Here is a 57,135-nt window from a genome sequence, read left to right as displayed (position 1 = left end):
GTCAGCGTCTCGCGTGCCAAACTGGATGCGGCTCGTTAACGGTCCGCAAACACTGGGTCGCGGATCGCTGTTTTGGGTTGGCTTTGCCTTGGCGATTGGCGCGGCCGCCGTTTACCCCGCCTTTGCAGATGGCTGGAGTGTCGGTAATACGGCCTACTTTTTTTGCTGGGTGTTTATGGCTCTTGGGCTATCGCTGATCTGGGGATACACGGGCGCGCTCAGCTTTGGCCAGACCGCTTTCTTCGGGCTTGCCGGGTATACGTACGGTGTCGTCACGATCAACTTTGGCGCGGCTTACGGTATGACCATCGTCGGAGTGCTGCTCGGCGTTGGGATGTCGTGTCTGGGGGCGGCTCTGCTGGGTTACATGCTTTTTTACGGACGCATCAGCGGCGTCTTCCTGGGGATTGTCACGCTGTCGACCACGCTGGTTTTTGCAACTTTCATGGCGCAGACGGCGGGCTCACAGTGGGCGATCGGCGATGCCCGGATGGGTGGTGACAATGGCATGACCGGTATGCCGCCGCTGACCATCCCCTGGGCGGGAGGCGATATAGCGCTGTACTCGGGCGTGCCGCTTTATTACCTGCTTCTCGCCATGCTGGTGCTTTGCTATCTGGGCTTACGGGTGCTGGTTAATTCGAGGTTCGGCAATGTGCTGGTGGCGATTCGTGAGAACCCGCACCGCGCTGAAATGCTCGGTTACGACATTCGCCGCTACCAGTTAATTGCCTTTGTGATTGGCAGTGGTTTAGCGGGTCTGTCTGGTGTGCTGTATACCGCCTGGGGGCAGTACATCAGCCCGTCCAACATGGATTTGGCGGCCGCCGCATTACCCATTATCTGGGTGGCGGTGGGCGGGCGTAAAGACCTCACCGCGACGCTAGTGGGCACCTTGGTGGTGCTGGGCATTTTCCAGAATCTCACGATCTACGGCAGCTACTACGCCTTCGTCATCATGGGCTTGCTGCTGGTCGTCATCGTGGTCTATTTGCCGGAAGGGTTGATCCCGGGGCTGGTCAGGCTTGTAAGCCGTCTCCGCAAGCGTAAGGAGGGCATGTCGTGACCATATTGCGAACCGAGAACTTATATAAGCATTTCGACGGCGTAAAAGTGGCGCAGGACGTGAACTTCTCAATGGCGTCCGGTGAAATCCGCTGCTTGATTGGCCCGAATGGCGCGGGGAAGAGCACGTTTTTCAAGCTTGTGCTCGGTGAGCATCAACCCAGCGCTGGCAAGATCTACTTCTCAGATAAGGAAATCACCAAGCTGCGTTCCTTTGAGCGCGTGAAACAGGGAATCGCTGTCAAGTTCCAGGTGCCGGGTATCTTCGCTGAGCTGTCCGTTTGGCAAAACATGCAGATCGCGGTTCAGAACCATCTGCATGGCGATTCGATGACGGCGGCGATCGACAAGGCACTCGCCTTCGTAAGGCTTACCGACAAGGCCGAAGAGCTTGCCGGAGAACTCTCCCACGGCGAGCAACAGTGGCTTGAGATCGGCATGGCGGTGAGCACGGAGCCGCGTTTGCTACTGCTCGATGAGCCAACGGCTGGCATGACGCCGGAAGAAACGGCGCGCACCGGCGAGATGATCCAGGCGCTCAATCGCCAGGGTATGTCCATTTTGGCGGTTGAACACGACATGGAGTTCGTACGCCAGATTGCCCATAAGGTCACCGTACTGAACTTCGGTGAGATCTTTGCGGAAGGCACGATCAACGACATCGAGGCTAACGAAGAGGTCGCACGCATTTACCTGGGGACAGCCGATGACGACGAATAATACACATCTGTTGAGCGTGGAAGGCGTTACGTCTGGCTACGGTACCACCGCCGTTCTGCAAGAGGTCAGCTTGAGTGTGGGCCGCGGCGAGGTGGTTGCCGTCATCGGCCGAAATGGCGTTGGCAAGACAACGTTAATGAAGACGCTGATCGGTCTTCTTAAGCATCGACAGGGCGTTATCCGCTTCGATGGCCAGGATATCGGCGCGCTCGAATCGCACCAACGTGCGCGCTTGGGCATTGGTTATATCCCGCAAGGGCGCGAGGTCTTCTCGCGCATGACCGTCTGGGAAAACCTCAAGGTCGGCGAGATGCTCCAACAGCCCGGCGAGGGTGTCGACTATGAGCGGGTCTACGAGTTCTTCCCTATCTTGCGCGAGCGGGCCAATCAGCGGGCCGGCACTTTCAGCGGCGGACAGCAGCAACAGCTTGCTATCGGCCGGGCCATGGTAGGCAAGCCGAAGCTGATGCTGCTCGATGAACCTTCGGAAGGTATCCAGCCGAACATCGTCAAGGACATCTCGCGCAACATCCTCAAGCTCAATCGCGAGCTGGGCGTGACCGTTCTTCTCGTTGAACAGAACCTGGACATGATCATGACCATGGCGCAGCGCTGCTACGTCATGGACAAGGGGCAGATTACCCATGAGCTCGCGACGGAACAACTTCGTGACCGTGACGCCATGCGGCGCATTCTGGCGGTTTGAGGGCGTGACACGTAAGGGGTCACGGAAAACGTTTTGCCATTTAACAACGATGCACGCTCCAGCCCGTAGTTGCCGGAGCGATGATTGAACGTACTTAAACAGTACTCAAAAAGGAGTCGAACAATGAACTGGTTTGATCAGTCCATCATGGCCCGTCGCGCCGTCGCCAAGGGTAAGCCGGGTACTACCCACCAACTCACTGAGGTGGCTCAAGGTCAATACCACTATACGCTTGGACCTAACCCCAAGCCTGTGCTGCATATCCAACCTGGCGATGTAGTCAGTGCGGAAACCCATGATGCTTTCGAGGGAAAACTGCGCTCGGAAAGCGATAAGCCAAGCGAGCTACTTAATTTACCTTATCTCAATCCGCAGAACGGGCCGATTTACGTAGAGGGGGCGGAGAAGGGTGATTGCCTGGCGGTGTATATCCGTGACATGAAACCTCGTGGCCCGCAGCCTTGTGGCACGACGGCGCTGATTACCGAATTTGGTGGCTTGGTGGCGACCGGTGATACCGCGCTACTCAACACACCGCTACCGGAACGGGTAAAGAAGGTGGACGTTGATGCGGAAACCGGCGTGAAGTGGACTGACAAAATTACCCTTCCGTATCAGCCTTTTATTGGCACCATTGGGGTGTCGCCAGAGATTGAATCGATTAGCTCGCTGGTGCCTGATTATTACGGCGGCAATATGGACTTGCCTGATGTGGCGCCTGGCGCGGTGATCTATCTGCCGGTGCATACCAAAGGCGCCTATCTTTATCTAGGCGACTGTCATGCGGCGCAGGGTGATGGTGAGTTGTGCGGCGTGGCGATTGAGCATCCTACCGTGACCACTGTACAGGTCGACTTGATCAAAGATTGGACGTTCAAGTGGCCGCGCCTGGAAAACGAACAGTTTTATATGACCATTGGTTCCGCGCGCCCCATGGAAGATGCCACGCGCATCGCCTACCGAGAGCTGGTTCGCTGGCTAGCGGCAGAGTTCGATTTTGATGAAATCGAGGCTTACATGCTGCTTACCCAGGCAGGCCGTGTGCGGCTGGGCAATATGGTGGATCCAAAGTATACCTTGGGTGCTTCCATTCTCAAGTCCATCGTTGGCCAGGCACGCTAGCGAGCGGGGAGGACAATATGAAATATTTTGCCGCCGCAGTGCAGTTTGAGCCTGAAATGTTTGCCAAAGAGCGCAATATTGATGCTTTGAAGCGTTTGGTGGAAGAGGCGGTCGCGTCTGGTGCGCGGCTGATCATCACCCCGGAGATGGGGCTTACCGGTTACTGCTGGTATGACAGGGAAGAAGTCGCTCCCTATGTGGAACCGGTTCCTGGGCCTTCGACCGAAAGCTTCGCCGCGCTGGCGGCGAAGCTTGACTGCTATATTGTTATTGGCCTACCAGAAGTAGAGCTGGCCAACGGGCTTTACTACAACACCGCTGTATTGATTGGCCCTGACGGCTATATCGGCAAGCACCGCAAAAGTCACCCCTATATCGCCGAGCCAAAATGGGCGGCTTCAGGCGATAGCGGCCATCAAGTGTTCGAGACGCCGCTGGGCCGTATTGCACTGCTCATTTGTATGGATATTCATTTTCTCGAAACCGCGCGGCTGGTGGCGTTGCAAGGCGCCGATGTCATTTGCCATCTGAGTAATTGGCTGGCTGAGCGGACACCGGCGCCTTACTGGATAAGCCGTGCCAGGGAAAATGGCTGCTATCTTATAGAAAGTAACCGCTGGGGGCTCGAGCGTGGCGTTCAATTCAGTGGGGGTAGCTGCGTGATTGAACCGGATGGTCATGTCCAGGCTAGCCGAGATGACGGGGATGGAATCGTGTTTGGTGATATCGATACTGACCGTGTTACGGGGCCGTTGGCCAGCGAGCGTCGACCAGCGCTCTATCATGAGCTACTGCATCAAACCTACGCCTGGAATCCGCTCGATTTTTTCAGGCTTTATGGCCATCAGCCTTTGCCCAGGGGCAAAGCAAGCACCATCGCTGTTGCGCAATTTGCCCCATCTAACGACATCGACGACAACCTTGCCCAATGTATTGCGCTGATCGAACAAGCAGGGCATGCCGAGCTGGTTGTCTTGCCCGAGTTAGCCCTTACCGGGCTGGATGCTGGCGCTATCAATCCCATCTCAAAGCATCACGCTGATTTTGACTCGCTGCGTCGACTCGCTGAAGAGCGTCAACAGTATTATGTGGTTGGTTTCGCTGAACAGTCTGATGGCCATCTCTACAATGCGGCCGCTCTGGTGGGCGCGCAGGGCGTTATGGCGGTTTATCGCAAGATTCACTTAAGCGAGGCTGACCGAGAGTGGGCGACGCCTGGCGAGCGCTGGGTATGCTGCGACCTTCCGCTAGGTCGGCTAGGGTTATTAATTGGCCATGATGCCGATTTTCCCGAAGCGGGGCGCATCCTGGCCCTGCGGGGATGCGATGTCATCGCTTGTCCCGCTGCCTTGCCAGGGCCATTTCACTGTGCCCATCCCGGTACTGGCATTCGTCAGCCGGCACCTATTCCCACTGGCCCGGACGATCACCATTGGCACCATTATCGGGTACGCGGTGGCGAGAATAACTGCTATTTCGCATTCGCCAACGTGCATATGCCCGAGGCTGGATTACCCGGGCTAAGCGGTGTATTCGGCCCGGATACGTTTCATTTTCCGCGCCAGGAGGCATTGTTAACCAGCGGCACTGGTTGCGTGCAGCTTGCTATCGACACAAGGAATCTGGAATCGGCTTACCCAAACAGCGCTGTGCGCCGCAAGGACCTGGTGGTGATGCGCCTGCCACACCACTATCCGAAACTGTTGGAGCGATAGTGCGTATTTCCCTCACTAGATGCCTTTTCAGGCAATCGTCTGTGTATAGGAGTAGTTGACTATGAGTGTGAAACGACCTGGCATTGATACGTTGGCCGCCATTTCCGATTATTATGGTTTTGACCTTTCCTTTGATGAACTGAGTGAGTTCCAGTCCGCCGTTGCTGGCTCAATGGCCATTTATGATCGCCTGGACGAACTGGCGGATGAATCGCTGCCTGTCAATTACCCACGGGCGGAATTGGGCTATCGCCCCGTAGGTGACGACAATCCGCTTAATGGCTGGGCTTGGAAATGTTCGGTGCCTGGCGCCGAGGAGGGGCCGCTCGCGGGTCGAACGGTCGCGCTAAAGGACAATATCGCTCTGGCAGGCATTCCCATGATGAATGGCTCACCGATCATGGAAGGTTTTGTGCCCCGCGAGGACGCCACCGTTGTCACCCGGCTGCTCGACGCTGGCGCGCACATCATCGGCAAGACGGCCGTTCCTGCGTTCTGCTTTGACGGTGGCGGCTGTACTGGCTACCCCGAGCCCCAGCCGGTCAATCCTCACGATCATGATCGACTGGCCGGTGCATCCTCCAACGGCAGCGCCGTGGTGGTGACCAACGGTGAAGTCGATATGGCCCTAGGGGGCGACCAGGGCGGTTCCATTCGGCTACCCGCCTCATGGAGCGGTTGCTACGGGATCAAAGGAACGCATGGCCTTGTGCCTTACACAGGTATCTTTCCCATTGAGCTGACTCTTGACCACGTAGGCCCTATGGCGCGCACCGCGGAAGATTGCGCCCGAATGCTGGAAGTGCTGGTGGGCTCGGATGGCTTAGATCCACGCCAATACGACGTACGCACGGCGAAATACACCGAAACGCTAAGTGAAGATCTTACTGGTATACGCATTGGCATCCTACGTGAAGGGTTTGGTATTGCCGGTGCCAGTGAGCCCGATGTGGATGCCGCTGTACGGGAGGCTATCAGCGTGCTGGAAAAAGTGGGCGCCCGTGCTTCGGAGGTGTCGGTGCCCATGCATAACGACGGGCTTGCACTGTGGAGTGCGATCGCCTTTGAGGGGGCCACCGAACTGATGGTTAGGGGCGATGGCTACGGCACAAACTGGCGCGGCCATTACAGTACGCAGCTTATGGACTTTTATGGGCGGGCTCGCCGCGCTCGCGGTCATGACTTTAGCGACACGGTGAAGATGACGGTGCTCGCCGGGCACTACATGTCAGAGCAGTACAATCGCCACTACTATGGTAAAGCCCAGAATATCGGTAGGCGTCTCGCGCGCGATTATGACAACGCTCTGCAGGAATATGACTTGTTAATCATGCCTACCACCGCCATGAAAGCGGTAAAGAGGCCGGCTGATAAAAGTCTCAATAGCACACTGGCCGGTGCGCTTGGCAACCTGCACAACACGGCCCCGTTTGATGTCAGTGGTCACCCAGCCATGAGCGTCCCGGTTGGCTTTTCGGAGGGCTTGCCCGTAGGTATGCAGTTGGTTGGTAGACGCTGGGATGAAGCGACCGTGCTTAAAGTCGCCCATGCTTATCAGGTCGCTATTGGCTAGTGGTATACGGCGAGCATTGATGCAGTAGTAACCCGATTATCTTCGATAAAACTTAAGACGAGCGGGCCTGGATTCATAGAATAAGCTCAGCACTTTGGTTCACAAGGTAGAGGCAGTAGGGCCAGCGCTGGTACCCTTTCTGCCTTACCTACCAGAGTGAAGCAGAGCATGGAATACTGGTAACTGGCTCAGACCCAACATATCAGTTAGCTCAGCAGGCGCGGTTATTGATGCCACGCCGAGGGGCAGCGCACGCCATCACCCTGGATTCTGGATCGGAATTCGCCGAGCACAGAAAGGTTGCCAAGGCCGTCTCGGCAAAGAGCACTAGAAACCGCAGATGCTGCACTTATTAGTTGAATTCAGGGCTTATCATTTCAGGGTGAATCTCGATGATTCCACTTCATGATTACTTGGCATTTCTCTCCATCGTTACGCTCATCGTAGTCTCCCCAGGAGCCAACCTGTTCCTGCTGCTTCAGGCGACGCCGGCGCAAGGCCGTGTTACGGGGGTGTTGATGACCCTGGGCTTCTGTGCAGCGATCATATCTCATGCCACGTTGGCGCTCATTGGTGTTGGGGCACTCGTCGCAGCCTCTGTCACGTTATTCACTATTATAAAATGTGTGGGCGCTGCATATCTTATTTGGCTTGGCGTTAAGGCATTTCGAGCAGCACTAACGAAAACGCCCATCGCGTCGCAGGCGAAAGATTGTCAAACATTGCCGAGGATAAGCCAAAAACAGGCCTTTGTGCGGGGCTATCTCACCAATATTCTCAACCCCAAGCCCGCTATCTTCTACGTTGCGGCCTTTCCCCAGTTCCTGAGTGCCGGTGGAACGGACTACTGGCTGGGAGGGCTCGGGTTGGGAGCCAGCCATGCCCTGATCGCTCTGTTCTTCTACGGTATGGTTGTCGTCACATTGCATAGAGTCGCTGAGTGGTTAAGGAAACCATGGGTATGGAAGTCGATCCAAGGCATCTCTGGTTTAGTCTTTCTTCTGATCGGCGGTCGCCTCTTGATTTCGCGCTCCCCGGCCTGATTCTTCTAGGCTTGGTGAGTTTAAAATGCGTCCTTTAGATGAGCTCTTTGTGATTAATAAAGATGCACCGCCTCGAAGACCGCCAATGATTCACTGTTATCGCTCGACAGTACAAGCATTGCGCCATCCACGCTCCATGCTGTTACCTGCTTGAGTGTGGCTAGAAAATCTTGCTCAGTTTTCATTTGGGACGGTGGGCAGGCCATTTTAGTGCTGGCGATTTGCCCAAACTCTATGCGCTCGTTTTCCACACGGTAGCTGCCCATCAGGGTGTTACAGCCGGTAGCGCCGGCTAAGCGAGAAGCCTCTTGATGAAGAACCAAATGTGCTTCACGGAAATTCTCATGGGTGACGACCGGTGCGCCATCAAGCGTTACCAGCTTCCAGTAGGTGTTGATCAACGGTTCATTAGGGCGATGCGCTGTCTCGTGGGTATCCATTGTTGCTGAAGAACACCCAGCGGTTATTAATAGCGCGCTGATAAATCCATAAATCGGTAGCTGCCTTTTCAAAGTATGATTCCCCATTCAGTTAGATAAAAAGATGAGCAACATTAACCGCAAACATTGTGGCTTGGAGTGAGCTTTTTAGGTGACTTATTGCCTAAAAAGCCACTGTTCAATTTTTTTCACGTAACCTACGTTATCAAACCAGAAATCATGCCTTGCGAGGAAATTTTAGTGGTATAGGCTACTCCCAGCACGATGTTAGAATCGTGCTGTTTTATTTATATGTACGCTAATCTTTATACGTGCAATATGTTCGATCTGAAACCTAATCATACAAGGAGTGGATTAGATGACAGTCAAAAGCACACCACTAAATGCTGTAACCGCCCATAAGCAATATAGCGAAATGGCCGATACACCTAACGTTCACACTACTCAGGTTCAGTGCCAACAGGTACAGGATGCCTACCCGTCGCGCTTAACCACCACCCCTGAGAAAACCTGGCTGCCGCGCCAAGAGGCGGTTGTCAAAGGCCGTCAACTTTCCGGCCCGTTAAGCCAGGCGCAGCTTGATGAGTTTGAACGTAAAGGGTTTCTGTTTATTCCCAACCTCATTGAAGGCGCAGAGCTTGAGGAGCTGCGTCAGGAAATGAAGGCGTTGATGAGCAACGATAAGTACCTCAATCAAGACTTCAGCGTCACTGAGCCAGAGAGCCAGGAAATCCGCTCGCTATTTGCGGTTCACTTCCTCTCTGAGCGGTTGGGAAAGCTGGCCAGCGATGAGCGTGTCGCGGGCGCTGCTCGTCAAATCATAGGCGACGACCCTTATGTGCATCAGTCGCGTATTAACTATAAGCCTGGATTTGCCGGTAAGGGCTTTAACTGGCACTCCGACTTTGAGACGTGGCACGCGGAAGATGGCATGCCTGCGATGCACGCGGTTAGCGCATCGCTGATCTTAACTGACAACCATGAGTTCAATGGTCCGTTGATGCTGGTCCCCGGTTCGCACAAAAAGTTTGTACCCTGCGTGGGGGAAACACCGGAGGATAACCACAAAAGCTCGCTGAAAGCGCAGGAAGTGGGCGTGCCAAGCCCAGAAGCACTTACCGAGCTAGTGGCTGAACACGGTATTGAAGCGCCAAAAGGCAAGGCGGGTGGTTTGCTGCTGTTCGATTGCAATACGCTGCATGCTTCTAACGCCAACCTGTCGCCTGACCCGCGTAGCAACGTGTTCTTCGTGTTTAACCGCCAGGATAACCGTTGCCGGGCGCCTTATGCGGCGGCCAAACGACGGCCTGATTTCCTGGCTCATAGCCCTGGTCAACAGGCTCAGCAATATCGCTAACGTGTAGTGGGGAAACAAATTCATGGCCGAAGGGTGTGGAACCTTCGTATAGGTGGGGTAAACTGTTGCGCCTGTCGTTGCGAAAGCGGCACGCATAATGAGAAGGAGAATACCCGCCATGCGTTTTGTTCCACAGTTTACCGATGGCCAGGAGTTTCCCCACCCGCTGGGCAAGGTTGTCTGCATCGGCCGTAATTATGCCGACCATGCGAAAGAGCTGGATAATCCAGTTCCCACTGAGCCGCTGCTGTTCATAAAGCCATCGACCAGCGTTGTGGATCTAACCAAACCGTTGGATCCGCCGTTTTCACGCGGTGATGTGCATTATGAAGCCGAGCTTGCGCTGTTAGTGGGTGAAACGTTAACCCACGCCACCCTGGATGAAGCCGAGCGTGCGATTGTCGGTATCGGGTTGGCGATGGATTTAACGCTGCGTGATGTACAGACGAAGCTAAAAGAGAAAGGGCATCCCTGGGAAATCGCCAAAGCTTTTGATGGCGCTTGCCCGCTTTCGTCGTTTCTGCCGCTAAGCCGTGTTCCCAACTGGAACGCGCTGGCTTTCACGCTTGAGATTGATGGTGAAGAGCGCCAGCACGGTGAAGGCTCCGATATGATCTTCGCCATACCAACCTTGGTAGCCGAAATGAGCCGTCACTTCACTCTAGAGCCGGGCGATGTGATTTTGACCGGCACGCCATCAGGCGTTGGAGAGCTGGTTCGCGGTTCATCACTGCGTTTAACCTTGACCGGTGGTTTGGTAGTTGAAACCAGCGTAGTCGAGTAGCGAAAAAAGCAGAGAATTGCTGGGCAGTGTTGGATCGTGAAGAAGCGCCACCCCAAAATCAGGGTGGCGCTTCTGTTTGGCGTAACCCAATACGTGCCATTCAGTACGGGCTATTCAAGACGAGCTATTCAAGGCTCGTTTGCAAGATCGGTTATTCAAGATAGGTATAGCCTTCCAGACCTTCGCTTAAGCTCGCCGCAAAGCGCGCTTGCTCGTCGGCAGTAAAGCCGCTGGCGGCTAGCTGGTCGGTGAGCTTCTGCTTGAGCACATTGGCATTGAAGTTGACGTAGGCAAGTACCTGGGCCACTGAGTCCCCGGCCAGCGGGTTAGATAGTGTCCACTCGCCGTCGGCATTGAGCGCAGCATCAACGGAGTCGGTGTCGCCAAACAGGTTGTGTAGATCGCCAAGAATTTCCTGATAGGCGCCCACTAGAAAGAACCCTAGCCAGCGTTCATCGTCTGAAGCCCACTCGGGAAGCGGTAGGGTGCTCTCGACCCCCTGGCCGTCGACGTAGCTGTCGATGCGGCCGTCGGAGTCGCAGGTGATATCCTGAATCACTGCCCGCCGGGTGGGCGCTTGATCCAGTCCGCTAAGGGGCAGTACCGGGAATATCTGCTCGATGCCCCAAACATCAGGCACTGACTGGAATAGCGAGAAGTTGACGAACAGTTTATCGGCGAGTTTCTCCGCCAGTTCATCCATGATTTCGCGATGGGCACGGTTACGGGTATCCAACTGAGTGCGCAGCCGTGTGCAGGCAGCCATATACACCCGCTCACCTTCAGCGCGGGCGGTAATGTCACTCAAACCCATCACAAAACGTTCCTGCAGTTCGCTAACCGCTTGAAGCAGATCGTGCCACGCTTCCACCAGCATGCGCGGCTCTTGGGCGGTCGCTAACTGCTCGAACACCCGCCACAGCAGCTCTACCTGGGCATCTTCTTGGCTCTCGCCTGCCGAATGCCGTTCAGGCGGCGTGTCGTCGATGCGCTCTTCGCCAATCACGTTAGTGATCAGCACCGCGTGGTGGGCAGTTAGCGCACGGCCTGATTCGCTAATGAGATGAGGCTGCGGCAGGTTCGCCTCTTGGCAGAGCTGGGCAAAGGCGCTGACGACATTGCGGGCGTATTCACGCATCGAATAGTTAGCTGAGCAGAAGCTGCGCGAGCGAGTGCCTTCGTAATCGATACCCAGGCCGCCACCTACATCGACGGTGTCAATTGGCGCACCCAACTGCATCAGGTTCTGGTAGAAGCGCGCGCACTCACGCAGACCGCGTTGAATATCGCGAATATTGGCGATCTGGGAACCCAGGTGGAAGTGCACGAGCTGCAGACTTTTCAGTGCCTCCTCGCGACGTAGAGTGTCTACCACCTCGAGAATTTGGCTGGCGGTGAGGCCGAACTTAGACTTTTCACCGCCGGTATTCTGCCATTTGCCCTTACCCACCGAGGCAAGGCGGGCGCGCAGGCCAATACGCGGGGTAACATCCAGTTCTCTCGCCTCTTCCAAAATCAACTGCAGCTCGGAGAGCTTTTCGACCACCAAATAGACCTTGTGGCCGAGTTTTTCACCCAGCAGCGCCAAGCGCACATACTCGCGGTCTTTGTAACCGTTGCAGACGATCAGCGAGGAGCCGCCGTCAGACAAAGCCAGCACTGCCAGCAACTCGGGCTTGCTGCCCGCTTCCAGCCCCACACGGCCGTTGCCGCGCTCGGCGGTGGCCAGAATCTCTTCGACTACTCTGCGCTGCTGGTTCACTTTAATCGGGTAAACGGCGGTGTAGCCGCCCTGGTAGTCGCAGTCGCTCATGGCGGCATCAAAAGCGCCACACAGCTGCTCCACCCGGTCGTGAAGAATATCGCTAAAGCGTACCAGCACAGGCAGCCGCAGCCCAGCGCTCTGCAACTGGCGAACCAAGCCGCTCAGCGGTAGCGCCGGGCCTTCCGCATCGCTACCCAGCGGCCGCACCAGGGCCTGACCTTGATCATCCACGTCGAAGTAACCGCTACCCCATTGATCGATATTCCAGGTGCGCCGTGCGCGAAGGGCAGGGCTAGTCGTCGCCATCACACTCATGCAGAAACCTCAGGTAGCGGCAATGCACCGTGGGCAATGCGCGCAGTTAATATGGTTCGAAAACGTTCGGGGTCGTGAGGCGTCAAATCGTGGGCCGGGGGATCAACATAGACCACCAGCAGGCGTGACAGCCAGTAGCGCAGCGCCGTCATGCGCAGCATGGTGGGCCACAGTTCCCGTTCATCCGCCGTTAACGGCCGGCGCGCCAGGTAGGCGCTCAACAGCGTATTGTAGCGCTCAGCGTTGAGAGTGCCATCGTCGTTAGAGGCCCAGTCGTTGATCACAATCGCCAGATCAAACAGGAGATCCCCAGTGCAGCCATTATAAAAGTCGATAATACCGCCAAGCTGGTCACCCTCAAACAGGGTGTTGTCACGAAACAGATCACCGTGCAGGGCGCCTTGGGGCAGCTCACCGTGTCGCATAAAGGCGCTCTCGAAATCGTCGACTTCATCCTTCATCAACGTTTGATCCGCGGGGCTTAGGTAACTCAATACTTTATGGTGCATCACCTGCAGCCAGTGGAGATCCCGCGGGTTGGGGCGGTGGCCGGGGAAACGCTTTGACACCACGTGCAGGTGACCCAAAGTATCGCCTAAGGCATGGCACTGGGCTACATTGGGCGCCTCGGGATGGCGGCCAGGCAGGCGCGGGAATAGCAACGCCGGCTTGCCCTCCAGGCTATGCAGCGCGATACCTTCGCGGTCATGAATGGTGCCGGGCACCGGTAAGCGGTGCTCGTCCAAATAGTCCAGCAGTTCGACAAAGAACGGCAGTTCTGCGTGTTCGCCCTGTTCGAACAGGGTTAATACCAGTTCGCGGCGGTCGGTAGTCACAAAAAAAGTCGAATTTTCGGTGCCGTTCGCGACTCCCTTAAGGGAAACAAAACTGCCCACATCAAATTTTTCTAAAAACGCGGCGACCTGTGCGTCGCTAAGCGGGGTAAATACAGCCATGAGAGTCTCGCCCAGGTTGCTAAGCCCATTATTGTAGCGGCTTGGTCGCTCAGTTGGCAGCGTTGTTGTGATAAGAGAGTCGAGTTTGGCTCTGCAGTCTGCCTGTGCAACGCGTATCATATGAGCCACTCTTATTGGCAATTCTTTTTAAGCAATCTTATTTAACAATGGAACTTGGTTATGGCTCGCGCTCCGATCGTCCTCGTCGATGGCTCTTCCTATCTGTACCGTGCCTTTCATGCGCTGCCGCCGCTAACGACCTCCAATGGTCAGCCAACGGGCGCGGTGAAGGGCGTGTTAAACATGCTCAAACGGCTAATTAAGGATTACCCCGAAAGCCCCATGGCGGTGGTGTTTGACGCGCCGGGCAAAACCTTCCGTGATGAGCTGTACAGCGACTATAAAGCGCACCGCCCGCCGATGCCCGATGACCTGCGCAGCCAGATCGCTCCGCTGCACGCCTGTGTGAAGGCGCTGGGCCTGCCGCTGTTATGCGTTGACGGCGTAGAAGCGGACGATGTGATTGGCACCCTGGCCCATCACGCCACCCAGGCGGGCCGCGATGCAGTGATCTCCACCGGAGATAAGGATATGGCGCAGCTGGTCAATGCCCATATCACCCTGGTGAACACCATGAAGGATGAAACCCTGGATGAGGCGGGCGTAGAAGAAAAATTCGGCCTGCCGCCCGCGCTGATTATCGATTTTCTCGCCCTGATGGGTGACAAGGTCGATAACATTCCCGGCGTGCCCGGCGTGGGTGAGAAGACCGCTATTGGCCTGCTACAAGGCATGGACGGTGGGCTGGAGACCATTTATGGCGATTTAGAGCGAGTAAAAACGCTCAGCTTCCGGGGCGCCAAAACCCTTCCCAAGAAGCTTGAAGAGCATCGCGAGCAGGCGTTTCTCTCCTATCAGTTGGCCACCATCAAAGTCGACTGCGAGTTGCCGGTGGGCTTGGACGATTTGGATATTGCCCATCCGGATCGTGAAGCGTTGGTCACCCTGTATAAAGAGATGGAGTTTCGCCAGTGGTTGGGCGAGTTGCTGGAAGGCAAAGACGAGGGCGTGGATGACGTCAAAGGCGGCGAGCCTGCGCCCGCAAGTGCCGAGGAAGTTAGTAACGAATCCGAGGGGGCGAACACTTCTGTGCAAGCGTCTGTTCGTGAAGATCAGGTCATCCTCGAACAGGCAGACTTCGATCGCTGGCTGGGTCGGCTGCAAAACGCCGAGTGCTTCTGCTTCGATCTGGAAACCACCAGCCTTAATTACATGGACGCAGAAATCGTCGGCGTTGGCTTTTCGCTGGAAGCGGGGGAGGCGGCCTATATTCCGCTTGCCCACGACTACCTGGATGCCCCCCAACAGCTTGACCGCAAAACAGTGCTGGCGGCGCTAAAGCCGCTGCTGGAAGACGCGACCAAGACCAAGATTGGCCAAAACCTCAAGTACGATATTTCCGTGCTGGCCAACTATGCGATTTCCGTGGCGGGCCCGTTTGCCGACACCATGTTGGCCTCGTATGTGCTCAACTCCACCGCCACCCGCCACGATATGGATTCGCTGGCGCTCAAGTATCTGGGCGAAAAGACCATCTCCTTTGAAGAGATTGCCGGTAAGGGCGCCAAGCAGTTGACCTTTAACCAGATTGCCCTGGAACAAGCGGCGCCTTATGCCTGCGAAGATGTTGATATTACCCTGCGGCTGCAGCAAACGCTGCGTCCCCAGGTCGAAAGCGAAGGGCGTCTGGCGGAGGTACTGGATAATATTGAGCTGCCGCTGATCAAAGTGCTCTCGCGCATCGAACGCAACGGGGTAGCGGTAGATGCCGAGCTACTGCACAAACAGAGCCAGCAGCTAGAGCAGCGCATTGGCGAATTAGAACGCGAGGCGTTTGAACTGGCCGGGCGCGAATTTAATCTCGGCTCGCCCAAGCAGTTGGGGCAAATTCTGTTTGAAGAGCAGAAAATTCCGGTGCTCAAAAAAACCCCTAAAGGCGCACCCTCTACCGCGGAAGGTGTGCTTGAAGAGCTGGCGCTGGATTACCCGCTGCCCAAGGTGATTATGCAGCATCGGGGGCTGGCCAAACTGAAGTCCACCTACACCGATAAGCTACCGCGTCTGCTCAATAAAGCCACTGGCCGGGTACACACCAGCTATCATCAGGCGGTCACTGCGACCGGGCGGCTGTCGTCGTCGGATCCCAACTTACAGAACATTCCCATCCGTACCGAAGAGGGGCGCAAAATTCGTCAGGCATTTATTGCCCGCCCAGGCTACCGTATTGTCGCCGCCGATTACTCGCAAATTGAGCTGCGTATTATGGCGCATTTATCTGAAGATAAAGGGCTGCTGGAAGCGTTTGCCGAAGGGCGTGATATTCACACCGCCACGGCGGCAGAAGTCTTCGGCACCTCTCTTGAGAAGGTCTCTGGCGATCAGCGCCGTAGCGCCAAAGCGATTAACTTCGGCTTGATCTACGGCATGAGTGCCTGGGGGCTGTCGCGTCAGCTGCATATCGAGCGCAACCAGGCGCAAACCTACATTGATCGTTACTTTGACCGCTATCCCGGCGTGGCCCGCTATATGGAGCGCATTCGCTCGCAAGCAGCAGAGGATGGTTTTGTCGAAACTGTATTAGGGCGGCGGCTTTACCTGCCGGAAATTCAGTCGCAAAACCGCAACCGCCGCCAAGGCGCTGAGCGCACCGCGATTAACGCGCCGATGCAGGGCACTGCCGCCGATATTATCAAGCAGGCGATGATCAATGTGGATGCGTGGCTAGCGGAAGGCGAATTCGATGCGCTGATGGTGATGCAGGTGCACGATGAACTGGTATTTGAAGTCGCCGAGAAGCAGGTCGAGGCCTTTATCGAGCAGGTGCAAAAACGCATGCAGGGCGCGGCTGAGCTGAAAGTACCGCTGATTGTAGAAGCGGAGAGCGGTGCCAATTGGGATGAAGCGCATTAATGCCTACTACCAACACCACAAGCCTCGCTCATCTACGCCTGCGACTCTGAATGAGGAAAGGGGTGGATGGCATATTGTCGCAACAGTGCAATGCTTAAGTAAGGAATTGATCAAGATCAAATTGTTGGCTCGGGTGAAGGAATAGCCTATACACATCGCTTTGCCTGGGTTAGCACCTGTCTGTGGTTTCCCGGTGGGGCGAAAGGTGTGTTTAAGCTATCCATCGGGAGTCACTCATGGACATTGTTGAATTATCCAGGTTGCAGTTCGCCTTTACGGCGATGGTGCATTTCCTGTTTGTACCCTTAACGCTAGGGCTGTCGATACTGCTGGCGATCATGGAGTCGGTCTATGTCATGACCGGTAAAACCATTTATCGTCAGATGACCAAATTCTGGGGCAAGCTGTTTGGTATTAACTTTGCGTTAGGGGTAACGACCGGTATCGCCATGGAGTTCCAGTTCGGCACTAACTGGTCGTACTACTCTCACTATGTCGGCGATATTTTCGGAGCGCCCCTGGCGATAGAAGCCTTGATGGCGTTCTTCCTTGAGTCGACGCTGGTCGGGCTGTTCTTCTTCGGCTGGGATCGCCTGTCAAAAGAGAAGCATCTGGCGGTTACCTGGTTCATGGCCTTGGCGACCAATATGTCAGCCCTGTGGATTCTGGTAGCCAATGGCTGGATGCAGCACCCCGTAGGGTCGGAGCTCAACCTAGCCACCATGCGTATGGAGTTGGTCAGCTTTGCAGAGGTGCTGCTCAACCCCGTCGCCCAAGTCAAATTTGTGCATACCGTGTCAGCGGGGTACGTCACCGGGGCGATTTTCGTGTTGGCGATTTCAAGCTGGTACCTGCTCAAGGGGCGTGAGATTGCCTTTGCGCGGCGCAGCTTTGCGATTGCTTCTGCCTTCGGGTTGGCCAGCGCGCTATCGGTCATTGTACTGGGCGATGAGTCTGGCTATGAGCTGGGGGACGTGCAGAAGGTCAAGCTGGCCGCCATCGAAGCAGAGTGGCAAACCCATCCCGCACCTGCGGCTTTCACGCTATTTGGGCTCCCCAACGAGGCGGAACAGCATACCGACTTTGCCATCCGCATACCTGGCGTGATGGGCTTGATTGCCACGCGCTCGCTGAATACCGAAGTGATGGGTATTCGGGAGCTTAAGGAAGAGCACCGCGAGCGCATCGTCAATGGCCAGGAAGCCTACGCACTCATGCAGCGCCTGCGCAGTGATGAAGAGCGCGAAGGGGATATGGCTCGGTTCGAGGAAGTGCGCAGCGATCTTGGTTATGGGCTACTGCTCAGTGCCTATAGCGACGATGTAGCCAATGCGACCACAGCCGAAATTGATCAAGCCGTTGAAGCGTCGATTCCCAAGGTTTGGCCGCTTTTCTGGTCTTTTCGGGCCATGGTCGCCGCGGGCTTTAGCATGCTGTTGCTGTTTGCGCTGGCCTTCTGGCATAGCGTACGTCGTCAGCCAGAGAAGTCCCGGTGGCTACTTCGCTTCGCGCTGTTCAGCCTACCGCTGCCTTGGATTGCCTGTGAAGCGGGCTGGTTCGTGGCCGAATATGGGCGTCAGCCGTGGGCAATCGGCGAGATATTGCCGGTGCACTTGGCCATTTCCAGCCTGACTGCTGAGCAGGTGCTGTTTACCCTGATTTCTATTGGCGTCCTCTACACCACCTTCGTCATCATCGAAATGTGGCTGATGCAACACTTTGCCCGCAAAGGGCCCTCCGGTAGCGGTTACCTGGATGATGACGCTGAGTCTGACTATCCAATCTCAACCCCAGCACGGGAGGCATGATGATGGACTACGAAACCCTTAGGTTTGTCTGGTGGGTGCTGATCGGCGTGCTATTGGTGGGCTTCGCGGTCACCGATGGTTTTGATATGGGCGTTGCCGCCTTGCTCAACGTGGTCGGGCGCGGCGATGAGGAGCGCCGGGTGATGATCAACTCCATGGCGCCTCATTGGGACGGTAATCAAGTCTGGCTGGTCACTGCGGGGGGCGCACTGTTTGCTGCTTGGCCTCCAGTTTACGCAACAGCCTTCAATGGCTTCTATCTCGCCTTGATGCTGACGCTATTTGCGCTTTTTCTTCGCCCCCTGGCGTTCGATTATCGCTCCAAGTTGGAAAATCCCACATGGCGCCGTCGTTGGGATTGGGGGTTGACGATCGGCTCCGCCGTTCCCGCGCTGATCTTTGGTGTCGCCTTTGGCAATCTCTTGCAAGGCGTTCCCTTCCAGTTCGATGACTATCTGCGCCTGGAGTATCAGGGCGGCTTGCTGGGCCTATTAAACCCCTTTGCGCTATTGGCCGGGTTGTTGAGCCTGCTGATGTTCGTCACCCATGGAGCGGCTTGGCTGCAGCTTAAAACCGAGGGCGAACTGCGCAGCCGTAGTGCGGCCATCGGCAGCCTGGCAGCACTGGTATGCGCGGCACTGTTCGTGCTGGGTGGGGTGTGGCTGCTCCTGGGCGTTGATGGCTACCAAGTGACTAGCGTAATCGACACCCAAGGGTACAACGATACCACCGGTAAAATCGTGGCGGTCAGTGCTGGCGGCTGGATGACCAACTACAGCCGCTTCCCGCTGTTGTGGCTACTGCCAATACTAGGCGTTTTAAGCTTTGTACTCTGCGCGCTGACCATGAAGCTGGGACGACATGCGCTGGCATTTACCAGTTCGGCTGTCGCCATGGCCATGGTGGTGGTCACAACGGGCGTTACGATGTTTCCCTTCGTGATGCCGTCGTCGCTGAACCCCAACCATAGTCTGACCATGTGGGATGCCACGGCGAGCGAGTTGACGCTCAAGATCATGTTTGTGGTGGTGTGTATTTTCGTGCCGTTGGTGCTGCTGTATACCGTCTGGAGTTACTGGGTCATGCGTGGACGCCTGAACGAGCAGTTTATTCGTGATAACGACAAAGCGCTTTACTGAGGAGGGTGTCGTATGTGGTATTTCGCCTGGATTTTGGGTGTCACGCTGGCGGCCACCGTCAGCATTCTTAACGCCATGTGGCTTGAAGTGAATGGCTATGAAGGCGAATCCGAGCATGAGCGGAGCGACTGAAGCCCATGACCCGCGGCAGCGGCTGAACCGCTGCCTCGCCCCACAACGCTGGTGGTTGCGGGGCGCCACGCTGCTAGCGATGATCGGCGTGGTATTGCTGATTGCCCAGAGTTGGCTGTTGGCCACTATTTTTCACCATTGGTTACTGCTTTGGCAGGGTAGGGAGTCGCCGGGCCATCCGATGGTGTGGCTAGCAGGGCTGGCCATTTGCATGGTGCTACGCCCTTTTCTCCACGCTGGCCGGGAGTGGCTGTCTCGTCAGGCCAGCCTGCGTGCTCGTGACGCCTTACGCAGCCAGTTATTAACGCAGCTTGGCCACCTTGGGCCGGTTAGGCGCCAATTTGGCAGTGATGGCGCCTTGGCCACTCAGGTGCTGGAGCAGGTGGACGCCTTGGACGGCTACGTTAGCCGCTATCGGGTACAGAGCTTGCTGGCGGTGCTAGTGCCCTGCCTGATAGCGGCGGTGGTAGCGCTGTACAGCCCCTTGGCCGCGGGATTGATGCTAATGACCGCGCCGTTGGTGCCACTGTTTATGATCCTGGTGGGACGTGCTGCTGCGGGTGCCAGTCAGCAGCAGTTCGTCGCCTTGGCGCGTATGGGGGGCCGCTTCCTCGACCTGGTTCGTGGGATGGCGACGCTACAGCGCATGGGGGCAACTGACCAAGCAGAGACCAAGGTCGCCCGGGCGAGTGACGCCTACCGTGGGCGTACTATGCGGGTGCTTAGACTTGCCTTTCTATCCAGCGCGGTGCTGGAGTTTTTTGCCGCGCTGGCGATTGCCTTGGTGGCGCTTTATCTCGGCTTAGGGCTGCTTGGCCTTTTGCCCTGGGCGAAAGCGGAGGTGCCGGTACCCTATCAGGGGGCGCTGTTTATTTTACTGCTGGCGCCCGAGTTCTATGCGCCGCTTCGCCAATTGGGCACTGACTATCATGCCCGGGCGGAAGCAATCGGTGCCATGCAGGCGCTGATGCCTCTGCTGGAAGCTGACACTTGGCAGCCTCGTGAGGCACCGCTACCCCCGGTAGCGAGAAACGTCGAGTCTTTCACCGTGGAGTGTAACGAGCTGAGTGTTCGGGGTGAAGGCGGTCGGCTTCGTCTGGCGCCGCTTAACCTCACGCTGGCTGCGGGCGAAAGGGTATTGGTGCAGGGCGAAAGCGGAGTGGGCAAGTCGAGCCTTTTGCATGCGTTGTTGGGATTTAGCGCTTACCAGGGCAGCCTGAAGGCGAAGGGTTGCGAACTTGCCCAGTGGCCCCGCGCCACTTGGCAACGCCAGCTTGGCTACCTCAGTCAGCAGCCGCCGATCCAGTCCGGCAGCATTGCAGATAACCTGCGCTTGGCGGCCCTGGATAAAACAGATGAAGAGCTTATTGAGGTTCTGACCCTGGTTGGCCTGTGGCCGATTCTGCTTCGCGGTAATGGGCTTGCCACGCAGCTGGGCGAGCGCGGACAGGGACTCTCCGGTGGCCAGCTGCAACGTTTGGGATTGGCGCAGTTGCTGCTTCGTGATGCAGTGCTATGGCTATTCGATGAGCCCACGGCCCACCTTGATCCGGATGCTGCCTGGCAACTCAATGCATTGATCGGAAAGCTTAGCCGCGGGCGTAGCGTGCTTATCGTCAGTCACGAGTCGGCGGGCCTGGAGTGGGTCGATCGGCAAATTGAGCTGTCATCGAAAGAGGCCATCGCATGCTGCGGCTAAACAAGACCCCCTCTGTAGAACAACCTCCCACTATCCGGCTGCGTGATTTGCTGTTGCTTCGGCGTGGCGGCTGGTCGCTGGCGTTCTTGCTAGGCGCCGCCACGCTGCTGGCTGTGATTGGCTTGCTGGCTATCTCGGGTTGGTTTATTACCGCGGCGGCGGTTGCCGGTACGATGACGGCGACCGCCTTCGGTTTCGACTATTTTCGCCCCGCAGCGCTGATTCGTCTGTGTGCCATTGTACGCACGGCCGGGCGCTACGGTGAACGCCTAGCGTCCCATGATGCCGCGCTAGGGTTGCTGAAGGATCTGCGTTGTCGGTTGTTCATGGCATTGGGGAAAAAGCCATTATTGCAGGCGGCTTCCAGTCCTTCTCACCACGGCACGGCTAACGCTATGCATCGCCTTGTGACCGATATAGACCAGCTTGATCAGGTGGTATTGCGGGCGCTCCTGCCCTGGGGCTGGGCCGGGTTAATGGTGGTGGTTGTCATGGCAGGGCTTTACTGGCTGAGTGGCACCCTGATGTGGGCTGCTTTGCCAGGAGTGCTGTTAGCCTGGCTGGGGTTGCCGTTACTGGCGTTATGGCGCGGTATTGATCAGGCACGCCAGAGTGCCGAACTTGCTGAGCGTCGTCGGGTGGCACTGATTGAACCCTTGGCAGCCATTACCTCATTAGTGTTGTGGGGGCGATGGCCAGAGATGGCCCAACGAGTGAAAAAATGGGACGCCGACTACTTGGCGCATCAGGAGCGCCAGCAACTGCTTGCTAGCCTGACCACCGCGTTGCAGCAGGTGGCGCTGGGAGCTGCCATCGTTAGTGTGCTATGGCAGGCAGAAGCGCTGTTAGCGGCCAGCCATTTGACGGTGCCAATGCTGTTAGCTGCCGTCTTGGCGATCCTGGCATTAGGGGAAATATTGGCACCACTGACCCATAGTTTTCTTGCCTTGGGCGCGAGCTTTGCCGCACGGAATCGTCTCAATACCCTGGCGGAAGGGGCGCCGAGGGCGCAAATCGCTATTGAGGAGGCTGAAACCGCACCGCTCAGCTGGCAGCTAAATGTCAGCCAATTAACAGCACGCCTGCCTGGCGCACTGGTGGGGCCGCAACGTATCAGCCTGGCGTTGAAGAGCGGTGAAATACTCTGTTTACATGGCCCCTCGGGGTGTGGCAAATCGACCTTGTTGCAGGTATTGGCCGGCGAGTTGCTGCCGCTGTCCGGGGAGTGTTGTCTTAATGGTTATCCCATTGAGCAGTGGTCAATGCACAACGCCGTCGGCTATCTGCCCCAACAGTGGGATTTGTTTGACATGAGTCTGGCGGAAAATCTACGCCTTGGTGCCCGTCATGCCGGTGATAGTGAGCTGTGGAGCGTTCTTGATGATTTGGCGCTAGGCACCTGGGCGCGAGGGTTGCCCCTGGGGCTTGAGACACCTTTGGGCGAGTATGGAGCAGCTGTCTCTGGAGGTCAGGCGAGACGTATCGCCCTGGGGCGGGTGCTGCTGGCGCGACGGCCCATTCTGCTGCTCGACGAGCCGTTAGCCGGGCTTGACGCGGTAACTCGGCGTCATGTCGTCACCAGCCTTGTGCGCCGCGCACAGCATGGGATTCTGGTTATTTCTAGCCACGTGCCATTAGAGCTGCCTGAAAGTCAGGTGCGTACCCTCTATATGCAGGAAGATGGTCGTCCCCGGCGCTTTCCGCCAGTGCCAGCATGTTTAGAAGCGCTATAACGCAAAACACCCGCAGTTGCGGGTGTTTCTAGCCTCTACTTAGGTGCTTTTTGCCTAGCGAGGTTCTTCCTTCAATGCGGGCAGAGGGGGGCTTAACGCCAGCCGACGCGATCAAAAATGCGGATCGCTTCAGGGTTGTTCTCACCCAGCACGCTGATGTTCACGTCATCCGTTTTGAAGTTGCCCCAGGATTCCAGCACCGGGTCTTTCTTGATGCCGTCAACTACCGGGAACTCATTGTTGCCGGAGGCGAAAATTTCCTGAGCAGTGTCGGAAGACAGGTATTCGAGGAAGCGAATGGCGTTTTCGCGGTTAGGCGCACCTTCCACCACACCGGCTCCGCCAACGTTCACGTGAGTGCCGCGGTCATCCTGGTTGGGGAAAATAATCCCCACTTTACGAGCCGCTTCACGCTCGGCGTCGTCGTCGGATTTTAGCAGGCGAACATAGTAGTAGTGGTTAGCCACGGCGATGTCACACTCGCCGCTGGCCACGCCCAGAATCTGGTCGGTATCGCCACCTTCCGGATCCCGCGCCATGTTATTGACCACGCCCTGGGCCCACTCTTCAGCACCCTCTTCACCGTGGTGCTCGATCATTGCGGCCAGCAGCGACTGGTTGTAAATGTTGTTGGAAGAGCGAATGCACACCTTGCCTTCAAACTGCGGGTCGGCAAGGTCTTCGTAGCTAGTGATCTGGCTCGGATCGAAGTTTTCACGGTTATAGAAAATAGCCCGTGCGCGCTGACTAAAGCCGAACCACAGGCCGTCAGGGTGGCGCATGGCTTCGGGCAGGCGCTCGTTGAGAACGTCCGACTCGACGCTTTGGAAGATGCCTTCATCTTCAGCGCGCCAGAGGCGGCCAGCATCGACAGTGAGCATGATATCTGCAGGGCTGGCCACGCCTTCGCGCTGAATGCGCTCGATCAACTGGTCGGAATCGCCTTCAAGGATGTTGACTTCGATGCCTGTCTCTTCGGTGAACGCATCGTAGAGGCGCTCGTCAGAGTCGTAGTGGCGTGCGGAGTAAAGGTTGAGCTCGTCTGCCGCGACCTGACCGGCAAACGTAGCGCCCACCATCATCGCTGCCATCGGAGCAACAAAGCGTACGGTTTTCATCAAGCACATCCTTATTTATTGAATGATAATAAGTTACATTATTAACATTGTTATTGAAGCGTTTCGTATGCCTTCAGTCAAGAGTAAATGCCTACCCAAAAGGTGGTACGTGCATATCAGGGCAATTAAAAATAGAATGCAAACAACTTTCAAATGTACTGAATCCGCGTTTAGTCTTTTAGAGGTGCGGTTTGCTCACCTGGAAAGTGCTATTCAGACAGTGCTAATTAATAGCGGTGATTTATGACGGCAACTCTAAAGGTAACTGAAAGAAGGGCTGCTGAGGAAGCGCCTGGCTCTTCGGCGTTAACCCTGCGTAATGTACGCCACGCTTATGATGGCCATACGGTTGTAAAAGGGGTGGATTTAAGCGTTGCTCCAGGAGAGGTGGTCTGCCTATTAGGCCCCTCTGGTTGTGGCAAAACAACGCTGCTGCGTATCGCTGCGGGCCTTGAAGTGCTGCAAGAGGGCAGCGTTTCCTTGGAGGATATTTATATTGCAGGCCCGGGCCAGCGTCACGTGCCGCCGGAGAAACGCAATGTCGGGCTGGCGTTTCAAGACTCGGCACTTTTCCCCCACTTAACCGTTTTGGAGAATGTCACCTTTGGGCTTAAACATTTAGCTTCTCGCGAGCGTCGGGAGCAGGCGGCCAAACTGCTTGAGCAGTTGGGGATGGCCGCGTATATCGATGTGTACCCACACATGCTATCCGGCGGGCAACAGCAGCGGGTGGCTTTGGCACGGGCGCTGGCGCCATCTCCGCGCTTAATGCTGTTGGATGAACCGTTTTCAAGCCTTGATGCGCGGCTGCGAGACCGAATCCGCGACGATACGCTGCACGTGCTTAAAAAAGTCGGCGCGGCGACGTTGCTGGTGACCCATGACCCCGAAGAGGCCATGTTTATGGCCGATCGCATCGCGCTAATGCGGGATGGCCGGATCGTGCAAACGGGAACGCCGCGAGAGCTTTACTGCTCACCTCAAGACCCTTTTGTCGTGACCTTTTTTGGCGACGTCAATGAGCTACAGGGCAAGGTGCATAATGGCGCGGTTAACACGCCCGTGGGGCGGGTGCCGGCCGGTGGGCTAGCGGAAGGCAGTGACGCCCAGGTCATGATTCGCCCTGAGGCGCTGCGTATTGTTGAGCGTGAACTGCCTGCGGATGAGCACCGCCATAGCCATGTGGTAATGGCGAAGCTGCTGGGGCGGACCAGCCTTCTACACCTGTGTGCCCATGGTGGAAACGGCCTTGAGGCCCACCTGCACGCCCGCGTACCTGGGGTGTTTTTACCCGCGGAGGGGCAGCCGGTGGATATTCATCTCGACCTTTCACAGGTATTTGTTTTTCCCCTTGTGGTCTAGCAATTAGTGCTTGGCATTTAGCTTTTACGACTGAGCGCCGGGACGTGAGCGACGCATGGCCATGCTAAGCAGAATGACCGGCAGGATGCCCACTACCACAATTGCCAATGATGAGGTCGATGCTTCGGCCAATCGCTCGTCAGAGGCGAGATTATGCGCCCGCACGGCCAGGGTGTCGAAGTTGAAGGGGCGCAGAATAATCGTCGCGGGCAGTTCCTTCATGACGTCAACGAAGACTAAAATTCCCGCCGCCAACAGGCTGCTGCGCATCATTGGTGTATGAATGTGGCGCAGCGTGCCCCCTGCCGTTTGACCCAGGGTGCGCGAGGCGGCGTCCATGCTGGGGGTTACTTTGCCTAAGCTCGCCTCAACAGCGTTGAACGAGACAGCTAGAAAACGCACGACATAGGCGTATAACAAAATAAACGCCGACCCACTGAAGACCAGGCCAACGATGTAGCCATAGTGATTATTCAGCCAGGTGTTGAGGGCGTTATCCAACCAGGCAAACGGAATCAGAATACCCACCGCGACTACCGAACCGGGAATCGCGTAGCCCATAGAGGCTACGCGAGAAGCCACCCGCGCAAACGTCGTATCGTGCATGCGTACGCCGTAGCTCAGCACAACGGCCAAGCCCACGGCGATTAGCGCAGCCACTGTTGCCAACCCCAGACTGTTCCAGGCGTAGCCAATAAATCGCGAGCCCCACAGTGAATCACCCCCTTGCAGGGCTAGATTGAGCAGAATGCCACTGGGCAGTAAAAAGCCCACCAGCACCGGCACCAGGCAGGCTAGTGTCGCCGCAGCAGCGCGCCAGCCGTGCAGCGCGTACTCGGGCAACTGCTGATAGCGATTGGTGGTGTGGAAGTAGCGGCGTTTACCCCGTGACCAGCGCTCCAGCAGCACTAGCACAATCACGAAGGTGAGCAGGCATGCCGCCAGCTGTGCCGCCGCTACCTGTTCACCCATGCCAAACCAGGTGCGGTAGATGCCGGTGGTAAAGGTATCCACGCCGAAGAACTGAACCGCCCCAAACTCGTTAAGTGTTTCCATCAGAACCAGCGATACCCCACCCACCAGCGCCGGGCGTGCCAACGGTACGGCGATACTGGCAAACAGTTTCCAGGGGCCGCGGCCAAGAGTGCGGCCCACATCCAGTACGCAGACCGACTGCTCTAAAAACGAGGCGCGGGCCAGCAGGTAGACATAGGGGTAAAGCACCAGGGTAATCACCGTCGCGGCGCCACCAAGGGAGCGAATATTGGGAAAGTAGTAGTCGCCATACTCCCAGCCAAATGTCTCGCGTAGTAGGCTTTGTAACGGCCCGGCAAATTGGAGAAAGTCGGTGTAAGCGTAGGCGATAACGTAGGTGGGTACTGCTAACGGCAGTAGTAGCGCCCACTCGAATAGCCGCTTGCCTGGAAAGCGGCACATGACCACCAGCCAGGCCGTCCCGGTACCAATGATAAGCGTGCCGAGTCCTACGGTCGTAACGAGCCAGAAGGTGTTGTTCAAATAGCGGCCAAGTACGGTGCTGGCCAAGTGTTGCCAAACGCCATCGGTGGGCATCGCAATATGGGCAAACACTACCAGCACAGGCAGCGCCACGACGAACGCTACTGCTATCAGGGCAATCGACCAGGGGCTAGCGCGATGGCTAAGTGAAGAGGAGAAGGCGAATAGCCCGCGATAGCCGGATCTGAACAAACGAACACTCCTTGCAGCAGCGTAAAGTGGTGCAGCGCACTTGATGCGAAATAGTGACGGGCGTGAATAGTAGCACTGGCGCTGCGCTGCTGCAGCTTTGCAGGCGGGTAGGTGGTGCAAAAAAGCCCGCCGAAGCGGGCCATAATGGTTGGACGTTAAGCTTAAGTTCAAAGGACCTAGTAACCGCCCAACAGCATTCTAGGCAGGCCGGTAATCAACCACGGGAAGAACGCCATTAGCGTACAGGCCAGCAGAATCAAGGCGACGAAGGGCACGACCGCTTTGTACAGATCGACGATTTCGACCCCGGGTGGTGCCACGCCTTTTAAGTAGAACAGCGCATAGCCAAAGGGTGGGGTCAGGAACGATGTCTGCAGCACTACCGCCACCATCACCACGAACCAGAGCATATCCACACCCATGGTTTCGACGATGGGCAGCATGATCGGGAAGCTCAGCAGTACGATGCCGGTCCAATCCAGGAACATGCCCAGGATAAATACCAGGAACAGCATCAGAATCAGTGCCCCAATGGTGCCGCCAGGCATTGCCAGCACAAGGTCGCTAATCACGGTCATGCCGCCACCGCGCGAGAACACACCGGTAAAGGCAGTAGCACCGACGAGTACCAGCATGACCATGGTGGTGGTCTTGCCCGCCTCTATCATCGTCCAGAAGCAGGTGCTGATTTTGCGGTCGCCGAAGATCATAAACAGGATAAAGGCGATAAAGACGCCGATAGCGGATGCTTCAGTGGCGGTGGCGACGCCGGTAAATAACGCGCCCAGCACGCCCAGGATCAACGACATGGGGGGAAGCACATACTTCGCCAACATGATCAGCAGTTGTTTAGTGCTGACTTCGGCGCGTTCTTCGGCTGGTACCTTAGGGCCATAGTGCGGTTTGATGTAGCAGATGATCAGTACGTAGAGTGCATACATGACCCCAAGTAGCAGGCCGGGAATCAGCGCGCCAGCAAACAGTGCGCCCACGGAAACCGGTGAGTAGCTGGCCATCAGAATGAGCATGATGCTGGGCGGAATCAAGATGCCTAAACAGCCGCTGGCCATAATAACGCCTGCGCTCAGCTCTTTGTTGTAGCCATACTTGAGCATCGGCACCAGGGCAATCATGCCCATTACTGCAATTGAAGCGCCAACAATACCGGTGGTAGCCGCTAGCAGCACCGATACAATGACCACGGTAAGCGCCAAGCCACCGCGCAGGTTCGCCAGCAATAGGCGCATGGCGTCAAACATCTTCTCAGTAACACCAGAGTCGTTTAAGAACCTCGCCATCAATATGAATAGCGGTATCGCGACCAGGACATAGTTATCCATGGCGTTACCGAAAATATTGTTGATCAGGGTGCCGAGAATGCGCTCGCCGGGGCCAAGAAAGGCACCGATAACGGCTACACCGCCTAGCACAAACGCCAACGGGTGGCCCATAAACAGCCCCACCATCAGGCCGCCAAACATCACCAGCGTGAGTACTTCAGGACTTAGGTTCATGCTGATGCCTCCTCACGAAGCTGCATGATGGCACGCAGCACAATGGCAATTGCCTGCAGCAGAATCAGGATAGCGGCGACCACAATCACCCCTTTGATCGGGTAGACCGGGATTGAGACCATGCCATAGGTGGTTTCACCGCGGCTCCAAGCGCGTTCAAAGAAGCTCCAGCCCAGGGTGATCAGCATCCAGATAAAGGGGACAAAGAAAATCAGGTAACCAAGCAATTCCAGCACCGCTTGCTTTTTGCGCGACAGCAGACGTTTTAATATATCGACTTCCACGTGGGCATGATGTTTGAGCCCATAGGCCGCCATTAGCATAAAGTGGGCGCCAAACAGCATTTTGGTCACGTCAAATGCCCAGTCGCTAGGGCGCCCAAACAGAAAGCGTGACGCAATATCGTAAAGAACAATCAGGGTAATGATGGCAATCAATGGAGCGATGACACGCCCAAAAGCTTCATTGATGGCATCGATCGCCTTGGCAATCGCATTCATGGAAGATCTCCGCGGTCAGCACAAAAAAACCGCCCTGGCAAACACCAAGGCGGCACAGAAGCGCCTTACAGGCAGGCTTCGATCTCTTCCAGTGAGGGCAGGTTATCCATCACGCGACTCATGTTGAAAGGAGCGGAAACATCGCGCCAGGTTGCGTAGTGCTCAAGGTAGGCAATCATCGACTGGTAGACCTTGGCGTGGTCAGCAGATTCGCAAGCACCGCGCAGAATCACTTCGTTGGTGACTTCCTGAATGCGCGCCAAATCTTCTTCAGAGAACTGATTGATCGTGACGCCTGCGTCGATGAACTTCTGTGTGGCTTCGGTCGACTGGCGCTCAGACCAGGCCAGTGACCATGCCATGGTGGCATCCGCCGCAATACGCAGAGTCTCTTGGGTCTCTTCTGAGAGGGCGTCCCAGGCGTCTTTATTGATCATTACGCCAAATACGCTGGCAGACTGGTGCCAACCGGGGGTTGCCCAGTAGTCCGCCACTTCGGCAAAACCGGCATTGAAATCAACGCCAGGGGTGGAGAATTCACCCGCATCGATAACGCCGCGTTCAATGGCTTGGTAGACTTCACCACCCGCCAGAGTGACTTGCGAGCCGCCCAGCTCTTCGAGTACGCGGCCCTGGTCGCGGCCCGAAAGGCGCAGACGCTTGCCTTCCAGGTCGGCAATGCTTTCAATCGGGGTGCGGCCCATAAAGCCCGACTCATTGTTGGTAATGCCGTAAGGCAGATAAACCATGTTGAACTGGCCGTAGATCTCTTCGTACAGCTCGCGGCCGCCCCACTGCTGAATCCAGTTAAGGTAATCAACGCCATTAAACAGGCTGGTGGTCGTGGCCAGTGGTGAAAAAGCGGGGTTCAAGCCGGCCCAATAGCCCGGCCAGTCGCCTGCGGCTTCAATGCTGCCCGTTTCGGTGGCGTCAAATACTTCTGTGCCGGGCATCAGCGTACCGCCGGCACGGAAATTGATCTGTAGCTCTTCTCCCGCCAATTGATTGACCAGTTCCACCCAGTGCTGGTCAATCTTGATCAGGTCAAGGTTTTCCGGCCAGGTGCTGGTCATTGTCCACTCTTCTTGTGCTTGGGCGGTGGTCGTTAAGGCAGCGAAGGCAATACCAGCGGCAAGGCCGGTGAGGGCAAATTTGTTCATTGTTTTCATGATGTATTTCCTGGTTTGGCGCGTGGCGTTATTAGTGTTGGGTACCTGGATGCAGGAAAGTGCAGCGCTGCTGGGTTACGTTTACGTAAACATGGGTTTTAGCGCTGCAGAGCTAAATTAGCACAACAACCCCGCTGCAGTGCAATATCAGTAATGTAAGAGATTTCAGCCGTTGGTTTTTATGGGAAAACCCTATTGGTTTAATTAAAACAAATAGTTATGTTGTTTTTTAAGCGTCGAGATGAGTAGTTGCGTCTCTCAAGAACGTTGAAAGGAGTTAAATTGTTCAACCAAAGTTGTAGCATAAGCGCTCCATAAGAGGCTCAGCGGCACACTTACACACTTAATAGGGTAACGTGATGGGAAGCAGTCGCGCTGGAGCAGGAAATCATTTGTTAAATATCCATGTGCTAGAGAATAAACCGCAAGCGCGGATGGTGGCGGCGTTGGTTCATCATGCGCAGCGTTTGGCCCGCCGCCGCTGGCGCCAGCTTGTGTGGCTAAGCGGCGATGCCGAGCAGTGCCAATCCCTTGCGCAGGCTTTATGGCAAGCCCTCCCCTGGAGTGCGCCGTTATGGGTGGGGGGCGAACACCTGTCGCCACGCAAGGCGCGCACGCGCCTGGGCGCAGAACACCAGTTGGTAGTGCTCGACACCCACCGCACCGGGTTTGATCCCGAAGCCTTGGGGGCGCTGGCGGGAACGCTCACCGCCGGTGGTTTGCTGGTATTGCTCACCCCGCAGCCGTGGGGAGAGTCACCGGATCCAGATTACGCACGTTTTGCTGATCATCCCTGGCGCTGGTCAGAGCTGAGCTGCCACTACCTGGCGCGCTTAGCGCGCCAGTTGCAGGCCTCGTCTCAGGTAGTGCGCTGGCGCGCTGACCAGACGCTGTATCTACCTCGACTGCCTGCGCGCAAAGCAGATGAAGCCGCAAGTGGCGATAGCGACTGCCTGACTTCAGACCAAGCCTACGCAGTGACACAGCTGGTTGGCTTAAAGCGCCGCCGCCCGTTGGTAATAACCGCTGATCGTGGGCGCGGCAAAAGCGCCGCGCTGGGCATTGCCTGTGCTCGGCTGCTGACCCACAAAGCCCAACGAGTAGTGCTCACCGCGCCGCGGCTGAGTGCGGTGGAGAGCGTGTTCGAGCGGGTAGCGGAACTCTGCCCGGATGGCCGTCGTGTCGCTACCGGCCACTTTGTATTGGCCGAGGGCAGCGAGCTGATGTTTTTACCCCCGGATGTGCTCACCGAGCAGGTTAAAGCTCAGCAGCAGGGCGGTGATGGCAGTTATCTAATGGTCGATGAGGCGGCGGCGATTCCCGCTGCACTGTTGGGCCAGTGGCTCGCGGTCTTTCCGCGTATTGCTTTTGCCACCACGGTGCACGGCTATGAGGGGTCGGGAAGAGGCTTCGCCTTGCGCTTTCGCGCGACCCTTGATCGCCTGACGCCCCAGTGGAAAGCGCTAACGCTTAACGCACCGATCCGCTGGCGCAGCGGCGACCCGTTGGAAGCTCTGGTCAATCAACTGCTGTTGTTAAAAGCACCGCTGCCCAGCGCTCAGACGGATGGCAGCGCAGTGGCAACCAAGGTGATTGATCGAGCTCGCCTCGCCCATCAAGACGCTATGTTGGAGAAGCTGTTTGGGCTGCTGGTACAGTCGCACTACCGCACCTCTCCCAATGACCTGCGCCAACTGCTTGACAGCCCGGGTGCTCAGCTACGCATGATTGAGCAGGCAGGTGAACCTCAAGCGGTGTTGGTCACCCGTGAAGAGGGCGGCTTTGAGGCCACTCTTGCCGACCGGGTCGCCCGCGGTGAACGACGTCCCCAGGGGCATTTGTTGGCGCAATCGTTGGCAACCCATGCCGGTAGCCGTGAGGCATTGACTGCCCGCTGGCGTCGAGTGGTACGTATCGCTACCCACCCCGAGCGGCGACGCCAAGGCTTGGGGCAAGCGTTACTAGGCGAGGATATGGACGCTGCCAAGCAGCAAGGTGCTGCACTTTATGGCGCGACCTTCGGCGCTGAAGCGTCACTGCTGCGCTTTTGGCTGGCGCTGGGTTTTACGCCGGTACGCTTAGGGATTACTCGGGAGACATCCACCGGGGAGTTCGCTGTTATGGTGGCCAAAGCGTTGAATTCAGAGGGCGAGGCGGTGCTTGCTGATCTTAGTGAGCGCTTCCAGACGGCGCTCCCAGCTCTGCTGGCTTTTGAACTCAAGGCGCTACCCGCAGCAGTGCTCGTAGTGCTGCTCGCTCAAATGCCAAGCATGCCACTGAGTGACCGCGAGTGGCAGGATATCGAGGACGTAGCGACCGCCCATCGCGACCCCGCTCTTGCCCGCTCGGCTCTGCAAGCCTTGGCCCGCGTAGCCAGCCACCGCGCTTTAACTGAGACACAACAGCAGGCACATCAACAATTATCTGCCTGGGCGTTCCAAAATATCGCTCTGGCGGATGCTCATAACGACGCAGTGAAATCCCTGCGCCTCGCTGTCAACAGCCTCATTGAGGTAAAGTAGATCGGTTACCGATAACGAAGAGTCTTTATGAACGCACATCTTGACGCGCTTGAGCCCTCCTTGGTTTGGCGCCACTTTCGAACGCTTTGTAATACGCCGCGCCCCTCTGGGCATGAGGCGGCACTCGTCGCTACCCTCGAAAGCTGGGCCGATGCCCAAGGCCTCGCCCACGACCGGGATACCTTCGGTAATTTACGCCTGCTTAAGCCAGCCTCTCCCGGCTGCGAACAGGCGCCCGGCGTGGTACTCCAGGGCCACCTGGACATGGTGGCCCAGGCCAACAGCGATCATGCTCACGACTTTACCCGCGACCCGATCAGTACCTATGTGGCCGACGGCTGGCTGCACGCCGATGGCACCACTTTGGGCGCAGACAACGGATTGGGCGTGGCGGCGATTCTCGCCGTGCTGGAAGACCCTGATTTACGCCACGGGCCGTTGGAAGCGCTATTCACCTTGGAAGAAGAGACCTCCATGGGCGGCGCTCTGAACCTGGCTGAAAATTGGCTCGAAGGTTCGCTGCTACTCAACCTGGATAGCGAAGATCGGGGGCAGGTCTATATTGGCTGTGCGGGCGGGGCCGACGTTGAAGTCGATGCCCAACTGCCCAGTGCCGCCGCTGGCGACCACGAACGGGTGATCGAAATCGTCTTGACCGGCCTGAAGGGTGGCCACTCCGGCGCGGATATCCATAAGCCGCTGGGTAACGCCAACCGGTTGTTGGTTAGAGTGCTGCGCTCCCTTGAGGCGTTTGATGCGCGCTTGATTAGCTACCAAGGCGGCACCTTGCGCAATGCGATTCCCCGGGAAGCCTTTGCCCAGGTGGCACTGCCCGCCGATGAAGTGGATGCAGCCATGGTGTCTATCGCCGGGCTGGAAACGATTCTGTTAAGAGAGTTAGGCAGTGGCGACAGCGGCCTTAAAATTAGCGCCCAACGTCTGACTGAGATACCCGACGCGGAGCCGCTAACCTTGGACGCCAGCGTTATGCTGCTGGCCGCGCTTCACGCTGCCCCCTGTGGCGTCGAGCGGATGAGCGCGGATGTGCCAGGCGTAGTGGAAACCTCCAATAACCTGGGCGTGCTAAGCCTGGAAAATGGCCGGTTACATCTCTGCGCACTGGTACGCTCACTCCACGACAGTGCGGTGGTGGCCATGGGGGATCGCTTTCAAGCGCTGTTTGGATTGATCGGCGCACGGGTAAAAGTTGAGAACAGCTACCCAGGTTGGGCGCCGAATCCGAATGGCGAGCTTCTAGCGACCTTTAAAGCCCGCCATGCGGCGCTGCTGGGCCGTGAGCCGGAGGTGAAGGTGATTCATGCCGGGCTCGAGTGCGGCATTCTTGGCGGCAAATACCCGCATTTGGAGATGATCTCTTTTGGCCCGCTGATTCGCGGCGCCCATTCGCCGGATGAGCGGGTAGAGATCGCCTCTGTGGAGGAGTTTTGGTCAATGCTGCGGGCGCTGATTGAAGATCTTGCCGATCAGCGCTAGTTCTCCTACGCGAATACAAAAACGGCACCTAGACGGTGCCGTTCTTACATCAAAAGATGACGCTTACTTGCTTAAATAGGCGTTGAGCATCCAGATGGTTTTTTCCTGCTCGCGAATGTAGTCACCGGCTTGCGCCGCGGTACCTTCATCGTCGGCGTCAGAGGCAAGCGCCAGCAGCTCACGCTGCAGCTCAATGATGGTTTGGTAGCCTTTCAGCACGCCTTTGACGCAGGTGGTGCCATCGTGAACGTCTTTATCTTCCTGAATGCGCGACAGCGTTACGTAGTCGCTGTAGGCGTGTACCGGCTTGTGACCCAGGGTCAGGATGCGCTCGGCAACCTCGTCCACTTTGGTCAGCAGGTCGGTGTAGAACTCTTCAAACTTGGCGTGCAGCTCGAAAAAGTCGCTACCGCGAACATTCCAGTGGTAGCCGCGTACGTTCATATAGAAAATTTGGTAATTGGCCAGCAGGTGGTTGAGCTTTTCTGCGAGTTGACTAGCGCTACCTTCGTGTAGGCCAATGCTGTTGGTGTCAGTCATATCCTGCTTCCTCTTTATGCCGCAGTGTTTATGCCACAGTAGGCGGCGGTTGATGCGTGCTTTCAGAATAGGGTGTAACTGTAGCGATGCAAAACAAGTTTTTTGCATCGCGGCCATAGATCTTTGAAATAGAACTTTGAAATTAGCGCTTTGCCATTGGTGCTTCGACATTAAGCCACTTTCGTTACCCTTTGCTGATTTAATAGATGCTGGCGGCGAGAGCTTTTTTCAAGGTCTACATACATTTCAAGGTCTGTGTACCCACAGACGAAGCAGGCTTTCACAGCGCGCTTCCAGCAGTTTAGCGGTGCGCGGTAGTGCGTCAGCTAACGTCATGGGGCCATCGGCTAACGCGAAAGCGGCGGTGACGCCTTCATCAAAACAGGCTTGCCAACCATCGCCTAGGCTGCCCGCCAGCACGATGACGGGTTTGTGGAGACGTTTGGCAGCACGGGAAACGCCGATGGGCGTTTTACCCGCCAGGCTCTGCCCATCCAAACGGCCTTCGCCGGTAATCACCAGGTCGGCACGGGCCAACAGCGAAGCCATGCCGGCCTGCTGCATAATCATCTCAATACCGGGCTTTAGCGTGGCATTTAAAAAAGCCTTGGCCGCAAACCCCATACCGCCCGCGGCCCCTACGCCCGGTAGCATTCGATAATCATCGCTTAATGCATGAGCGCTGATATCGGCGAAGTGACCCAGCGCACGATCCAACTGCTCGACCTCTTCAGGTGATGCACCTTTTTGCGGGCCAAATACCGCGCTGGCACCACGTTCGCCTAGCAGCGGGTTGTCCACATCAACGGCGGCTTCCAGGCTAAACTTGGCTAACCGCGGGTCTAGTCCATCGAGTTCTAAGCTAGCCAATTGGTTAAGCGCCGCGCCGCCGGGGGGAAGCAGTTCGCCGCTCTGATCTAAAAAGCGCGCGCCCAGTGCCTGCAGCATACCGGCGCCGCCGTCATTGGTGGCGCTGCCGCCAAGCAGCAAAAGCGCTTTTTCTGCGCCTTGATCCAGTGCCGCCAGCAGTAGTTCACCCACCCCAAAGGTAGAGGTGTGTAGCGCATTACGCTCGTCGGCCGCTAAGTGCTGTAATCCGCTGGCTTCAGCCAGCTCAATAAACGCGGTACGCTGGTCGCTCAGCCATCCCCAGGCTGCTTGACGAGGGCGGCCCAGGGCATCTTGAACGTTTAGCTGGCGCCGCTCGGCACCAGTAGCGGCGATGAGTGCGTCTAGACTGCCTTCGCCGCCGTCCGCTAAAGGGCAGACTTGAATGTGCGCCTCAGGTGCAGCGCGCTGCACGCCCCGCGCCATGGCAGTTGCGGCGTCTTGGGCGCTCAGTGCATCTTTGAAGCTGTCGGGGCAAAGCAAAACATTCATTAGCACGATCTCCGCAAAACGGTGTCTTCAATACGGTGTCTTCAATACGGTGTCTTCAATACGGTGTCTTCAATACGGTGTCTTCATTACCCTACAATGTCAGTTAAGTATGACCACTTTTGGCGAGCTTAGCGCGCTAGCCTGCGCCAAACCAGCGGCCTCGCCCATTTAGAGGGACTAACATGAAGTCGATACCCATAAGCTTAACCTGTCTGCTGGTACTTGCTGGCTGCCAAGTGGTTCCTGACCGTCTGCCCCAAGCGGAACCAGCGCCAGCGGCTTCGTGCTATTTCCCCGCCACCCATGAGCGGGCGCTGGAAACCAGCGTTGAGGTGCTCACCGAGTGGGGGTTTACCCTGAACTCTACCGATACTTCCCTGGGCTTGATCAGCGCCAGCCGCGAACGGCCACTGCACGGCTATTATGATCCTTACGATGATGCCTACAGCTATGGGCGTGGAATGCGCCTGTTTGGTGGTGTGGGCATAGGGCGCGGTGGTTCCGGTGTCGGTTTTGGCATCGGGGGGATTGGTTATGGCGGTGGCGTGGGCCAGCAGCCGGTGGAGGTGGAGCGTGTATCGCTATTGGTGGACGACACGCATATACGTATATCCCGAGATATTCGCCGCTTCGATCACTGGGGTGATCTGCGTGAATCCTACAGTGCCAGCAACGACGATTTCTGTCAGCGCTTTCAAACCAGTTTTACGCAAACCGTCCCTGCGACCGGGAGGCCGTTATGAGAATGCGCCACTGGTTGTTAATCGGGCTACTGGGTGGATTGGTTGGCTGCGCGACGACAACGCCTTTGGAACCCCGTGAACTGGTTTACGCTACCTCTTCAGAGGAAACCTTCCGCGAAGCCGTGGAATTGATGGTGGAGCAGGGCTATGTGGTACGCCATGCGGATCTGTCGTTGGGGCGCGCCGAGGCATCCCTTGCCCGCTGGCCGGAGTATCGCCTGCAACTGCAGGTAAGCGAAGAGGGCAGGGGCAGCCGCGTTAGTGTGTCGGCGCTGAAGGGAAGTCAGCCCTTGCCGCCCTATTTGCTCGACCCTTGGCTTGTCGCCTTGCAACATAAATTAGGTGTCGCGCCATGAAGTGGGCGGGTACCGCAGTAGCCGTTTGCTTGGGTATGAGTGGCTTTGTGGTCAGCCCCGATGCCCGTGCCCACCCTCACGGCTGGATCGACCTGAGTGTGCGGGTCATCACCGATGATCAGGGCATGGTGAGTGGCCTGCATCAAACCTGGCGGATGGATCCCTTCTACAGCCTGGTCGTTTTTGAAGAACTACAGCAGGTGGAAAACGCCAGTCTAGAGGAGGGGCTGGATCAGCTTGGCAAAGAGATTCGCGATAATCTCGCCGCGCAGCACTATTTAACCGAAGTGAGTATTAATGGTGAACGCCAGGCGTTGGGTGAGGTAAGCGAATATACCGCCATGGAGCGGGATGGGCGGCTTACCTTTATGTTTATCCTGCCGCTGGAAGCGCCCCAACCGCTGACAGATGCCATGCTTAGCTACCAAGTGTTTGACCCCACCTACTACATCGAAGTGGTGCACGAGGAGGAAGGTGGCCAGCCACGGGATGATGCACTGATACTTCACGGTGAGCCTGTCTGTGAGTTGTCTATTCTCCCCGCGGATCCCGACCCTGAGTTGGTGATGCAAGCGGCGCTGCTCGATAAAGATGAGAGTGGTGAGCCCGGCTTGGGGCGCTATTTTGCCGAAACCGGCCAAGTTGATTGTCGCTAGGCGCTGTTCGAAAACAGGCAGAGCCGTGCTATTTTATGGCCTTGTTACTTTATAACAGCTTTTTCGGTGGAGCGGTTAAATGTTTTTAACACGGCCCTTTACACGTCAATTAGGGTTAATGCTGGGTCTGCTGCTAGCCGCAGCAGTGCTCATCATCGTTTGGCAAGGCGGGTTTCAGAGCGTGAGCTATCAGCTACTTGGTTGGCAGCGTGATCTGCACCGTTCGCTAACGCTGGCGATTACCGAACTGTCGCGCACCCCCACCATGGCGACCTGGGTGAGCCTGCTAGGCATTAGCTTCGCTTATGGCGTCTTTCATGCCGCCGGGCCGGGGCACGGTAAAGCCGTCTTGGCGACCTACTTAGCCTCCCACGGCGGTGCGGTAAAGCGCGCCTTGGGGCTCTCTTTTGCTGCCTCCTTACTGCAAGGCGTGACCGCCATTGCGCTGGTCGTTGTGCTGGTTTACGGCCTAGGCTGGATAACCCGGCAGGCCATGGGTAGCGTTGCCTGGGTAGAGCAGGCTAGTTTTCTGCTGGTGGCGGCGTTAGGGGCGTGGCTATGCTGGCGGGCCGTCAAGCAGTTGCGGCGAGCCTATCAGCCGGAGCGAGCGGCTCATTCGCACAGCCCAGGCCATGAACATAATCAAGACCATGAACATAATCCAAACCACGAACATAGCCATGGTCATGACCACAGCCACTGTTGCGGTGGTGCTCACCATATTGAACCGCATCAGGCGTTAGATTGGCGTACGGCGATGATGACGGTCGGTGCTATTGGTATGCGTCCCTGTAGTGGGGCGGTATTAATGCTGGGGGCAGCCAGCTTGCTGGGTCAGTTTGAGGTGGGGGTAGCATCGGTAGTGGCCATGTCGATCGGCACTGGGATAACCGTATCAGCGCTTGCCCTGGCGAGCATTTTTGCCCGTGGCTGGGCGCAGCGGCGCTTATCCAAGCAGCAGTACAGCCAGCGCAGCGTACAAAAAGCCACCGGCTGGGTGGCCTTGGCCGGTGGTGCGCTGATAGTAGTAATAGGGATTTCGCTTAGCGTTGCGGGCGTCGCACAGCCTGCCAGTGGGCCGCTCCTCAATGAGCCACCTGCTCGTCAAGGCCACCCATTAACGGGGTAAAAGTCGTCTATATATCAAGCCCGTCGATAAGTGCCAGTAACTGATCCCGTAACTGCGCCTGGCCATCCAGGTCGTAGGGTTCGGGGCTGCCATTGCCCCATACCGGTGCCGGCCAGGTCGCATCGCTGTGCCGTCTAAGCACAACGTGTACATGCAGTTGGCTAACCACATTGCCTAGCGAGGCAATATTGATTTTGTCCCCCTCAAGCGCTGTTTTCATTGCTTCACCTAGCTGAGTGGCTTCCCGCCACAGCTGCTGCTGGTCGTCAGCAGGAAGCTCAAATACTTCGCTAATAGAGGCGTGGCGCGGTACTAGAATCACCCAGGGATAGCGTGCGTCATTCATTAATAGCACGCGGCTTAGCGGAAGGTCTGCGATGGGGAAGGTGTCGGCGGCAAGGCGTTCATCCAGCTCGAATTTGATCAAAGGATAGGCTCCGGGCAAGGGTTTAGGTAATTGCTAGTATAGTCGCCTCGAAGCGACGTAGGGAAAGCGAGCGCGATTGCCAAAACGCTGTTACCCTGAAAAAACTCCCAAGAGGCAAATGACGTTGCCAGTGGAGTTTCCCGATGTTGAATGACTCGTTAAGGAGAACGGAAAATGAAAAAATTATTGGCCATGAGCTTTATGCTGCTGATGACAGCGGGTGTTCTAACTGGTTGTAACACCATCTCTGGCGCTGGTCAGGATGTGCAAGAGGGCGGTAAAGCCGTCCAAGATGCCGCTGAATAATTAAGTAAGACTGTGTTTTAAAGCAAGTGGTATCCTACGGGCTAGGCTAACGCCCGGCCCGTTGGTTTTTATAACCGGTTTCCATGCCCCTATTTTTGGAGATTCAAGGATGAAACCCCGTATTACTCTGGCTAAGTTCGCTGCTGTTAGCGCTTGTGCACTGTTGTTAACGGCCTGCGTTAGTTCCCAAATGCCGATTTCCCCTGCCAACGACGACGTAGACGCAGCGCCACCGCCGCCAACGGTAGCGCCGAACGGTTCCAGCGGTGAACAGGCTGCCAGCTGTGATCTAGACGCTATTCAATCCGCTATCGGTGAGCCCTTCGACGAGGCTAACGTTGCGCAGTTACAAAGCGATAGCGGCGCTCGGCAAGTACGCGTGCTGCGCCCTGGTAGTATGGCCACCATGGATCACCGTCCGGATCGCTTAAATATCCATCTTGATGATCAAGACGGCATTGAAGCGCTGCGCTGCGGCTAACGGTAGCCGAGCACAGCTCGTTTTCAGGCTAACCTAAAATCAGCACGACGCAGGCGGCGGTCAATGCCCCCATGGTGATATTGAACGCCCGCCACGCGGCCTCCGTTTTGATCCACTGCCCAATCGCCGTGCCAAAGGCGGCCCACAAAGCGATGCACGGTAGTCCCACTAGTTCAGCAAAGCCCGCCAGCACTAGCGCGTTGACTATCGGCTGACCGCTTTCGGGCAGAAAACCCGCCATCAGCGCCAGCCCCATTACCCACGCTTTAGGATTGGCAAACTGAAACGCCGCTGCCTGCCAAAATGTAAAGGGTACGCTATGGGTCTGCGCCTTAAGATTGGGCGGAGGGGCGCTGGCAATTTTCCAAGCCAAATAGAGCAAATACGCGCTGCCTATCCAGCGCAGTGCCGTTTGAATCGCCGGGTAGCGTTCAAACAGCACGCCCAAGCCCAGTGCTATACCTGCAAACAACAAAAAGCAGCCGCCTAAAATCCCCCACATATGCGGCAGCGTACGCCTAAAGCCGAAGTTAGCGCCAGAGGCGGTAAGCATAACGTTGTTCGGCCCTGGGGTAAGCGTCATCGACATCATATAGAGCGCGGCCGGACCGAGGATTACCCATTCGCTATTCATTTATTGTATCCATACAATTTGGTGATAAGGATTGTTTTGTTGCCGCTTTTGCTAGCATAATGGGGTTTAAATTGACGTCAAAGGTTTTATTGTCACCATGACAATGTGGGTGCCTTCGCTAGCTGAATTTTCTGGTTCACGTTACCGCGCTATTGCCAGTGCCATTGAAGCCGCTATCCAGGCGGGAACACTACTGCCAGGGGAGCGATTGCCGCCCCAGCGCCGCTTGGCGGATGCGCTAGGTGTGACCATTGGCACGGTAACCCGGGGGTACGCTGAGGCTGAACGCAATGGCTGGGTGTCGGCACGGGTGGGTAGCGGCACCTATGTGAAGAGCCAAGACCAAAACAATGCTTTTAGCCTGACGTTTCCCGCTGACGAAACGGCCGGTGTGATCGATTTAAGCCTTAGCCTGCCACCGCCCCACCCGTTGCGGCAGACGCTGTTGAGCGAAGCGCTGGTCGCTTTAAGTCAATCCGGGGCAGCATTAGCACGTGGTGTTACTTACCAACAGGCCCAGGGGCGTTATGAGCATCGTGAAGTACTCGCTCGCTGGTTAAATACTTTGGGTATGCCGCTGATGGCCGATGAGCTGCTCATTACCCAGGGGGGGCAGCATGGCCTTAGTTTGGCGCTCAGCACCTTGCTAAGGCCGGGCGAGCTGTTGGCCGCTGATGCCTTGACCTATCCCGGTGCCATCAGCGCTGCGCAGCAGGGGCATCTAAAGTTGGTAGGCATTGGTCAAGACAGTGAAGGGATGCGCATGGATCTGCTTGAGGCGCAGTGTGCCCGGCAGCCACCTAGAGCGATTTATCTAACGCCGGAACAGAACAACCCCACCGGCGCGTGTTTAAGCGAATCGCGCCGCGAGCGACTGGTAACGTTGGCACGGCGCTACGATATCTGGCTGATTGAAGATGGCGTGCAGTATCTACCCGCTGAGCAGCGCGGTACACCCCTTTACAGGCTTGCGCCGGAGCGCACGCTGTTTGTGTTTAGTACCGCTAAAGTGCTGGCGGGTGGGCTACGAATTGGCGTACTGCGTGCGCCTAAAAGCTTGCACGAGCGGTTAGCGACAGGCCTTCGCGCTCAGAGTTGGATGGTGCCACCGCTAATGGTCGATGTGGTTTGCCATTGGATTAATCAGGCCGCGGCGGAAAAATTACTTACCTGGCAAACTCAGGAGCTCGCGGAGCGTCAGCAGTTGGCTGCCGAATGGCTAAAAGATTTTTCCTTAAGCGGGCGTTCGCACAGCAGCAATGTATGGCTTGCGCTGCCAGAGGGGAGCCGGGCCGTAGAGCTGTGTGAACGGCTACTGCAGCGGGGCGTTAAGGTCAGCAGCGCAGAGCCCTTTTGTGTCGGGAGCACGCCAGCGCCCCAAGCGATTCGGCTATGTGTTGGGGCCGCGGCGGATCGCAGTGAACTGATTCAGGCATTGAGTATCGTCGCCGCCTGTTTAACCGAACGCCCATTAGCCCCTGTCACTTTGTGAATTACTCGTAGCGGTCTTTCCAGCCCTGGTGGCGCACCTGGTCTTTAAGCATTTCGAGGACGTCGTACAGCACCTGCTCGGTGACCCGGTTGCTGCCTTCGTCAACCGTCAGCCAGGTGTCGAAGCCGCTGTCGGCGGTGCGCTCCACTAACTGCCTAAACTCATCCGAATGAATGCCTAGCAGCAGCTCATCGACTAGCCGTTGAGCAACGCCGCTGAGTGATGCTTCCATCGCGCTGGTGGCCTGCTGCCCCATGGGCAGGCGATTAAGGCGCTGAATCTCGGGGCTTTCCCGTAGCGTGCGGCTAACTAAATCACTGATTGCCGCCATAATGGATTGGCGGTTGTGCTGGTAGGCTTTGCCGATAGTGCTCTCCAGCCGCTGAGCGATCTCATGAATCAGCTGAGCTTTGCGGGGCATGATCACACGTTCAATCACGCGCTCGGTCAGCGAATCGCTGGCGCGTATCTGCTGCTGTACATTGCCCAATAGACGCAGGGCGATGCGGTCGGAAAGCTCCTCAAGCAGAATGTCGTAATACTTGGCCACAAATTGATAGATGTACCAGTGGGTAACATCAATAAGGCCGAGGCGATGCAGCCGATTGATTAACGATACAACGCGTAAAATACGCAGTAGTCGGAAGCCCGCGAGGGGAATGCAGCCCAGCACATCGTACCAGTGCACGAAGGGGTAGAAAAACCAGCGGTGGTAGCGCCGCTCGGCAATCGCGATTGACCAGCCCAGCAGTACGTCGGCGATAAAAAAGCTGACAAATACCAGGTCGATGGTGATAAAACGGCTATGAATCACGTCATCGTAGAAGGTGTGAAAACCGGGGGCGAGGTTGGCGATGCCCTGGTTAATAGGGTCAAGCAGAAACAGCGAATCAAACAGCAGTAGCGATAGATTAATCACCACTAGCGCCAGGATAAAAAAATCCCAACCAATATGGGCGTATTCAACCGCTTTAGGCAGGTGTGGATAGCGTTCCCTGGCGGGCATACGAACTCCTTGTCGTTGGGTCTTTAATGGGCCTGGGACTGGTAATGCTGCTGGGTCAGCAGTTCCTCTTTTTCTGCCTGTTTGCGTAATTTTTTGCGCAGTGCCGCCTTTTCAAAACGCAGTTCCTGGAGCGGTGTGGCCAACTTGAGCGGCGGTACGCTAGCGGGTTTACCATCAGCGTCCACCGCTACCATGGTGAGGTAGCAACTGTTGGTATGACGGATCAGCTTATTACGAATATCTTCAGCCACGACCTTGATGCCCACTTCCATCGACGAGCGACCAACATGATTAACGCTGGCTAGAAAGGTGACCAGCTCGCCGACATGAATCGGCTGCTTAAACAACACCTGATCCACCGACAGCGTCACCACATAGTGGCCCGAATAGCGGCTGGCGCAAGCAAAAGCGACTTCATCGAGCTTTTTAAGAATTGCGCCACCATGCACTTTGCCGCTGAAATTCGCCATATCGGGCGTCATCAGTACGGTCATGGAGAGTTCATGCTGCCCAGGTAGGGCAGCGTTCGCGCTGATCTCGGCATCTGTCATACGGTGCTCCTGCTGTTACTTGAGCCCAATAACGGCTGCCCGCTACTCATATGCTTGGCAAACTGAGCGACGGGCAGTCATTGGCGGTTGTTTAAAACCATACCAGACCGACGGAAATAATAATGCCGGTGATAAAAAGCTGAATCAGGCAGAAGCCCATAATATCTTTCGCCTTTAGGCCCGCAATGGCGAGCACCGGGAGTGCCCAGAAGGGCTGTAGCAGGTTAGTCCAGGCATCGCCCCAAGCCACCGCCATGGCAACCCTCGGAATATCAGCTCCTAAGGCCTGAGCAGCCGGTAGCATCACCGGTGCCTGAACTGCCCACTGGCCGCCGCCGGAAGGGACGAATAGGTTGACAATACCCGCGCTGATAAACGACCAGAACGGCAGTGTATTGGTGGTGGCAAAGGAGACCAGCCACTCGGACATGCTCTCTGCTAGTCCGGACTGCACCATGATGGCCATGATGCCAGCGTAAAATGGGAATTGGATGACAATCCCCGCGCCGCCTTTAATCGCTTCGTGCAGGCTATTGAGCAGATTACGTGGCGTGCGGTGCAACACAATGGCTAGGAACAGAAACATAAAGTTAACGACGTTAAGGTTTAAGCCGCCACTTCGTAACAGGAAGTGATCAAGCAAGAACAGCAGCCCCGGCACTCCGACCAGCAGGGCGAGGGTAAAGCTATTTTCCAGGCGTTCAGCAGGGCGAGTAATGCGGCCAACCGGCTCGGGCTCGTCATTCAGAACATTTGGGTCGACATAGACGCTATCCTTCTCATCCGGCAGCATCATGCGGTTTACCAGTGGGATGGCAATAAATAGGCAGGCCACAATAGCGAGGTTGAAGAAGGCGAAAATCGTAGAGCCGGTACCAATCACTCCAATTTGATCGGCGGAAAAATGCCCTTCGGTAGCGATGGTTAGCGGGATTGAACCTGCCAAACCGCCGTGCCACACCACAAAGCCTGAGTAAGCACTGGCCACTAATAGCCGATAGTCAACGCGGATCAACCGGGCCAGCTCTTTGGCAAATAGCGCGCCGACCACAAGGCCAAACCCCCAGTTAATCCAGCTGGCCGCCAATGAGACCAGCGTCACTAGGATGATTGCACCGCCAGGGGATTTCGCAGTACCGGCTATTTTCTGCAGAATGCGTTTTACTGGCGGTGAGCTTGCCAGCATAAAACCGGTGACCAGCACCAGCAGCATCTGCATAGAGAACGTCAGCAAGCCCCAGAAGCCATCACCCCAGAAGCGCAGTACTGCCAGCGGTGTTTGCCGCTCAATGGCGATTGCGGCGGCCGAGGCAATTAATGTCAGCAATAGTACGAAAATATACGGGTCGGGGAGATAGCGCTCCACCAGCTTTACCGCCGGTTTTGAGATCATTTTAAGCATGGGATGCTCTCTTTATTCATTATTAGGAAGTGGCTAAGCAAGGTCTTGGAAGTGTAACGGCATAGCTAATATACGGGTGAGTACGGAAATTTTCACGTTGAAGCTGCCCGCTTAATCTTACGTTAGCGTAGTTGAGGTTAATTGCGCCTGTTTTAACGCTAATGGTTTAACCGGTAGGGGCGATGGTAGTGAAAATAGTAGTAGGCGATCAGCACCGCCGAGCGCACCAGCGTGAACAGCATAAACGCCAGCCAGAGCCCATGATTGCCCAATCCCTGGGTTAGCCACCAAATGGGCAGATAGGCGGCTAGGCCAATAAAGATACTGTTACGCATTTCACGTACCGCAGTGGTGCCAATAAACACCCCATCAAGGAGGTAGCTCCATACCGCAATCAGCGGCATGACGACCATCCAGGGCAAGTACTGCGCCGCAGTTGCACGCACCTCTTCAAGGCCGGTGAGCAGCGCTATGAGCGCATTGCCGCCCAGCGCGAACAGCAGGGCGGCAGCGCCAGCCGTCCATAATGAAAATCGCGCGGCGGCGCGCACAGTGGCGGCAAATTCCTGCCAATCCTGACGGCCATAGGCGCGCCCAATCAGTGATTCGGCAGCGTGGGCAAAACCGTCCAGGGCGTAGCTGGTGAGCATGATAAATTGTAGCAGCACAGCGTTGGCAGCAAGCACTGTGTCGCCTTGACGAGCACCCTGGGCGGTAAAGAACGCCATGGCAAACAGCAGGCCGAGAGTGCGCACAAATAGGTTGGCGTTGACGTTAAACAGGGCTGTGTAAGCTGCGAGTGCCAGCAGACGCTCGCGCAAAAAATGGCCATCCAGTCGGGTTAGCTGGCGTAGCACCAGGTAGCTACCAAACGCTAGGGCACTGTAGTCAGCGATTACGCTCGCCCAGGCCACGCCGTTGCTGGTCATTCCCAGACCCACCACAAACCATAAATCCAGCACGATATTAACGCTGTTGGTGAGCAGTAGAATCATTAGCGTAACGCGGGAGTTCTGTTGGCCCAAAAACCAGCCCAGAATGGCGTAGTTGGCGAGCACCGCCGGTGCAGACCAGAGGCGTATATGGGCGTACTCGCGGGCTAAATCGGTCGCTACTTCACTACCATCTAAGAGCCATAAACCGAGCGTAATCAGCGGCGAGGCAAACACAATCAGCAGGCTACCAATCACCAGCGCCATGATCAGCGACTGCCCCAGCAGGTTGCGCACGTCTGTATCGCTCTCGCGCCCCATGGCTTGGGCGACTAGCCCCGTAGTACCCATGCGCAAAAAGCCAAACCCCCAATAGAGGAAGCTAAACAGTGTGGCGCCGAGGGTAACGCCGGCTAAGTAGCGGGAGTCGGGCAAGTGCCCGACCACAGCGGTATCCACCAACCCGAGCAGTGGGACGGTGATATTGGAGAGGATGATTGGCCAAGCAAGGGCCCAAATCCGCATTGGGTTTAGGCGGCAGTGATGATGCGGTACTTCTTCATCAACTGTTCTTGGCTTTCGTGGCGTTCAGGGTCAAGTGGAATGCAGTCCACCGGGCAGACCTGTTGGCATTGAGGTTCGTCATAGTGACCCACGCACTCGGTGCATAGATTAGGGTCAATGACGTAGATCTCCTCACCGGGGGAGATCGCATCATTGGGGCATTCGGGCTCGCAGACGTCGCAGTTAATGCACTCGTCGGTAATCATCAGGGCCATGGGCATACCTCGCAGATGGCATTAACACCCAGGTAGCGTATAGATACCTGAGTGTTTTACTCAACAATGGCGTTGGCTAGCTAGTGTAGTGGTTACGCAGCGCTTCGGCGACCTGAGGATGCACCAGGGGGGAAATATCGCCGCCAAGCTTGGCAATTTCGCGCACGATGGTTGAAGAGATATACGAATTTTCTACCGCGGGGGTTAAAAACACGCTCTCCAGCTCCGGGTTTTGTGCGCGGTTCATATTGGCCAACTGCAGCTCGTACTCAAAGTCAGAGACCGCGCGCAGGCCGCGCAGAATGATTGTCGCACCCTGTTCGTGCATCATGGTTGTGAGCAGGGTCGAGAAGCCGATCACCTCAACGTTGGGCAGCGGCGCGCAGACCGCTTTCACTAAGCTCATGCGCGTTTCCAAGTCGAGGTGGGGGCTTTTGCCAGGGCTTGCCGCCACCGCGATGACCACTTTGTCGAACATCCGTGCGCCGCGCTCGATCAGGTCAAAATGGCCATTGGTGATAGGGTCGAAGGTGCCGGGGTAGACGGCGATATTCAGTTTGCGCGTGGTCATTCCTCGCTCTCCTCGTCCAGGCAGCCAAACGGGTTATCGCTGGTTAAGGAGACGGCGTGGTCGTAACCGGGGATATGAATCCGGTCAGCGTGAATATCCAGCTCTGGGCCCTCCAGCACCGCTTCACCAAACTGATAGCGTGGGGCGTAGTGGCCATGGTCTGCCTGGGCCAAGTAGGCCGCTGCCGCTTCGCGGGTGGTTTCGCGACGGGTTTTCCAGGCGTTCACCGCCGCCGCGCCGTGGCGCTGCGTCAGCAGGCGTTCGGTCACTGCAGGTGAAAGCACCACGCCGGTGGCGTTGTTGCCGCCGAAGCCCTTGGCGTTAATAAAAGCAGCGTCCGCGCGAAAAGTTTGTGCCGTTTGAGAAAAGCGCAGCCGCTCAGCATAGACATCGTCAGCCACCGTATCCAGCGTGGGAATGCCCGGCAGCAAGTCGTGGGCAAAACTACCCAGTGCGCTCGCCAACTGGTCGCCCGCCGCGGAGCCTTGTGAGTGGCCAATAAAGGCTTTAATCGCCACTACGGGCCAGTCGCTAATGCCGTTGGCGCGGGCAATTTCGTCGAACACATGGGATTCGGTAATGCGGTTTTTGGGTGTGCTGGTGCCGTGAGCGTGCAAAAAGCTGCGCTCTTTAAGGGATTTTTCGCCCAGCATATCGCGCACCAACGCAGTCGCTTTGCCGAGGGTGATGTAGTTGCCGATGCCCGGCGCCGAAATCGAGCGCTTGTAACCATCGGCATTAACGAACACATCAGGCACCGCACCGAGAATATCCGCGCCGACTTCCAACGCTAGGGCATCGTCCATCAGTAGCACGAACTGGCTGGCTTCCGCCATGGTAAAGCCACAGTTGCGCGCAAACGGACGGCAGGCGCGCTGATAATCGCTGTCGGTGAGCAGCTCCAGAGCATCCAGGGCTTTCAGACCAGCGTCGTCAGCTAGCGCACCCATGGCCCTGAAACCCTCGATGATTTCCGGGGTGATGGGGGCATCTGCGGTACCCACCATCACCACACGGCGGCGTCCGGCGCGAATGTCATCAATACCCAGGCGCAGGTTATAGAGAAAGCTGGCACAGGCGCCTAACGCTGCGCCGGTGCCACCTACGCTACCCAGCACATAGGCATTCAAAAAGTCGGCGGGCATTTGACCATAGCCCAGAGGCATCTGCTTGGAGGTGGCGCGTTGACCACTCACCAGGCTTTTCAGTAAGCCGCCCCAGCCCTGATCGTCTAGCTGGCCAATGGAGTTCCCGGCGTAAACGGCAATATGATCCGGGTTTAACTGCTGGCGCAGCGTCTCCCAAGAGAGACCGCTGGCGCCCAGGCAGTCGCTGGCACCAAATACCGCCAGCGATAGCCCGCGGGGGTGGTGCACGCTGCGGTAGAGGTTTGCGGGGTCAAAGCCGCTGGGTAGCTGGGCCGCCGCGCGTACCTTGGGTAACTGCGCGTCGGGAAGCAGTACCTCTAACACCCCTGCAGGTACGCTCACTTCTACCTCACGGGCATCAATGTCGCGCACCTGCCAATCCTCCGGCAGGTGTTCGGGTAACTGGCGGCGGCGCAGGGTAAAGCGTAGCGGCTCGGCCAACTGCATGCTGGCTTGCCGGTTTGACGGCATGCCAGGGTCGAGAAAGCGTGGGTCTTCGTTGCGTCGGATCAGGGTGTGGTTCAGCACCTGATCGCGCAGCGACTGCGCTGGGGCCTCTACGGGCTGACCTTGACTATCGTGCCACCCCTCTTCGGAGTGCTCGACTAGACGCATAAGCGCGGCCAAGCCTTCCAGTGTCTGGCGTTGCTGGTCAGCAGGAAGGGCATCAAGCACGGTGCGGCGGAAGGCCTGATGGCCAGAGGTTCTGCCAGCGGGATTGATGCCGCCCATGCCGACAATCACCGGTAAGTGTGACAAGCCGGGTTCCTCGTGGTGCGGTGGTGGTAATAACAATTATCGGCAAAAGTACTCGGTATATGATGCCTAGTACCATGCGCTTAATAAGTACGCTAAGAAGCACGTTATGCGTGATCATAGCACCGGCTGAGCAACGGCGTCATGCCGCAAGCGTTCGAGACTGATAGAATCACGCTTTTCAGCCGAGTAATGGCATGCAGCATACTTCTCGACCAGTGGTTTCTAATCAGCCAGGCCCACATCAGGATCTCGCCCGACGAGTGAGCCGAGCGTTAACGCATCCGCTACGTAAACCAATCGCCGAACACACGCAGCGCAGTTTCGCCCTGGCGGCAGAGTGGTTCGTGGGCCGTCAGGCACCGTTGATACTCGATTCGGGCTGTGGCGTGGGGATATCGACCCGCCAACTGGCGGTGCAGTTCCCTGCCCATGCGGTAATCGGCGTGGATCGCAGCGAGGATCGTTTGGGGCGCGACCACGGCCAGTTGCCTGACAATGCGCTGCTGGTAAGAGCGGATCTGGTCGACTTTTGGCGCTTGGCCTATCAGGCTGGCTGGGCGCCAGAGTATCACTTTCTCCTTTATCCGAACCCTTATCCCAAGGCGGGGCACCTAAAAATGCGCTGGCATGGCCATGCGGTTTTACCCACACTGTTGGCGCTTGGCGGGTATCTTGAGTTGCGCTCCAACTGGTCCCTCTACGTTGAAGAGTTTGCTTTGGCAGTGGCACAGGTAACCGGCAAACAAGCAGCGGTGACTGAAATTGCGCCTAAAGGGGACTATTTAACCCCTTTCGAAGCTAAGTATGCTCAGAGTGGCCAGGTTCTGTGGCGTTTATGCGTTGAGTTGGAGCGAACATGACGTTTGTCTATTTGGTGTTGGCGATTGTGGCCGAAGTGATCGCCACGAGCGCCTTAAAAGCCTCCATGGGCTTCACGCGCCCGCTACCCAGCGTGGTGGTGGTAGTGGGTTACGGGTTAGCTTTTTATTTGCTCAGCCTGGTGCTGCGCACGCTGCCGGTAGGGGTTGCCTATGCGATTTGGGCAGGCCTGGGCATTGTGCTGGTCACCTTGGTCGGCATAGTGGTATTCGGTGAAAAGCCTGATTTGCCGGCGGTGATAGGAATTAGTTTGATAGTAGCAGGCGTGGTCATGCTGCAAATGTTTTCAAAAATGAATGTGCATTGAGGAGCTGTAATGGGGTGTTTTTTTGCTGTTAAGCGCATGCAGCGCTGGTCGCTGGTGACAGGTGTAGCCACACTGGCGCTGTGTGCCAGCACCAGTCTGTTCGCCGATTTCAATCGCCTGGGCCAACTGCAGAGCAAAGGCTTTTCGATTAGCGCGGAAGCACGCCTTTTGGATGCCGATGCAGGCGCCAATGCGTTGTTGGGCAGCATCACCCCGGATCGACAGCTGTCGCCCGCTTCGGTCACTAAAGCCTACTTGTCGGCGGCGGCGCTAAACCGTTTTGGCCCCCAGCACCGCTTTACCAGCCAACTGGTCAGCTCCGCTAGCATTGAAAATGGGGTGTTACGCGGTGACTTGGTGTTTGAGGGCGGCGGGGACCCGGGCCTAACCACTGAGAACCTTTGGCGCTTGGTGCAGCGTTTGCACTTAGCCGGGGTGCGTGAGGTAGAGGGGGCGTTGGTGGTCAGCCAGTGGCGCTTTGGGTCAGTGGACTGTATTACCACGGACCGCTGTAATGCCCTGACTCGGGTTGCCAATGCCTATAGCGCGCCGCTCTCCTCAGCTGGCGTTAACTTTGGTAGCTGGTGCGTTAATGTCGCACCAGCGACGAACGCGGGTGAGCCCGCCCAAGTGGGGCTATGCGATAGCCAGACGTCGCTGATCACCATTGATAACCAAGTAATCACCCGCCCCGCCAATAGCGGTACTGAGATTAGCGCTGAACGAATTACCGATGAGCGTGGCGACGTGATGCGCTTGACGGGGCAGATCTCCACCAATGCCACTGCACGCGATGTCTACCGTGGCGCAGGGGATGCCGCCGAAACAACCGCGCAAGTCCTAATGGGCATGTTGAACCAGGCGGGTATACAGGTGCGCGAAGCGTGGCGCGTTAGCTCGTCTCAGCCGCCTAGCAGCGCCCAGCGTCTGGCGGCGGTGGACAGCCAGCCACTGCAAGAGCTATTGCTGCGCATCATGAACTACTCCAATAACTATATGGCCGATGTGCTGGCGCTGGATCTCGTCGAGACACCCCAGGCACAGCTACGCCAGGCGGGCCAGGCGATTGAAACTTACGCCCACAGCCTGCCCGGGCACGGGCCGTTAACATTGTATAGTGGTAGCGGACTGACCACTGAAAACCGCACATCGGCCCAGGGCGTTAACGTAATGCTGGAGGACATGTTTCGTCAAAGTAGCCTGTTTCCCAGCTTTGTGGCGGCCTTTCAGTCACCCGCTAACGGGGTAATGCGCTTCATTCGGCGAGGTTCCTCCACGTTTCAAAACAATGTCATGATCAAAACCGGCACGCTTAACCAACCTTTTGCAGTACGCGCCGCGGCGGGCTATTTTCGCACTGCGCAAGGGCGCTGGGGGGTGTTTAGTGTCATGGTCAATGGTAACGGCAGTACGCCTTATTTAAGCTGGACTGAAGTGCTGGATCCGTTGTCACAGGATCTAGAAGCAATGATGTTAGCGAATTGAACAAACTCTACGCTCACAAGGTGAGGCGATCTGCATGAAACCTGGGCATACCGGTTTAACACATTTGGTTCACTCCACACGCTATTCGTGGAAAGGCCTGAAAGCGGCGTTCAGAAACGAGGCGGCTTTCCGTCAAGAGGTCGGCATTACGGTAGTACTGCTGCCGCTTGCCTGGTGGATCGGTGAAGGACCTATCAGTTGGCTACTGCTAGTGGGTAGTCTGTTTTTTGTACTGATAGTGGAGCTGCTTAATAGTGCGATTGAGAACGTGGTGGATCGGATTGGTACCGAGCACCATGAGCTTTCAGGGCGGGCCAAGGATATTGGTTCGGCGGCGGTGATGCTGTCGCTGATCATGGCCGGGCTTACCTGGGGGCTATTGGGCTGGGAAAAATTCTTTAGCTAAGCAGGTAATTGAAAGCGAACGTTTTTGACGCGCTGTCAGCGAGGTAGTTATGCAAGTGAACGACGATTTCTTACCGTTGTCGACGCTGCCAGCGTCGTTACATACCGCCACCCAATCCGCCTGGAAGCGGCTACGCGAGGCGCTTGCTCAAGCCGATAATGTCGCCGAGATGACCAAGCAGGAATTGCCTTCCAGTAATTGGCAAGGGCTTTCGGAGCAGCGTCGCGAGGCGCTTGCTAAAGTATTGACCATCTCGACCTTCGCGCTGGATACCTTGGTGCGCTACCCCCAGTGGTTGGCCGAGTTGGATATTGCCGGTGAGTTGGACGTAAACCCAGGTCGAGATGAGCTTGCTAGCTGGCTGAGTGAGTCACTTGAGAGTGCCGAAGACGAAGAGGCGATGCAGCGGGTAATCCGCCGTTTTCGTCGCAAGCGTATGCTGGGGATTATCTGGCGTGACCTTAACCGTGCCTCTGGCCATAGCATGTGGAGTACCGCCACGGCGGTGTCTGAGCTTGCCGAAATATGCTTGGAAGCGGCATTAACCTGGCTTGAACGTTTTTACGCGCCGCGTTGGGGCTTACCTGCCCCACGTAAAGACGGCACGCCCCAGCGTCTGGTGATTCTGGGTATGGGCAAACTAGGTGCTGGGGAGCTGAACCTCTCTTCCGATATCGATCTGATCTTTGCCTTCCCTGAAAAAGGTGAGACGCAAGGTGGGCGCAAACCGTTAGAGCACCAGGAATACTTTACCAAGCTGGGGCAAAAGCTGATTGCCGCCCTGGATGCCATGACCGCCGATGGCTTCGCCTTCCGTGTCGATATGCGCTTGCGGCCTTTGGGCGACGGCGGGCCGCTGGTGGGCTGTTTTGCCATGCTCTCTAGCTACTACCAGGATCAAGGCCGCGAATGGGAGCGTTACGCCATGCTCAAGGCGCGCCCGGTCGCGGGGGATCTGGACGCGGGCGATGAGCTGTTGGCCGGGCTGCGCCCCTTTGTGTATCGCAAATACCTGGATTTTGGCGCCATTGAGTCGCTGCGTGAACTGAAAGCGATGATCAACCGCGAAGTGAAGCGCAAAGGCATGCAGAGCAATATCAAACTTGGCTCCGGCGGCATTCGTGAGGTTGAGTTCGTCGTGCAGGCGTTCCAACTGATTCGCGGCGGCCGCGATACGGAGCTGCAGGTGACATCGCTAAAAACGGCGCTCAATCGTTTGCCCGAGCTGGGCCTGTTGCCGCAGGAAGTGGTCGATGAGCTGCTGCCTGATTATGCTTTTCTGCGCGATGTCGAACACGCTCTCCAAGCACTGGAAGACCGTCAGACACAGACCTTGCCCAGCGATGATGCTGATCGTGAACGGGTAGCCTTCGCCATGGGGCATGAAGATTGGCCGGGGTTGATAGCCCAGCTTGACGAAGTGCGCGAGCGGGTGCGCCAACACTTTGATGCCGTGATTGCCGACCCCGAAGAGGATGTCGATGAGGCCAACGATGATAGCCAGCTTGGCTTGGCTCAGTGGCGGCTTATTTGGCGCGGCGAGTTAGAAGTGCAGGAGGCCAGCGCGTACCTGGCCGAGGCGGGTTTTAACGAGCCAGAAAAAGCCTTGAAGCGGCTGCATAGCCTTTATCATTCTCGGCAAGTGCAAAGCATGCAGCGGATTGGCTTCGAGCGCTTGGATGCGTTAATGCCGCTGCTGTTGGATGCGGTGGCGGGCAATGAAGCACCGGATACCGCGCTTGAACGGGTACAGCCGCTGATTGAGGCCGTACTGCGGCGTACAGCTTACCTTGCGCTGCTGCGCGAAAACCCCCAGGCGCTCGAACACCTGATGCGCTTGTGCGCCGCGAGCCCCTGGATAGCTGAACAGCTGTCGCGTTATCCCATTCTGCTCGACGAGCTGCTGACGCCAGAAACGCTGTATACCCCCGCCGATAAAGCGCGCCTTGCCGATGAGCTGCGCCAAACGCTGAATCGTTTGCCAGAGGATGATGAAGAGGCCCAGCTAGAGGCATTGCGCGTTTTTAAACACGCTCAAACCCTGCACGTAGCGGCGTCGGATATCGTGGGTACTCGGCATCTAATGAAAGTAAGCGATTACTTAACCTATATCGCCGAAGTCATTCTCGATGCCGTGTTGGCGATGGCGTGGAAGCATATTACCCGCAAGCACGGTGTTCCTGAGGGGCTGAATGCCGGGGAAGCGGCTTTTCTGATCGTTGGTTACGGCAAACTGGGCGGCATTGAGCTGGGCTACAGCTCCGATTTAGATCTTGTTTTCCTTCACGATAGCGATGGTCAGGGCACAACTGATGGTCCACGACCCATTGATACGCCAGTGTTTTTTACCCGTCTGGGACAACGTATTATTCACCTGCTCACCGCGGTAACGCCCACCGGCACGCTGTATGAAGTGGATATGCGCCTGCGGCCTTCGGGTAATTCAGGACTATTGGTGACATCGCTTAAAGCCTTTGCCGAGTATCAGCGTCAGAATGCCTGGACCTGGGAGCACCAGGCATTGGTGCGCGCCCGGGTGGTGGCGGGTAGCGATTCGCTGGCCGAGAAATTCAGTCAGTTACGGGGCGATATTCTAGGTGGTGAGCGAGATAAAGCTGCACTGCGCGAAGAGGTGGTCAAAATGCGTCAGAAAATGCGCGACCATCTGGGCAGTAAAACCACCAGCAATACCTTTAACGTCAAACACGATGCGGGCGGTATGGTGGATATCGAGTTTCTCTGCCAATACGCGGTGTTAGCGCTTGCTCACCAAACGCCTGCGTTACTTACCTACAGCGATAATATCCGCATTCTAGAGAGCCTGACCGAGAGTGGGTACTTACCAGCTGAAGAGGCAGAGCGTCTTCGCGAGGCTTATCTGGCTTATCGCAGCGCTACGCACCGAGCGGCGCTCACCGGTCAGAAAGCACTCAGCGATGGTGAGGAATTCCGTGCGCATCGCGATATAGTCACCGCGCTCTGGCAGCGCTTTCTTGAACCTTCCACCGCCGATAACCGCTAGTCAGACGGTAACCAGGACGCAACAGTGATAACAAGGAATAGGGCTGGGCGGCCCGTATGATTGGACATATTCTGGCCACGCTATTGCCAGTATTTTTAATCGCTGGCTGTGGCGCAGCCTATGGGCGCTACCGTACACCGGATATTCGCAGTCTCAATACCCTCAACATGGAGCTGTTCGTTCCGCTATTGGTGTTCGCCGTGCTGGCTGACCGGCAAGCGCCGTTAGCTGAGTACGCCTGGCTGGCCACGGCAGCGATAGCAGTAGTGCTGGGGTCGGGGCTTGTACTTTGGCCGCTGGCAAAGTGGCTAAAGCTGGATAGCAAGATCTTCCTTCCGCCGATGATGTTCAACAATGCGGGCAATATGGGCGTGCCGCTGCTGGTGTTGGCATTTGGTGCTGAGGCGCTTCCTGCGGCGGTGGTGGTGTTTATCGTTGAAATGCTGCTGCACTTTTCGGTGGGGCTTTACATGCTTAACCCGCGCACTTCGCTCTGGCGAATGCTGCGCATGCCAATTGTACTCGCGAGTCTGGCGGGTTTAGCGGTGAATATCAGTGGCCTGCCGCTGCCTGGCTGGCTACTGGAGGCGATGCATATGCTAGGCGGGGTATGTATTCCGCTAATGCTGTTTGCGTTAGGGGTGCGGCTCTTGGAGATCGACTTTAGCGATTGGCGTACGGGGATACTGGGGGCGGTGCTGTGTCCGCTTTCCGGGTTAGTAATTGCTTTGCCGTTGATGTGGCTACTGCCACTAAATGCGCTTCAGGCGGCGGTGCTGCTGGTATTTGCGGCACTGCCGCCTGCGGTGTTGAATTACTTGGTCGCAGAGCAGTATAAGCTGGCGCCACAAAAAGTGGCTTCGCTGGTGCTGATTGGTAACCTGGGCAGTCTGGTCGTTATGCCGCTGACCTTGGCCGCGGCATTTACCTGGGTTTACGCGCCGCTGTAACAAAGTATACGGCACTAGGTGGCGCGAAAAAGTGACTAACGGGTTAATTAACGATCATCTTTAACTTCATAGCTGCCTTCCAAGACATCCTGATGACCAGGACGGTTTTGCGCAGACGTATGCGGGGAAGCATGTCCGTGAGAATGCCCTTGAGAATATCCCCCACCTATATCCTGTGCCTGCTGGGCGCGCATCTGCTCCATACGCTTTTTCATTTTATGGCGCATAAACGGCATCATTGCCCAGCCAATCAGCAAGAAAAACAGGCCGAGTACCACGCCGACTATCATTAACGCGCCAAACGCCAGCCACGTGAGCAGCAGCTTCAAGCTGCCCGCCACTCCGCTGGGTTGAGTTTGCGCA

General features: G+C 56.7%; 51 protein-coding genes and 1 pseudogene (2 of these 52 only partly in view). 32 read left to right on the top strand and 20 right to left on the bottom strand.

Annotation, left to right across the window (positions count from 1 at the left end; all coding sequences use genetic code 11):
- The 8 genes and pseudogenes from K7H09_RS12500 to K7H09_RS12470 all read left to right on the top strand — a co-directional run.
- Positions 1–1,066: the 3' portion of an ABC transporter permease subunit gene (locus K7H09_RS12500; protein WP_022522045.1), read on the top strand. 38 nt of this gene lie to the left of the window's left edge; 1,066 of the gene's 1,104 nt are visible here — the last part of the coding sequence; the start codon falls outside the window, past its left edge; its stop codon occupies positions 1,064–1,066.
- A complete protein-coding gene (locus K7H09_RS12495) occupies positions 1,063–1,785 on the top strand; it encodes an ABC transporter ATP-binding protein (RefSeq protein WP_022522046.1) in 723 nt (240 codons plus the stop codon). Before K7H09_RS12500 ends, K7H09_RS12495 begins: the two co-directional genes overlap by 4 nt.
- Positions 1,772–2,491: an urea ABC transporter ATP-binding subunit UrtE gene (urtE, locus tag K7H09_RS12490; RefSeq protein ID WP_041159526.1), complete on the top strand. Its 720-nt coding sequence runs from the start codon at positions 1,772–1,774 to the stop codon at positions 2,489–2,491. The genes K7H09_RS12495 and urtE overlap by 14 nt, the downstream gene beginning before the upstream one ends.
- 123 nt (positions 2,492–2,614) lie before the next feature.
- Positions 2,615–3,613, top strand: coding sequence for an acetamidase/formamidase family protein (locus K7H09_RS12485; RefSeq protein ID WP_022522048.1), 999 nt, complete (start codon positions 2,615–2,617; stop codon positions 3,611–3,613).
- Positions 3,614–3,630: 17 nt separating this feature from the next.
- Positions 3,631–5,328, top strand: a complete 1,698-nt coding sequence (locus K7H09_RS12480) for a nitrilase-related carbon-nitrogen hydrolase (protein ID WP_041159525.1) — start codon at positions 3,631–3,633, stop codon at positions 5,326–5,328.
- Positions 5,329–5,389: 61 nt separating this feature from the next.
- Positions 5,390–6,901, top strand: coding sequence for an amidase (locus K7H09_RS12475; protein ID WP_041159524.1), 1,512 nt, complete (start codon positions 5,390–5,392; stop codon positions 6,899–6,901).
- Between the two features lie 203 nt (positions 6,902–7,104).
- Positions 7,105–7,227: pseudogene (locus tag K7H09_RS24615) on the top strand (IS30 family transposase); the annotation flags it as partial.
- 66 nt (positions 7,228–7,293) lie between these two features.
- Positions 7,294–7,944 (top strand): LysE family translocator, encoded by a 651-nt coding sequence (locus K7H09_RS12470; protein WP_041159523.1) that lies wholly within the window; start codon positions 7,294–7,296, stop codon positions 7,942–7,944.
- Between the two features lie 53 nt (positions 7,945–7,997).
- On the opposite strand, the gene K7H09_RS12465 is transcribed toward K7H09_RS12470, so the two are convergent.
- Positions 7,998–8,384: an META domain-containing protein gene (locus K7H09_RS12465; RefSeq protein ID WP_052475754.1), complete on the bottom strand. Its 387-nt coding sequence runs from the start codon at positions 8,382–8,384 to the stop codon at positions 7,998–8,000.
- Positions 8,385–8,742: 358 nt separating this feature from the next.
- On the opposite strand from K7H09_RS12465, the gene thpD reads away from it, so the two are divergent.
- The gene (gene thpD / locus K7H09_RS12460; RefSeq protein WP_041159522.1) at positions 8,743–9,741 is read left to right on the top strand and encodes an ectoine hydroxylase; all 999 of its coding nucleotides are present in this window, start codon (positions 8,743–8,745) and stop codon (positions 9,739–9,741) included.
- A gap of 118 nt (positions 9,742–9,859) precedes the next feature.
- Entirely contained in the window at positions 9,860–10,525 is a 666-nt protein-coding gene (locus K7H09_RS12455; protein ID WP_022522053.1) for a fumarylacetoacetate hydrolase family protein, read from the top strand.
- Positions 10,526–10,676: 151 nt separating this feature from the next.
- On the opposite strand, the gene speA is transcribed toward K7H09_RS12455, so the two are convergent.
- Together speA and K7H09_RS12445 are read right to left on the bottom strand one after the other, a co-directional pair.
- Positions 10,677–12,605, bottom strand: coding sequence for a biosynthetic arginine decarboxylase (gene speA / locus K7H09_RS12450; RefSeq protein ID WP_041159521.1), 1,929 nt, complete (start codon positions 12,603–12,605; stop codon positions 10,677–10,679).
- Entirely contained in the window at positions 12,602–13,561 is a 960-nt protein-coding gene (locus K7H09_RS12445; RefSeq protein WP_041159537.1) for a homoserine kinase, read from the bottom strand. The genes speA and K7H09_RS12445 overlap by 4 nt, the downstream gene beginning before the upstream one ends.
- A 180-nt stretch (positions 13,562–13,741) precedes the next feature.
- Here K7H09_RS12445 and polA point away from each other — a divergent pair, with 180 nt between their 5' ends.
- The 6 genes from polA (at position 13,742) to cydC (ending at position 23,042) form a co-directional block, all read left to right on the top strand.
- Positions 13,742–16,531, top strand: coding sequence for a DNA polymerase I (gene polA / locus K7H09_RS12440; RefSeq protein WP_041159520.1), 2,790 nt, complete (start codon positions 13,742–13,744; stop codon positions 16,529–16,531).
- A gap of 236 nt (positions 16,532–16,767) precedes the next feature.
- The gene (locus tag K7H09_RS12435) at positions 16,768–18,339 is read left to right on the top strand and encodes a cytochrome ubiquinol oxidase subunit I (RefSeq protein ID WP_041159519.1); all 1,572 of its coding nucleotides are present in this window, start codon (positions 16,768–16,770) and stop codon (positions 18,337–18,339) included.
- Positions 18,336–19,478, top strand: a complete 1,143-nt coding sequence (cydB, locus tag K7H09_RS12430; protein ID WP_084625533.1) for a cytochrome d ubiquinol oxidase subunit II — start codon at positions 18,336–18,338, stop codon at positions 19,476–19,478. The genes K7H09_RS12435 and cydB overlap by 4 nt, the downstream gene beginning before the upstream one ends.
- 12 nt (positions 19,479–19,490) lie before the next feature.
- Complete coding sequence (gene cydX / locus K7H09_RS12425; RefSeq protein WP_051052215.1) at positions 19,491–19,610, top strand: cytochrome bd-I oxidase subunit CydX; 120 nt, start codon at positions 19,491–19,493, stop codon at positions 19,608–19,610.
- Positions 19,594–21,309, top strand: a complete 1,716-nt coding sequence (gene cydD, locus K7H09_RS12420) for a thiol reductant ABC exporter subunit CydD (RefSeq protein WP_230804814.1) — start codon at positions 19,594–19,596, stop codon at positions 21,307–21,309. The genes cydX and cydD overlap by 17 nt, the downstream gene beginning before the upstream one ends.
- Entirely contained in the window at positions 21,297–23,042 is a 1,746-nt protein-coding gene (gene cydC, locus K7H09_RS12415; RefSeq protein ID WP_141440692.1) for a thiol reductant ABC exporter subunit CydC, read from the top strand. The genes cydD and cydC overlap by 13 nt, the downstream gene beginning before the upstream one ends.
- Before the next feature lie 92 nt (positions 23,043–23,134).
- Here the strand turns inward: cydC and K7H09_RS12410 are convergent, their stop codons facing one another.
- A complete protein-coding gene (locus K7H09_RS12410) occupies positions 23,135–24,160 on the bottom strand; it encodes a Fe(3+) ABC transporter substrate-binding protein (RefSeq protein WP_041159515.1) in 1,026 nt (341 codons plus the stop codon).
- Between the two features lie 243 nt (positions 24,161–24,403).
- Between K7H09_RS12410 and K7H09_RS12405 the strand changes: the two genes are divergently transcribed.
- Positions 24,404–25,522, top strand: a complete 1,119-nt coding sequence (locus tag K7H09_RS12405; RefSeq protein ID WP_041159514.1) for an ABC transporter ATP-binding protein — start codon at positions 24,404–24,406, stop codon at positions 25,520–25,522.
- A gap of 24 nt (positions 25,523–25,546) precedes the next feature.
- On the opposite strand, the gene K7H09_RS12400 is transcribed toward K7H09_RS12405, so the two are convergent.
- From K7H09_RS12400 to dctP, 4 genes are all read right to left on the bottom strand, one after another.
- Positions 25,547–27,232: an ABC transporter permease gene (locus tag K7H09_RS12400; protein ID WP_041159513.1), complete on the bottom strand. Its 1,686-nt coding sequence runs from the start codon at positions 27,230–27,232 to the stop codon at positions 25,547–25,549.
- Between the two features lie 176 nt (positions 27,233–27,408).
- Positions 27,409–28,746, bottom strand: coding sequence for a TRAP transporter large permease (locus K7H09_RS12395; protein WP_009288578.1), 1,338 nt, complete (start codon positions 28,744–28,746; stop codon positions 27,409–27,411).
- Positions 28,743–29,246, bottom strand: a complete 504-nt coding sequence (locus tag K7H09_RS12390) for a TRAP transporter small permease subunit (RefSeq protein ID WP_009288577.1) — start codon at positions 29,244–29,246, stop codon at positions 28,743–28,745. Before K7H09_RS12390 ends, K7H09_RS12395 begins: the two co-directional genes overlap by 4 nt.
- A gap of 65 nt (positions 29,247–29,311) precedes the next feature.
- On the bottom strand, positions 29,312–30,415 hold the full coding sequence (gene dctP, locus K7H09_RS12385) for a TRAP transporter substrate-binding protein DctP (protein WP_009288576.1): 1,104 nt from the start codon (positions 30,413–30,415) through the stop codon (positions 29,312–29,314).
- Positions 30,416–30,849: 434 nt separating this feature from the next.
- Between dctP and K7H09_RS12380 the strand changes: the two genes are divergently transcribed.
- Both K7H09_RS12380 and K7H09_RS12375 read left to right on the top strand, forming a co-directional pair.
- A complete protein-coding gene (locus tag K7H09_RS12380) occupies positions 30,850–32,937 on the top strand; it encodes a tRNA(Met) cytidine acetyltransferase TmcA (protein WP_167522540.1) in 2,088 nt (695 codons plus the stop codon).
- A 27-nt stretch (positions 32,938–32,964) separates the two neighbouring features.
- On the top strand, positions 32,965–34,431 hold the full coding sequence (locus K7H09_RS12375; RefSeq protein WP_041159511.1) for an aminoacyl-histidine dipeptidase: 1,467 nt from the start codon (positions 32,965–32,967) through the stop codon (positions 34,429–34,431).
- A 63-nt stretch (positions 34,432–34,494) separates the two neighbouring features.
- On the opposite strand, the gene K7H09_RS12370 is transcribed toward K7H09_RS12375, so the two are convergent.
- Positions 34,495–34,971 (bottom strand): Dps family protein, encoded by a 477-nt coding sequence (locus tag K7H09_RS12370; protein WP_027958621.1) that lies wholly within the window; start codon positions 34,969–34,971, stop codon positions 34,495–34,497.
- 246 nt (positions 34,972–35,217) lie between these two features.
- Positions 35,218–36,351 (bottom strand): glycerate kinase, encoded by a 1,134-nt coding sequence (locus tag K7H09_RS12365; protein WP_041159409.1) that lies wholly within the window; start codon positions 36,349–36,351, stop codon positions 35,218–35,220.
- Between the two features lie 182 nt (positions 36,352–36,533).
- Here K7H09_RS12365 and K7H09_RS12360 point away from each other — a divergent pair, with 182 nt between their 5' ends.
- The 4 genes from K7H09_RS12360 to K7H09_RS12345 all read left to right on the top strand — a co-directional run bounded on the left by K7H09_RS12360 (position 36,534) and on the right by K7H09_RS12345 (position 39,235).
- Positions 36,534–37,094 (top strand): hypothetical protein, encoded by a 561-nt coding sequence (locus tag K7H09_RS12360; protein WP_022522069.1) that lies wholly within the window; start codon positions 36,534–36,536, stop codon positions 37,092–37,094.
- Positions 37,091–37,450 (top strand): hypothetical protein, encoded by a 360-nt coding sequence (locus tag K7H09_RS12355; RefSeq protein WP_041159408.1) that lies wholly within the window; start codon positions 37,091–37,093, stop codon positions 37,448–37,450. The genes K7H09_RS12360 and K7H09_RS12355 overlap by 4 nt, the downstream gene beginning before the upstream one ends.
- On the top strand, positions 37,447–38,106 hold the full coding sequence (locus K7H09_RS12350) for a DUF1007 family protein (RefSeq protein WP_041159407.1): 660 nt from the start codon (positions 37,447–37,449) through the stop codon (positions 38,104–38,106). Before K7H09_RS12355 ends, K7H09_RS12350 begins: the two co-directional genes overlap by 4 nt.
- Positions 38,107–38,185: 79 nt before the next feature.
- The gene (locus K7H09_RS12345; protein ID WP_009287464.1) at positions 38,186–39,235 is read left to right on the top strand and encodes a nickel/cobalt transporter; all 1,050 of its coding nucleotides are present in this window, start codon (positions 38,186–38,188) and stop codon (positions 39,233–39,235) included.
- Between the two features lie 7 nt (positions 39,236–39,242).
- Here the strand turns inward: K7H09_RS12345 and K7H09_RS12340 are convergent, their stop codons facing one another.
- Entirely contained in the window at positions 39,243–39,662 is a 420-nt protein-coding gene (locus K7H09_RS12340) for an HIT domain-containing protein (protein ID WP_027958625.1), read from the bottom strand.
- A 174-nt stretch (positions 39,663–39,836) separates the two neighbouring features.
- On the opposite strand from K7H09_RS12340, the gene K7H09_RS12335 reads away from it, so the two are divergent.
- Together K7H09_RS12335 and K7H09_RS12330 are read left to right on the top strand one after the other, a co-directional pair.
- Positions 39,837–39,968, top strand: a complete 132-nt coding sequence (locus tag K7H09_RS12335; protein WP_027958626.1) for an entericidin A/B family lipoprotein — start codon at positions 39,837–39,839, stop codon at positions 39,966–39,968.
- Between the two features lie 109 nt (positions 39,969–40,077).
- Complete coding sequence (locus K7H09_RS12330) at positions 40,078–40,449, top strand: I78 family peptidase inhibitor (protein WP_027958627.1); 372 nt, start codon at positions 40,078–40,080, stop codon at positions 40,447–40,449.
- 28 nt (positions 40,450–40,477) lie between these two features.
- Here K7H09_RS12330 and K7H09_RS12325 read toward each other — a convergent pair whose 3' ends face one another.
- Positions 40,478–41,083, bottom strand: a complete 606-nt coding sequence (locus K7H09_RS12325; protein ID WP_009287463.1) for a LysE family translocator — start codon at positions 41,081–41,083, stop codon at positions 40,478–40,480.
- A gap of 97 nt (positions 41,084–41,180) precedes the next feature.
- On the opposite strand from K7H09_RS12325, the gene K7H09_RS12320 reads away from it, so the two are divergent.
- A complete protein-coding gene (locus K7H09_RS12320; protein WP_041159405.1) occupies positions 41,181–42,575 on the top strand; it encodes an aminotransferase-like domain-containing protein in 1,395 nt (464 codons plus the stop codon).
- A gap of 1 nt (position 42,576) precedes the next feature.
- Here the strand turns inward: K7H09_RS12320 and K7H09_RS12315 are convergent, their stop codons facing one another.
- The 7 genes from K7H09_RS12315 to K7H09_RS12285 all read right to left on the bottom strand — a co-directional run bounded on the left by K7H09_RS12315 (position 42,577) and on the right by K7H09_RS12285 (position 49,696).
- Positions 42,577–43,581, bottom strand: coding sequence for a hypothetical protein (locus K7H09_RS12315; protein ID WP_041159404.1), 1,005 nt, complete (start codon positions 43,579–43,581; stop codon positions 42,577–42,579).
- Positions 43,582–43,604: 23 nt separating this feature from the next.
- Positions 43,605–44,132, bottom strand: a complete 528-nt coding sequence (locus K7H09_RS12310) for an acyl-CoA thioesterase (RefSeq protein ID WP_009287460.1) — start codon at positions 44,130–44,132, stop codon at positions 43,605–43,607.
- A 91-nt stretch (positions 44,133–44,223) separates the two neighbouring features.
- Positions 44,224–45,534 carry a short-chain fatty acid transporter gene (locus K7H09_RS12305; RefSeq protein ID WP_009287459.1) on the bottom strand — a complete coding sequence of 437 codons (1,311 nt, stop codon included), beginning with the start codon at positions 45,532–45,534 and terminating at the stop codon, positions 44,224–44,226.
- A gap of 158 nt (positions 45,535–45,692) precedes the next feature.
- Entirely contained in the window at positions 45,693–46,991 is a 1,299-nt protein-coding gene (locus K7H09_RS12300) for an MATE family efflux transporter (protein ID WP_041159403.1), read from the bottom strand.
- Between the two features lie 5 nt (positions 46,992–46,996).
- Positions 46,997–47,245 (bottom strand): YfhL family 4Fe-4S dicluster ferredoxin, encoded by a 249-nt coding sequence (locus tag K7H09_RS12295; RefSeq protein WP_008957577.1) that lies wholly within the window; start codon positions 47,243–47,245, stop codon positions 46,997–46,999.
- Positions 47,246–47,321: 76 nt separating this feature from the next.
- Positions 47,322–47,816, bottom strand: a complete 495-nt coding sequence (gene coaD / locus K7H09_RS12290; protein WP_022522078.1) for a pantetheine-phosphate adenylyltransferase — start codon at positions 47,814–47,816, stop codon at positions 47,322–47,324.
- The gene (locus tag K7H09_RS12285) at positions 47,813–49,696 is read right to left on the bottom strand and encodes a beta-ketoacyl synthase (RefSeq protein WP_041159411.1); all 1,884 of its coding nucleotides are present in this window, start codon (positions 49,694–49,696) and stop codon (positions 47,813–47,815) included. Before K7H09_RS12285 ends, coaD begins: the two co-directional genes overlap by 4 nt.
- 221 nt (positions 49,697–49,917) lie before the next feature.
- On the opposite strand from K7H09_RS12285, the gene trmB reads away from it, so the two are divergent.
- The 6 genes from trmB to K7H09_RS12255 are packed head-to-tail and all read left to right on the top strand — an operon-like array spanning position 49,918 to position 56,772.
- On the top strand, positions 49,918–50,583 hold the full coding sequence (trmB, locus tag K7H09_RS12280; protein WP_009287456.1) for a tRNA (guanine(46)-N(7))-methyltransferase TrmB: 666 nt from the start codon (positions 49,918–49,920) through the stop codon (positions 50,581–50,583).
- A complete protein-coding gene (locus K7H09_RS12275) occupies positions 50,580–50,909 on the top strand; it encodes a DMT family transporter (protein WP_022522081.1) in 330 nt (109 codons plus the stop codon). Before trmB ends, K7H09_RS12275 begins: the two co-directional genes overlap by 4 nt.
- Before the next feature lie 9 nt (positions 50,910–50,918).
- A complete protein-coding gene (gene dacB / locus K7H09_RS12270) occupies positions 50,919–52,394 on the top strand; it encodes a D-alanyl-D-alanine carboxypeptidase/D-alanyl-D-alanine endopeptidase (RefSeq protein ID WP_027958632.1) in 1,476 nt (491 codons plus the stop codon).
- A gap of 34 nt (positions 52,395–52,428) precedes the next feature.
- On the top strand, positions 52,429–52,800 hold the full coding sequence (locus K7H09_RS12265) for a diacylglycerol kinase (protein WP_022522083.1): 372 nt from the start codon (positions 52,429–52,431) through the stop codon (positions 52,798–52,800).
- A gap of 49 nt (positions 52,801–52,849) precedes the next feature.
- Positions 52,850–55,822 carry a bifunctional [glutamate--ammonia ligase]-adenylyl-L-tyrosine phosphorylase/[glutamate--ammonia-ligase] adenylyltransferase gene (gene glnE / locus K7H09_RS12260; RefSeq protein ID WP_230804812.1) on the top strand — a complete coding sequence of 991 codons (2,973 nt, stop codon included), beginning with the start codon at positions 52,850–52,852 and terminating at the stop codon, positions 55,820–55,822.
- Between the two features lie 56 nt (positions 55,823–55,878).
- Positions 55,879–56,772, top strand: a complete 894-nt coding sequence (locus K7H09_RS12255) for an AEC family transporter (RefSeq protein ID WP_009287454.1) — start codon at positions 55,879–55,881, stop codon at positions 56,770–56,772.
- A gap of 47 nt (positions 56,773–56,819) precedes the next feature.
- Here the strand turns inward: K7H09_RS12255 and K7H09_RS12250 are convergent, their stop codons facing one another.
- Positions 56,820–57,135, bottom strand: the 3' portion of a protein-coding gene (locus K7H09_RS12250) for a hypothetical protein (RefSeq protein WP_041159402.1). Its footprint extends 68 nt past the window's final position; 316 of the gene's 384 nt are visible here — the last part of the coding sequence; its start codon lies beyond the right edge, outside the window — the gene reads right to left on this strand; it ends in the stop codon at positions 56,820–56,822.

The organism is Halomonas sp. IOP_14 (assembly GCF_021021315.1).
In the GTDB taxonomy this organism is placed as follows: domain Bacteria; phylum Pseudomonadota; class Gammaproteobacteria; order Pseudomonadales; family Halomonadaceae; genus Vreelandella; species Vreelandella titanicae.
Note: the sequence above shows the minus strand (reverse complement) of the source record. Positions and strands in the feature narration are given on the sequence as shown.

Bases quoted from the DNA above. Each gene is read 5' to 3' on its own strand.
- polA (WP_041159520.1), top strand. From the start codon at position 13,742: ATGGCTCGCGCTCCGATCGTCCTCGTCGATGGCTCTTCCTATCTGTAC.
- K7H09_RS12305 (WP_009287459.1), bottom strand. From the start codon at position 45,534: ATGCTTAAAATGATCTCAAAACCGGCGGTAAAGCTGGTGGAGCGCTAT.
- K7H09_RS12355 (WP_041159408.1), top strand. From the start codon at position 37,091: ATGAGAATGCGCCACTGGTTGTTAATCGGGCTACTGGGTGGATTGGTT.
- thpD (WP_041159522.1), top strand. From the start codon at position 8,743: ATGACAGTCAAAAGCACACCACTAAATGCTGTAACCGCCCATAAGCAA.
- dctP (WP_009288576.1), bottom strand. From the start codon at position 30,415: ATGAAAACAATGAACAAATTTGCCCTCACCGGCCTTGCCGCTGGTATT.
- K7H09_RS12330 (WP_027958627.1), top strand. From the start codon at position 40,078: ATGAAACCCCGTATTACTCTGGCTAAGTTCGCTGCTGTTAGCGCTTGT.
- K7H09_RS12335 (WP_027958626.1), top strand. From the start codon at position 39,837: ATGAAAAAATTATTGGCCATGAGCTTTATGCTGCTGATGACAGCGGGT.
- K7H09_RS12410 (WP_041159515.1), bottom strand. From the start codon at position 24,160: ATGAAAACCGTACGCTTTGTTGCTCCGATGGCAGCGATGATGGTGGGC.
- K7H09_RS12455 (WP_022522053.1), top strand. From the start codon at position 9,860: ATGCGTTTTGTTCCACAGTTTACCGATGGCCAGGAGTTTCCCCACCCG.
- K7H09_RS12265 (WP_022522083.1), top strand. From the start codon at position 52,429: ATGAAACCTGGGCATACCGGTTTAACACATTTGGTTCACTCCACACGC.
- K7H09_RS12255 (WP_009287454.1), top strand. From the start codon at position 55,879: ATGATTGGACATATTCTGGCCACGCTATTGCCAGTATTTTTAATCGCT.
- K7H09_RS12480 (WP_041159525.1), top strand. From the start codon at position 3,631: ATGAAATATTTTGCCGCCGCAGTGCAGTTTGAGCCTGAAATGTTTGCC.
- K7H09_RS12345 (WP_009287464.1), top strand. From the start codon at position 38,186: ATGTTTTTAACACGGCCCTTTACACGTCAATTAGGGTTAATGCTGGGT.
- K7H09_RS12445 (WP_041159537.1), bottom strand. From the start codon at position 13,561: ATGGCTGTATTTACCCCGCTTAGCGACGCACAGGTCGCCGCGTTTTTA.
- K7H09_RS12405 (WP_041159514.1), top strand. From the start codon at position 24,404: ATGACGGCAACTCTAAAGGTAACTGAAAGAAGGGCTGCTGAGGAAGCG.
- K7H09_RS12360 (WP_022522069.1), top strand. From the start codon at position 36,534: ATGAAGTCGATACCCATAAGCTTAACCTGTCTGCTGGTACTTGCTGGC.
- K7H09_RS12310 (WP_009287460.1), bottom strand. From the start codon at position 44,132: ATGACAGATGCCGAGATCAGCGCGAACGCTGCCCTACCTGGGCAGCAT.
- speA (WP_041159521.1), bottom strand. From the start codon at position 12,605: ATGAGTGTGATGGCGACGACTAGCCCTGCCCTTCGCGCACGGCGCACC.
- K7H09_RS12395 (WP_009288578.1), bottom strand. From the start codon at position 28,746: ATGAACCTAAGTCCTGAAGTACTCACGCTGGTGATGTTTGGCGGCCTG.
- K7H09_RS12300 (WP_041159403.1), bottom strand. From the start codon at position 46,991: ATGCGGATTTGGGCCCTTGCTTGGCCAATCATCCTCTCCAATATCACC.
- K7H09_RS12275 (WP_022522081.1), top strand. From the start codon at position 50,580: ATGACGTTTGTCTATTTGGTGTTGGCGATTGTGGCCGAAGTGATCGCC.
- K7H09_RS12375 (WP_041159511.1), top strand. From the start codon at position 32,965: ATGAACGCACATCTTGACGCGCTTGAGCCCTCCTTGGTTTGGCGCCAC.
- coaD (WP_022522078.1), bottom strand. From the start codon at position 47,816: ATGACCACGCGCAAACTGAATATCGCCGTCTACCCCGGCACCTTCGAC.
- K7H09_RS12470 (WP_041159523.1), top strand. From the start codon at position 7,294: ATGATTCCACTTCATGATTACTTGGCATTTCTCTCCATCGTTACGCTC.
- K7H09_RS12365 (WP_041159409.1), bottom strand. From the start codon at position 36,351: ATGAATGTTTTGCTTTGCCCCGACAGCTTCAAAGATGCACTGAGCGCC.
- K7H09_RS12315 (WP_041159404.1), bottom strand. From the start codon at position 43,581: ATGCCCGCCAGGGAACGCTATCCACACCTGCCTAAAGCGGTTGAATAC.
- cydC (WP_141440692.1), top strand. From the start codon at position 21,297: ATGCTGCGGCTAAACAAGACCCCCTCTGTAGAACAACCTCCCACTATC.
- dacB (WP_027958632.1), top strand. From the start codon at position 50,919: ATGGGGTGTTTTTTTGCTGTTAAGCGCATGCAGCGCTGGTCGCTGGTG.
- K7H09_RS12435 (WP_041159519.1), top strand. From the start codon at position 16,768: ATGGACATTGTTGAATTATCCAGGTTGCAGTTCGCCTTTACGGCGATG.
- K7H09_RS12475 (WP_041159524.1), top strand. From the start codon at position 5,390: ATGAGTGTGAAACGACCTGGCATTGATACGTTGGCCGCCATTTCCGAT.
- K7H09_RS12485 (WP_022522048.1), top strand. From the start codon at position 2,615: ATGAACTGGTTTGATCAGTCCATCATGGCCCGTCGCGCCGTCGCCAAG.
- K7H09_RS12295 (WP_008957577.1), bottom strand. From the start codon at position 47,245: ATGGCCCTGATGATTACCGACGAGTGCATTAACTGCGACGTCTGCGAG.
- K7H09_RS12370 (WP_027958621.1), bottom strand. From the start codon at position 34,971: ATGACTGACACCAACAGCATTGGCCTACACGAAGGTAGCGCTAGTCAA.
- glnE (WP_230804812.1), top strand. From the start codon at position 52,850: ATGCAAGTGAACGACGATTTCTTACCGTTGTCGACGCTGCCAGCGTCG.
- K7H09_RS12325 (WP_009287463.1), bottom strand. From the start codon at position 41,083: ATGAATAGCGAATGGGTAATCCTCGGTCCGGCCGCGCTCTATATGATG.
- urtE (WP_041159526.1), top strand. From the start codon at position 1,772: ATGACGACGAATAATACACATCTGTTGAGCGTGGAAGGCGTTACGTCT.
- K7H09_RS12285 (WP_041159411.1), bottom strand. From the start codon at position 49,696: ATGGGCGGCATCAATCCCGCTGGCAGAACCTCTGGCCATCAGGCCTTC.
- K7H09_RS12390 (WP_009288577.1), bottom strand. From the start codon at position 29,246: ATGAATGCGATTGCCAAGGCGATCGATGCCATCAATGAAGCTTTTGGG.
- cydX (WP_051052215.1), top strand. From the start codon at position 19,491: ATGTGGTATTTCGCCTGGATTTTGGGTGTCACGCTGGCGGCCACCGTC.
- K7H09_RS12380 (WP_167522540.1), top strand. From the start codon at position 30,850: ATGGTGGCGGCGTTGGTTCATCATGCGCAGCGTTTGGCCCGCCGCCGC.
- K7H09_RS12350 (WP_041159407.1), top strand. From the start codon at position 37,447: ATGAAGTGGGCGGGTACCGCAGTAGCCGTTTGCTTGGGTATGAGTGGC.
- K7H09_RS12320 (WP_041159405.1), top strand. From the start codon at position 41,181: ATGACAATGTGGGTGCCTTCGCTAGCTGAATTTTCTGGTTCACGTTAC.
- cydD (WP_230804814.1), top strand. From the start codon at position 19,594: ATGAGCGGAGCGACTGAAGCCCATGACCCGCGGCAGCGGCTGAACCGC.
- cydB (WP_084625533.1), top strand. From the start codon at position 18,336: ATGATGATGGACTACGAAACCCTTAGGTTTGTCTGGTGGGTGCTGATC.
- K7H09_RS12465 (WP_052475754.1), bottom strand. From the start codon at position 8,384: ATGGATACCCACGAGACAGCGCATCGCCCTAATGAACCGTTGATCAAC.
- trmB (WP_009287456.1), top strand. From the start codon at position 49,918: ATGCAGCATACTTCTCGACCAGTGGTTTCTAATCAGCCAGGCCCACAT.